The following is a 54,803-nucleotide window of genomic DNA, read 5'->3' as shown; positions in this document are numbered from 1 at the left end:
GCACCGACGAGAAGAACGACTTCTCCGGCCTGGTCGCGAAGATCAAGCTGCAGAACCCGGACGCGATCTACTTCGGCGGGATCTACAACCAGGTGGGCGTGTTCATCCGTCAGCTGCGCCAGGCGGGCATCAACACCCCCGTCGTCGGCGGGGACGGCCTGGACAGCCAGGAACTCCTGACCATCGCCGGGAAGAGCGCCGAGAACGTGTACTTCACGACCGGCGCCGCGCCGGTGGAGGCGCTGCCCGCCGCAAAGACCTTCGCGGCCACCTACCTGAAGACCTTCAAGCAGCCCGCCCAGGGCTTCGCGGTGTACGGTTACGACGCTGCCAAGGTGGTCCTGCAGGGCGTGCTGAACGCCACCAAGGCCAACAAGAACAAGGTCCCGACCCGCGAGCAGGTGCAGACCGCGATCCGCAAGGGCACCTTCAAGGGCCTGCTGTCCGGCACCGCCAGCTTCAACAGTGCCGGGGACCGCAAGGCCGCGACGCTGTACGTGATGAAAGTCGGCGGTGGGAAGGTCAAGCTCAGCACCTCCATCCCCGTCAAGCCCAGCAAACCCTGACCCACCGGAGATGGGCAGGGGGGCAGGCGCGTGCCTGCCCCCTCTTCCGTGCCCCAACGTGCCCTGGCCTGCGTGCCTGGGGGACCGGCCGTGTCATCATCACCGACTGTCCCCGCGCCCATTCCACTGGGCGCGGCCGTTCCTTCCCTTCCCTCTGGAGGTTCACCATGAGCAACCTGTACACCACCGAAGCCACCGCCACCGGCGGCCGTCAGGGCACGACCGCCTCGGCCGACGGCCGCCTGAACGTCACCCTGAGCACCCCCCAGGAACTGGGCGGGGACGGCGGGCCCGGCACCAATCCGGAGCAGCTGTTCGCCGCCGGGTACGCCGCGTGCTTCCAGAGCGCGCTGGGCGTGGTCGCCCGCCGTCAGAAGATCGACCTGGATCCCGCGGCCACCATCACCGCGCGGGTCGGCCTGCTCCGTCAGGGCCTGGGCTTCGGGCTGGACGTGGAACTTGAGGGCCGCTTCCCCGGCCTCTCCCGTGACGAGGCGCAGGCCCTGATGGCCGCGGCGCACGAGGTCTGCCCGTACAGCGCCGCCACGCGCGGCAACGTCGATGTCCGCCTGATCCTGGCCGAGTAAGGCCGGAACCGGCACGCGCCCAACCCCTCAGTGCGGGTTGGGCGCGCTGCTGTTCAGGTGCCGGGTGCGGCCGGGTCAGGCGGACATGGCCGTCCTCACGGGGCGGGGCAGCGGACGTCCTGACCGAAGTAGCTCTGGCTGAGGCGGGCGTAGGTGCCGTTGGCCATCAGTTTGGCGAGCGCCTTGTTCACCGCCTGCTGCAGGTCGGTGTTGGTCTTGCGCATGGCCATGCCGATCCGTTCGGGGAACACGATGTCGCCGAGCTGGAGCTTGCCGGGCAGGACCTTGCTGGCGTCGATGGCGTTGAAGCGGTCGAGGACCATCGCGTCGGCGCGGCCGGCGAGCACCGCGTTGAGCTGGTCGTTGGTGGTGGAGAAGGTCTTCACCCCGCCGATGCCGGGCAGTTTCTGCACGTACGCGAGGTAGGAGGTGTTCACGCCCATGGTGACGACCTTGCCCTTGAGCTGCGCGAGCGTGCGGGGCCCGCCGGGCCGGGCGACGAGGACGCCGCCGCTGCAGTAGTGCGGGGTGCTGAAGGCCACGGCCTTGAGGCGCTCGGGCGTGATGCCGTGCGAGGCGATCACGAGGTCGTAGCGGTCGCGGTCCAGGCCGAGCAGCAGGCTCTCGAACACCACGGTCGTCCACTGCGGCTTGACCCCGAGTTCGCGGGCGACGGCGTTGCCAAGTTCGACCTCAAAGCCGGTGAGGGCCTTGTTCTTGTAGAAGTTGAACGGCGGGTAGTTGCCCTCGGTGGCCAGGCGCAGCACCCCGGACGCCTTGATCTGGGCGAGGGTGGCGGCCTGGGCGGGGGCGGCGCCGAGGGCGAGGGGAAGGGCCAGCAGGGCAAGCAACCGGGCGTGACGCATGCGTGTCTCCTTGAAGGGGGGCTCAGGACAGGGCGGGATGCTGGGCGGGAACGGGCGCGCCGTGACCGAACGCGCCGTGCACGGTGCAGTTGCGGGCGGCCTCGTGCGCGCCGGCCTTCAGGGCGGCGGGGACGTCGCCGTGCGCGGTCCAGTGGTGCAGGAACGCGGTGATGAAGGCGTCGCCGGCGCCGAGGGTGTCGGTGACCTGGGTGGGGACGGTGGCCTGGAGCGTGAACGTGCCGTCCGCGTACGCGAGGGACCCGTCGGCGCCGCGGGTCACGACCACCACCAGCGCCCCATGCGCGGCGACCGTCCGGGCGAGGTCCTGCGCGGCGGCGTCCGGACCCTCCCCGGCGGACAGGAACGCGACGTCCAGGTGTGGAGCGACGCCCTTGAGCAGGGCCGGGGTCCACTCGGAGGAGAAGTCGTAGGACAGGACCCGGGCGGCGGCGCGCAGGCGGGGCAGCCGGTCGTCGAGGCGGCTGTAGATGCTGGTGTGCACGATGTCGTGCGCGGCGGCGAAGGTGAGGTCGTCGTCGGTGAGGGTCCAGTGTCCCTGCACGCCGGCGTCGCTGCCCACGAAGTACCGGTCGCCGTCCCGGTGCCCGATGGCGCTCCAGGAGGTGAGGCCGGGGGCCTGCCGGCAGCGGGTGACGTCCACGCCCTCGGCCTGCAGGGCCTGCAGGATCAGCGCTCCGGCCGCGTCGTCGCCGACGCAGCCGACGTAGCTCGCCGGGTGGCCCAGGCGGGCGCTGAGGGCGGCGACGTTCACGGCGTTGCCGCCCGGGTACATGCGGCCCTCGCTCAGGTACACGTCGACGGTGTTGTCCCCGATGCCCAGCAGGCGGGGCACGCTCAGTACTCCGTGACCCACATGTAGCGGCGGGTGTCGAGGGAGTGGTTGCGTTCGGCCGCGAGGTGCTCGGCGAAGCGGTTCAGGGCCGCCTGCAGGGCGTACGGGGCGAAGAGCGCCCGCACCTCGGGCGCGACGCCGGTCATGGGCAGGTCGCGGGCGTCGTAGACCATCAGGCGGCTGGTGTACTTCTGGCAGAAGGTCAGGGCGCGTTCCGCGAGGGGGCGGCTGGGGTCCTCGCCCAGCAGCACCATCACGGGCGTCTGCGCGTCGAGGATCTCGAAGGGGCCGTGGAACCATTCGGCCGCCTCGAAGGGGACGCTGTGCAGCCACTGCATTTCCATCAGCATGCACACGCCGAAGACGTAGGCGGTGGTGTACACCGGGCCGGACGCGAGGTGGTACAGGGTGTGGTCGTCGCGGTAGGTGTGGGCGTCGGCGCGGCCGCGGGCGTCGCTGACCTCGGCGGATTCGACCAGCACGGCCGGAAGGGCGTCCAGGGAGGACATCACGGCGCCGTACAGCGGGTAGCCGTGGCGGCCGTCGAGGAGGCCGGCGACGAAGCCCTGCAGGACGATGTACACGCCGGTGTGGGCCTGCTCGGTTTCGCCCATCAGGAAGAGGTGGTCGGCGCCCTGTGCGAGAGGTTTGTCGGCGGTGGTGGTGACGACCAGGGTGCGGCAGGGCTGGTCTCGCAGGAACTGCGCGGCCTGCACGGTTTCCTGGGTGGTGCCGGACTTGGACGCGAGGACGACGAGGGTGCGCTCGTCGAGGTGCGGGGCGAGGGCCAGGAATTCGGCGGGGAAGTAGCGTTTGACCTGCAGGTCGGTGCGGGCGTGGTCGAGCCAGTACTCGAAGCCGAGCATGACGCGGTTGGGCGCGCCGCAGGCGACGAAGTAGATCCGGTCGATGTCGTGGGCGAGTGCGCGGCCGAGTTCCGCGGCGGCGTCCTTGGCGCGCAGGGCGCCCTGAAGGCTGCTGATGATGAGGTCGCGGTCGATGGGGGCGGCTTCGACGGGTGGGCGAACGTCAGAAAGGGTCATGCGGCTCCTTGGTCTATCTGGTATAGACCAAGAGTAGGAGGTGGCCGCACCGGAGTCAAGGGTGCGTCTCCTCTACCCCCCAGCGTGGGGCACTGGACGCCCTTCCCCGATGTTGAACTCCACCAGCCCCGGATGGTTCACCGACTTCAGGTACTCGAAGGGCTCCCCCGCCGTGTCCAGCACCACCGAGCGGTACAGCAGCACCGCCTGCTGCGGCTGGAGCCCCAGCGCCTGCGCTTCCGGACCCGTGGCCGACGACACGCTGATCACGCTCTCCCCCACCGCCGCGGCGATCCCGTACCGGTCCGCGAGCAGCTGGTAAAGCGAACTGCCGTCCACCAGGTCCTGCGCCGCCAGGCCCGGCACCCGCCGCGCCGACAGGTAACTCGTCTCCAGGCAGAAGGGCAGGTCGTCCACCAGCCGCAGGCGCCGGATCACCACCACCGGACTTCCCACCGGCAATCTCAACTTCTCCGCGACCCGACCGGCGGCCGCGCCCAGCTGAAATTCGAGCAGGCGCCCCCCGGCCCGGCCGCCCGTGGCCGCCACCATCTGCGTGATGCTGTGCAGGTGCGCGTGATTGAGCAGCCGGCGCACCCTCGGCGTGCTGACCCGCGTGCCCGCCGTGCTGTCGCGCTCCAGCAGCCCCAGCTCCACCAGGGCGTCCACAGCCCGCCGTACCGTCATGCGGCTCACGCCCAGCGTCACCGCCAGGTCCCGCTCGGACGGCACCTTGTCGCCCGGCTGGTACTCGCCCCCGTCCAACATCTCCTGAAGGCGCTGCTGAACCTGCAGGTACCGCCTCGGTATCGCTTCGTCCGTCATTGCCCCTAGCATGCCGCCTTTCCTGTCCGGCGTGCGGGCCGAAGCTGGGTGCGCCCCTGCACAGCGGCGCACCGGAGACCAGGGCAAGCCTCAGACGCGGTGAACCATCGGCAGCGTGAACAGGTAGATGTTCAGCAGCCCGAACAGCACGATCACCACGGCGTGCGGCAGCACGGCCCGCTTCCAGGTGCCGGGCGCGGCGCGCCGGGCAATCTGGTAGGCGGTAAACAGCGAGCCCACGATGCCCAGCCCCACCACCAGGAATTGAAGGCCCTGCACCACGTTCATGGGCAGCACCGCCAGGTTCCCGCCGGCGTACCCGCCGAACGCATTGATGGTCGTGTACAGCACGCTCTTCCCTTCCGACAGCAGGTGGAACAGGTTGTGGGCGATGTGCCCCGCGAGGTCCAGGGCGATGACCGCGTACCCGAACCGGGCGAAGTTCTTCTTCCAGGTCTCGCCGGTGTGCCGGGCACTGAGGTGCGCGGCCGCCGCGATCACCGCGATCGGCAGCACCATCGCGACGATGAACGCGGCAGTGAACGCCAGCGCCTCACTGCCCAACAGCAGCGCGGTCAAGCGCTCCAGGACCCCTCCCCACCAGCCGATCATGGTCACGTTCTGCACGATCACGATGCCGACGATCACCGCCGCGAGGAAGCTCTCCTCGAACTTCGGCCTGTTCATGAACCACAATTCCCGGGTGGGCGGGCGCGTGGAGATGCGGATGGAGTCGTTCGGGCAACTCTTGACGCAGTTCGCGCAGAAGTTGCAGTTGGCGCTCGTCTGCATCATCCGCGGAAACTCGAACACCGGGCAGCCCGGCGCCGCCGCCGAGCCCTTGTAACACGACTGCGTGGTGCACGTGGCGCAGATATCCGGCGTGGCGCGCAGTTCCACCATGGAGGCCCGGGAGTAGTTGCCGTTCAGGCCCCCCAGGAAGCACAGGTACCGGCACCAGGTGCGCCGCTGGTACAGCACGGCCGTGACCACCGCCGCGGTCGCCATGGCGCCGAGCAGGTACCCGCTGCCGCGGGGGTTTTCCACCACGCCGAACACGTGATCCGACCAGGTGATCAGGATGAATGTGGCGTCAATAATCCAGATGCCGTACCGCTTCAGGAACCCGGGCACGGGCCGGCCAAGGCCCACGGCCTTCCCGACGACGTCGATCAGGGTGCCGAACGGACAGATCGCGCACCAGAACCGGCCCAGCGTGAACATGGCGATCGGGATCAGCGGCCACCACAGCACCCAGGTGAGACTGGTGCCGACATTGGCGCTCGCGGCCGAGGGGCCCCACAGCAGGGCGTACACGATGTACCCGAACACCACGAGCACCGGGTACGCAAAGATGCCGGGGTACAGCGGGCTTTTCAGGAACGCGCGCACCCAGGGAATGTCGAGCAGGTTGCGGGCCGGGCCGGGTTGGGGAGCGGAGGCCGTCATGCAGGTGTCACCTTGTTGCCCTTTCGCTGGGGGAGGCGGCGGTGAACGAAGCCAAAGCCCGTGAAGCCCAGCATCAGCAGGCCGGCCGTGCCGGTAAACAGCGGACTGGGCCCGCCGGGAACGACCGTGAAGTCAGCCGTGGGGGTGTGCCCGGGCATGTCGTCCATGCGGGCCTCCAGGGTCCAGCGGCCGGGCGTAAGCCGGACGCGGGTCCATCCGCGGTAGCCGGCGGCCGGGCCATGGGCGTGGCCATCCGTCCCCTGTGCCGTGTCGTGAGGCTCAGGTGTGGTCCCGTGCGCGTCCAGGGACGGCGCCGGGTCAGAGGTCACCGTGGCTGACCCGTGCGGGTCAGCTGCAGAGTCGGAGGCATGGGTATCATCCGCGTGGACGGCGGCCTCTCCGATATGCGCTCCGGGCTCGTCCGTGTGGGCGGCCGGCTCGCCCCCGTGCGGTGAGGCGGGGGGCCCGGCGCTTACATGCCCGGACTCGCCGGCGGGGTGATCCGGAGTGGTCTGGGCGTGGTCCTGGTCGGCGGCCGGGACGGTGGTGACCGGTTCGGCATGCGCCGCCTCACCCGGGCCTGCGATGCCCGCAGCAGGCGCCGCCCCGGCGTGCCCACCGTGGGCATCGGCACCGGCCTCCTCGGCCGGCAGGGCGGTGAGGGGCATGTCGATGCTCTGACCTTCCGGGCCGGTCAGGCGCACGTGAACAGCGGCCCCTTCCGGCACGCTGGGGAGTTCAAAGGTGAAGGTGTTCACGCCGCCGCTGGGTTTCAGGAAGTCGCCGCGGACCACCCCACCGTCCGCGAAGGTGGCGACCACGGGCAGGCTTCCGCCCGCTCCCGCCAGGCCGGACAGCAGTGCCGCCGTGATCACGGCGGCACTGCTCCGCAGGAGAAAGCGGTCAGGGTTGATCATCGTCACGTTTGGCAAGGCAGCCTCCAGGGAGCCCCAGGTCCCGCAGACCCCTGCGCCTCACCTGGATCGCGCTCTGCGGGCAGTGTCCTCCTCACGTATTAAGGGCGTGTAAAGCCATGAGCTGTCCGGTATCACTTCTGCCGGGGACGCGACACCAGCCGCAGAATTCGAGCGCGGCCCGCTCAGATCGGCGTCATATGGCAGTGGCCTGCACATGACGGGCGAACCGCCAGTGCGGGACGTCGACTTCCTTCGCCCTTGTCAGGGTGAGGGCCGAGGCAATAACCACATGAAACCTCGTGCACAACCTGGAGCACGGCGGGATCGTGATTCAGTACAACCCGTCGCTGTATCAGGGGAGCCTTGATCCCCTCATCGCTTTGCAGCGGAATTACCCGAACAAGACGGTGGTGGCCCCGAACAGCCGGCTCACCACGGCCTTTGCCCTCCCCGCCTGGAAGCGGCTGTACACGCTGGACGCCCGGGACGAGCTGAAAATGACCGCCTTCATCGACCGGTACAGGAACAAGGCACCAGAGCGCATGCCGGACTGACCGCGACAGAACAACGGACAAGGGAGACCCGAGCCACTCCTCCCGCAGCTCCAGACGTCGTGCCGCTGATGCGGTGCCAGCGCTCCCGGCCAGCAGAATCTGAAGGGACATCCAAGGCGTTCAGGGCTTCCCCGACGGCACTGCGCCCTAGGGTAATGGCCGTGAGTGCATCCATGCTCCTGTCAGCTCCCGGGCGGAAGGACTTTCATGAGGGACGCTGACCTGCCGCCGGCCTGGCCAGCCGGTCGTCACCTGCGGGGCATCCGCAGGTGGTGAGGCTTCAGCCTCATTTCCAGGCGGCGGACACGGATCCTGCACCGTGGTACCGCAATGCGGTCATCTACGAGGTTGACGTGAAGTCCTTTCAGGACAGCAACGCCGACGGCATCGGTGACCTGCCGGGCCTGCTGTCCCGGCTGGAGTACGTGGCGGACCTGGGCGTGAACCTCCTGTGGCTGCAGCCGCTCTTTGCGTCCCCGAAGGGCGACAACGGGTACGACGTGTCGGATTACCGCCGCATTGACCCGGCGCTGGGGTCGCTCGACGACTTCCGCGAGGTGGTGGACCGGGCCGGGCGGCTGGGGATGCGGGTGCTGCTGGACCTGCCGCTGAACCACACCAGCCGCGACCACGCCTGGTTCCGCGCCGCGCAGGCGGACCGGAGGTCGCCGTACCGTCCGTACTACCTCTGGGCGGACGAGAAGCCTGCGGACGCGGCGCCCTACCCGGTGTTCGGGTCGGCCCGGGGGGACAACTGGACCTGGAGTGAGGAGGCGGGGCAGTACTACTGGACTGATTCAGAAGAATCTCGGGAAGTTGTCGTCCTGAGATACGGGAGGCAGAACCGACGAATGCTGTCCAGGATGTCGTCTGCAGACCGCTTCCACACGAACGGCTGCGGATGTTCGTTGTTTTGAGCGATGAACGCCTCAATGGCCTGTTCGAGGTCATCCTTCGAATGAAAATCTCCGCGACGCAGCCGCCGGCGACTGAGCAGCGCAAACCACGATTCCACCAGGTTCAGCCAGGACCCGCTCGTCGGCGTGAAGTGAAAGGTGTACCGCGGATGCTGAATCAGCCAGCCCTGGACCGCTTTCGTCTTATGGGTGATGTAGTTGTCGAGAATCACGTGCACCGCGAGTTCCGAAGGAACTCGCCGATCGATCTCCTCAAGGAAGTCCAGAAACTCCACGGTCCGATGCCGGGGATAACAGCGGCCGATCACCGCGCCAACCTTCGCATCCAGTGCGGCGATCAAGGTGGTGGTGCCATGCCGGATGTAAGTATGCCCGGTGCGCTCTTCCTGACCCGGCTGCATGGGGAACGTGACTCCACCACGTTCCAGGGCCTGAATCTGCGGCTTTTCATCCACGCAGAGCACCAGCGCCCGATCCGGAGGAGACAGATACAGGCCCACGATGTCGCGGACCTTCTCAATCAGCAGCGGGTCTTTGGACAGTTGGAAACTGGAGGTCAGGTGGGGACGCAATCCGAACGCCCGCCAGATGCGGTGCACCGCACTCTGCGTGAGTCCGCTGGCCCTGGCCATGCTGCGGGTCGTCCAGTGCGTCGCATGTGCCGGCAGGGTATCCAATGTCAGGCGCACGACCTGTTCCACCTGCTGATCCTGAATAGAACGCGGTGCCCCGCTCTTCGGCGCGTCACTCAGCCCGTCGATGCCCGCCCGAATGAACCGTCGGCGCCAGACGCTGACCGTGTCGTCACACAGCCCGACCTTCTCGCCGATGTCGCTCAACGTCCACTCAGGGTGATCTGTGCTCAGCAGGATCACCCTGGCGCGGGTGGCCAAACCCCTCGGGGTCTGGCGGCGGCGCACGAGAGCCTCCAGGAGGGCACGCTCGTCAGGTGTGGGTTGAGGAACCGGTGAGTGGCGACCGCGGGACATGCCTCACCTCCGAGTCCATCGTACGCCTCCCCACCCAGCACTCTTCTGAATCAGTCCACTACTTCCACACCTTTTACGACTTCATGCCGGACGTGAACGTCGCGCACGGACCGCTGCGGGAGGAGCTGCTCGACATCCTTCGCTTCTGGTTGCGGCAGGGCGTTCAGGGCTTCCGGCTGGACGCCCTGCCCTTCCTGCTGAAAGACCGCGCGCAGGGCGAACACCTCGGGGCGCCGCACGACTTCCTGAAGGCCATGCGCCGGGTGGTGGCCGAGCACGTCCCGGACGGCGTGCTGCTCGCCGAGGTGAACAAGCCCCTGGCGGAAACCGTCCGGTACTTCGGCCAGGGGGACGAGGTCAACCTGATGCTGAACTTCTCCCTGTGCAGCCACATGTTCCTGGCCCTGGCGACCGGGGAGGCGCGGCACATCCAGGACTGGTGGCGGGCGCTGCCGCCGGTGCCTCCGGCAGCCAACTGGGCGAACTTCGTGCGGAACCACGACGAGCTCGCCCTGGCCGAACTGACCGCGGAAGAACAGGCGCAGGTGTACCGGCGTTCGGACCCAGGAAGGAACACCGGGGGGCCAACGGCGGCATTCGCCGTCGCCTGGCACCGATGGTGAACGGCGACGTGCGGCGCATGAAGCTGATGTACAGCCTGATGTGCTCCCTGCCCGGGGCGGTCATCGTGAATCTCGGCGAGGAGATCGGACTGGGTGAGGACCTCTCGTTGTGGGACCGTGAGGCGGCCCGCACGCCGATGCAGTGGACGCCCGGCCGCAACGGGGGGTTCTCGGCCGCGCGGCGCACGCACCTGTACCGCCCGGTGGTCAACCGGGGCCGCTTCCGGGCGGGCGTGGTGAACGTCCAGGCCCAACAGGACGACCCGAACTCTCTGCTGCACTTCGTCCGCCGGGCCCTTCATGTGTGCCGGGACACCCCCGCGCTGGCCGGCGGCGACTGGGCCTTCCTGGACGCCGGGCACCCGGGCGTGCTGGCGCAGCTCAGCCAGGACGGAACGAACGGGCAAAGCGTGCTCGCCCTGCACAACCTAACCGAGCAGACCTTGACCGTCCACCTGCCGGACGTGGCGGGCCGGCGCGCTCTGCTGGGCAGCGGGCACGCCGTTCAGGGCAGCGACCTGACCCTGGACCCGTACGGCAGCGTGTGGCTGGGCGACGAGGAGGATCACGCATGACGGATGACACGACCACACCCCTGATCGGCTACCACGCCTCGCACGAGCAGTTCCCCCCGGCCGAGCTGCTCCGGCTGGTCTGGCACGCCGAACAGGCCGGGTTCCGGGGCGGCATGTGTTCCGATCACTTCCACCCGTTCACGCCCGAGCAGGGGCAGTCGGGCTTCGCGTGGGCGTGGCTGGGCGCGGCGCTGCAGGCGACGGGCTGGACGTTCGGGACGGTCAGTGCGCCCGGCCAGCGGTACCACCCGGCGGTGCTCGCGCAGGCGGCGGCCACCCTGGCGCAGATGTTCCCGGACCGCTTCTGGTGGGCGCTGGGCAGCGGCCAGCAGCTCAACGAGCACATCACCGGTCAGCAGTGGCCCGTGAAGGCCGACCGGCAGGCTCGGCTGCTGGAGTGCGTGGACGTGATGCGGGCGTTGTGGCGCGGCGAGACCGTCACCCATCGTGGGCTGGTGACCGTGGAGGACGCCTGCCTGTACTCCCGGCCGGAACGGCCGCCGCTGCTGGTGGGGGCCGCCCTGTCCGAGGAGACGGCCCGCTGGGTGGGCGGCTGGGCCGACGCGCTGATCACGGTGTCCGCCAGCCCGGAGCAGCTCCAGCGGATCATCCGGGCCTTTCATGAGGGCGGCGGGGAGGGCAAGCCGCTGTTCCTGCAGGTTCACCTCGCCTACGCCCCGACCGACGGGGCGGCCCGGCAGGCCGCGCACGAGCAGTGGCGGGGGAACGTGTTCGGGAACGTCGTGCAGGCCGAGGTGCGCACCCCACAGGAATTCCAGACGCTCGGGGCGAAGGTGGCGCCCGGCGAGATGGACGCCGCCGTACGCATCTCCAGCGACCTTGACCAGCATCTCGCGTGGCTGGAGGCCGACCTGGCCCTGGGCTTCTCGCGGCTGTACCTGCACGAGTCCGGCCGTGAACAGGCGCGGTTTATCGACGCGTTCGGCGAACACGTGCTGCCGCGCCTCGCCTGAACCCAATGGGCCCCGTCAGGGTGCGGTGTGGTCCCGGCAGTGCCGCCACCTCAGCGCCCCTCCTGTGACCGCCGGGCCAGGCTGATGAACTTCCGCAGTTCCTTGCTGTTCGGGTCGATCTTCAGCGCCCGGGAGGCGTACTTCAGGGTCTTGTCGTGGTGCCCGGCCTGCGTCCAGGCCTCGAAGGCCTCCTGACGGTACAGGAAGTACAGGGTGGGCACGCCCAGCGCCACGGCACGGTCGAAGTTCTCAGTGGCGGCCTTGACGTTTCCGAGTCTCAGGTTGGCCTTGCCCAGACCCCACCAGTGGTACGGGTCGTTCGGCTGGGCGCTGGCATTCCGGGTGGCGAGCGCCTTGAGGCGCTGCCAGTTGGTCGCGGCGCGCACGTCGCCGCCCAGCACGGCGTACACCTCCGCCTGCCGACTGGCCGGGTAGGCGATCAGGTACTCGCCGTTGTAGTAGTGCCACAGGTGCCTGAATTCCGCTTCCGTCAGCCACAGGGCCGGCCCGCGCAGGGGGTCGCTGGTCAGGAAACGGCCATTCCGGTACCCGTACACCGTGCGGAAGTGGGCGACGTTGCTGCGGGCGTGCAGGCGCTGCTGCACCACCACCGGGAGCCCGCGGGCGACCAGGGAGCGGATCAGCTCGGGGGTGCCGGCGGACCGGATCATGCTGCGCAGCCCGTACTGGCCGAAGTACGCCGCGAGTTCCAGGCTGGTCACCTGCGGGTCCCGCGGCGAGTCCTTCAGGGCGCTCACCGCCTGCGCCTGAGTGACGCGGGTGCCGTGGTAGCCCAGGATGGTCAGGGCGGTCACCGGGCCGCAGTTGTCCGGTCCCTGCTGTTCGTGCCGGATGTTCTCCAGGGTGACCGCGGCGGGCAGGGCGGACGCTGTTCCGGCGCCGAGCAGGCTGATCAGAGCGGTGATCCCGTGCATGGTTCAGTGTTCACCCCAGGGCGCTCTGATCCATCCAGGTTCGCTCAGGGGACCTGAAGCTTGCTCAACAGCAGGCTGTCCCGATGGGGATAAATCAGCGCCCGCACACGTCAAGGCGCTGAACCTTCTCGGGAGGCCGTGAGGACACGGGCCTTTACAGGAACTGAACACCCGGCGCGTAGCGTGAGGGCAGCGAGGTGATGTTATGACAAGAATGTTCGCTGCAGTCGCCTTCACCGCCCTGCTGGGCACCCTGGGCGTCGCACAGATCGCCAGCACGCCAGGTGGGATGATGGCCGTGATGGGTGGGGGCGGGCAGCCGCCCATGATGGGCAGCGGGGCGATGCCAGGGATGGCCGGGATGCAGATGATGCACGCCATGACCGACCGGACCTTCCTGACCATGATGATCCCGCACCACGAGTCCGCCATCCGGATGAGTCGGGCCATCCTGAAGACGACCCGTGACCCGCAGGTCAAGGCCTGGGCGACGGCCATCGTCGCCGAGCAGCAGCGGGAGATCACCCAGATGCAGGGCCTGCTCAAGGGGCTCGGCGGTCCCGCGACCGGGATGGATGCCGGCATGATGACCATGGAGGGCATGATGCCCGCCTCCGGCCCCCGGTCCACGAACCCGGACGTGGCCTTCGTGCAGGAGATGATTCCTCATCACGGCATGGCGGTCATGATGGCCACCCACCTGCTGATGCAGACCACGAACCCTGTGATGCAGAAACTCGGTCGGGACATCATCACCGCGCAGACGGATGAGATCTACGCGTTCCAGCAGTTCTTGAACACGGTCCGGTAGGGACTGGACCTCCATGAGGGCACCCCCCCGGGTCCAGGGTGCCCTCCTGACCAAGGCTGCTGAGGGAGAGGCGCACGTGCCCACTGTCCTGATTGTCGATGACGATCCCGCGATCCTGGAGATCCTGGGGGCTTACCTGCGAGCGGACAAGCAGACGGTTCTGGAAGCCGGTGACGGAACGGCGGCGCGGCTTCTGCTGCCCCGGGCGGATGTGGCGGTGCTCGACTGGATGCTCCCGGGTGCCAGCGGCGTGGAGCTCACCCAGGAAGCCCGCGCAGCTGGTCTGACTCTGCCGATTCTGATGCTGACCGCCCGGGGCGAGGAGGAGGACAAACTGCACGGTCTGGACTTCGGCGTCGACGACTATGTGGTCAAGCCGTTCAGTCCGCGTGAGGTGGCGGCCCGCGTCCGGGCGCTGCTCAGGCGCATAGGCGTGCAGGACGACATCCGCATCGGTGACCTGCGCGTGGATCTGCGCGGGCACCAGGTCACCATCCAGGGCGAGCCGCTGGACCTGTCGAAACTGGAATTCACTCTGCTCAGCGCCCTGGCCCAGCACGCCGGGATGGCCTGGTCCCGCGAACGTCTCCTCGAACGCGTGTGGGGGCTGGATTTCCCCGGCACGGAACGCGTGGTGGACGTGCACATCACCAACCTGAGGAAGAAACTCGGGGACACCAGTGATACCCCCCGGTACATCGAGACGGTCCGCGGCGTCGGGTACCGCTTCCGGGAGGCCTGAGGGATGCGCTTCTTCCCGCGCCTCCTGCTGTCCAACCTGCTGGTCATCCTGCTGGCGGTGGGCGGGATGTTCGCAGCCGCGGAGCTGCTCGCGCCGAGCTTTTACCGGGAGCACGTGGACCGCATGGCCGTGACCATGACCGGGATGGTGGGGAGCACCCATCGTGAACTGCGCAGCGACCTGGAGGCCGGACTGCGCACCACCCTCAACCGCGCCCTGCTCGCCTCGCTCCCGCTGGCTGGCGGGGTGGCCCTGCTCACCGCCTGGTGGATGTCCCGCGGACTGGGCCGCAGCGTGCAGCGGCTTGACGAGGGCAGCCGGGCCCTGGCGCAGGGCCGGTACGCCCTTCGCCTGCCTGAAACGGGGAAGGATGAACTCGCGGACCTCGCGCACAACCTGAACGTCCTGGCCGGCGCGCTGAGCCGGGTGGAGCAGGGCCGCGTGGAACTCATCGGGAACGTGGCCCACGAGCTCCGCGCACCACTGGCCGCCCTGCGCGGATACGCGGACGCGATGGAGGACGGCCTGATCACCCCGGACCGCGCTGCCCACGCCATCGCGCGGGAAGTGGGGGCCATGGACCGGCTGGTGCGGGACCTCAGCCTGGTGTCCCGCGTCGAGGCGGGCCGGGTGGACCTCCATCTGGAAACCCTGAATCCGTCAGACCTCATCCGCGCGTTGCAGGAGCGCTTCCGCACGTCCTTCGAGGAAAAAGGCGTGGCCCTTCACGTGACGGCCTCCCAGCTTCCTGCGATTCACGCGGACGAGGAGCGGGTCATGCAGGTGTTGACGAACCTGCTCGCCAACGCCCTGAGGCACACCCCGGCCGGCGGGCAGGTCCGGGTGCGCGCCGAGGCCCATGAGCGCGTCCTGAACGTCGCGGTGCAGGACACCGGGACCGGCATTGCCCCCGAACACCTGACGCGGATCTTCGAGCGGTTCTACCGCGCGGACCCGGCGCGCTCCCGCATCGAGGGCGGCAGCGGCGTGGGCCTCACCATCGCCCGGGGTCTGGTAGAAGCCATGGGCGGGCAGATGGCGGCCACATCGGACTTGGACCGCGGCAGCACCTTTTCCTTCACGCTCCCCCTGTACACACTGGCCCCGCACAGCGTGACCCCCGCTCCGGCACCGCCACAGTCGGCGTAGGCGCGGGGGCCCTCCTGCGCCCGGCGTGCCGGCCAGCGCTCACCACCAAGCCGAGCGCCAATATCATGCCCGGCCGTGCGCCGACCAGCGCCTGCCGCCTTTCGCTGCCTCCGTGGTCTGGCGGGATGAGGCCCACTGGGTTTCACGGCTGCGCAGGGAGGACAAGGGCCCACCTGGAGCACATGCGGCCCCGCCGGGCCGAGGGCCGCCATCCGGACGGCGCCGGCGAACCCGGTCCTCCGTCCCCCGGCTGCCCCGCTCGGCGGGGCCGTGCCCCCTTCCTGCCGGCGACCTTGGCCACCGGCGCCCTTGACCACTCCAGGGACAGCGCGTGACGGTCTCCAGTAGAGGGTTGCCGGCTGGTTTTATGGAAGCTGAACACGCCTGCTTTACGTTGCGGCTCAGGAGGCCCGCATGACCCACCATCCACATGAGCATCCTGTTGTCAGTCCCCACCCGCACCATTCCGACGCCGTGCTGGAAGTCGTCCTGAAAAACTGTCACGGCGGCACCGACCTTGCGGGAGCGGAACAGTTCCTCCAGACCCTCCCCGGCGTGCTGAGCGTGCACCTGGACCGCACCCTGAGCGTGGCCCACCTGGGGTACGACCTGAAACGCACGGATCAAGCCGCCCTGCGCGCGCAGATCGAAAAAGCGGGGTACACCTGCACCTGCCAGGACTCCCCCCCTTCGCCGAGCCAGCCTGGTCAGCCGGGCCAACCCGGCGGAGCCCACGGTCACCACCAGCACGCCGGGCCCGCGGCCGTCCACCCGCACGCAGCCGCGCATTCTGATGGCGGGAACCACCGTGCGCATCAGAAACCTGGCGGTCCTGGTCAGGACGCAGGTCACGACGCGCACGCCGGTCATGACGAGCACGCGGAGCACGGCGAGGCGATGGTGAACGACATGCTGCGGCGGTTCGTCGTGTCCCTGATCGTGACCCTCCCTATCGTGCTGTACTCCCCGATCGGCGAAGCCATCGGCTTCACGGCCATGCCGCCGTTCGGTCTGGGCATGAACTGGTTCGGTCTGCTGCTCGCCACGCCGGTCGTGTGGTGGGGGGGGTGGCCGTTCATTTCTGCGGCGTGGAGGGCCCTGAGGCGCGGCGAGGCGAACATGATGACCCTGATCGCTCTGGGCATCCTGGTCTCGTACACGTACTCCGTGTGGGCCACCCTGGCACTGAACAGTCAGGACGTGTTCTTCGAGGCAGCGGCGATGCTCACCACCCTTTCCTTGCTGGGGCACTGGATGGAAATGCGGTCCCGCTTCGCCACGGGCCGGGCCGTGGAAGCGCTGCTGAAGTTGGCGCCCGCGACCGCCCGCGTCGTGAGAAATGGTGAGGAAACGGAACTCCCGGTGGAGCAGGTGGTGGCCGGGGACGTGATTGCCATCCGGCCCGGGGACCGACTGCCGGTGGACGGCGAGGTCATCAGCGGCGCCTCGTACGTGGACGAGAGCATGATCACCGGGGAGCCGGTGCCGGTGAGCAAGGCGGCCGGCTCGACCGTCACGGGCGGGACCGTGAATCAGACGGGCGCGTTTCAGTTCCGGGCGACCGCGGTCGGGGCGGACACGGCCCTGTCGCGCATCGTGCAGATGGTGCAAAACGCCCAGGCCAGCAAGGCGCCCGCGCAGCGCCTCGCGGACACGGCCGGGAAGTACCTGGTGTTCGTCGCGCTGGGCAGTGGCCTGCTGGCCTTCCTGGTGTGGACGCTCGCCGGGCAGAACGTCATCTTTGCGCTGACGGTCGCCGTGTCCGCCATTGTGATCGCCTGTCCGGACGCCCTGGCGCTCGCCACGCCCACGGCCATCACCGTGGGCGTGGGTCGCGGCGCGAAAGAAGGCGTGCTGTTCAAGAACGCCACCGCCCTGGAAGCCACGGCCGGGGTGAACACGGTGGTCTTCGACAAGACCGGCACGCTCACCGAAGGAAAACCTGCCCTGACGGACGTGCTGCCTGCCCAGGGGGTTACGGAACATGACCTGCTGCGTTTGGCGGCCTCCGCGGATCTGCCGTCGCAGCACCCGCTGGCGGAGGCCATCGTGCGGGGCGCCCGGGAGCGGGGCCTGGTCCTGTCGGAGGCACAGGACTTCGACTCGGTTCCCGGGCACGGCGTGCAGGCCAGGGTGGACGGCCGGGCCGTCCTGATCGGGAATGCCAAACTGATGACCCGGGAAGGGGTCGCCACCGCTGAGGTCGCCACCCTGGTGGAGGAACTCTCCGCGGATGGCAAGACCGCCATGTACGTCGCGGCAGACGGACGCTTCCTGGGCGTGGTCGCGGTCGCGGACCGGATCCGGGAGTCCGCGAGGCAGGCCGTGCAGCACCTGCATCACCTGAACATCCAGACCGTGATGCTCACCGGGGACAACCGCAAGACCGCGGAGGCCGTGGCCCGGCAGATCGGCATGGACGCCGTGCTCGCCGACGTGCTGCCTGAAGAAAAAGCCGCGAAGGTGCAGGATCTTCAGGCTCAGGGCCGCACGGTCGCCATGGTCGGGGACGGCGTGAACGACGCGCCCGCCCTGGCCCAGGCAGAGGTGGGGATCGCCATCGGCGCGGGCACTGACGTCGCGGTGGAAACTGCCGATCTGGTGCTGATGAACAGTGATCCGGCGACCGTGCCGACCAGCATCCGCCTGGCCCGGCAGGTGCAGGTCAAGATCAAGCAGAACCTCTTCTGGGCGGCCATCTACAACCTGCTGGCCATCCCCGTGGCTGCCGGCGTTCTGTACCCCAGTCTGGGGCTCCTGCTGCGCCCGGAATGGGCGGCCCTGCTGATGAGTGCCAGCACCCTGATCGTGACCATCAACGCCCTGCTGCTCAACCGCGCCCGCCTCCGGCCGACAGGGAGGTGAGACAGCAGGGCCGCCGTCCCGGGAAAGGGCGGCGGCCTCGGCTTGAAGGGTTACTGCAGTTTCAGGGTGGTGACGCAGGTGTCGCTCCCGGCCTGCGTGCTGAGCATGCCGGTCGTCGTCTTCCCGGAGGCCCGGAGCGTCACCTGGTAGGTCTGGTCCCGGTCAAGCCACAGTTCCAGGAACCCGTTCGCCATGGTCTTCACGGTCCTGTTCAGCACGGTCTTCCCGGCCTGGTTCTTCACGATGACGGCGACGGGCGTGTTCACCAGCTCCCCCTGGCAGCCGGACATGTAGTGCGTCTTGCAGGGGTGGGTGCGGTTCACGTACGGCGCGATGGCGATCACCATCTGACCGGCGGGGAGCGCGACGGCCTTTTGCTGCCCGCCCGGGAACTTGAACATGACCGCTTCGCTGGTCACGAAGCTCTGCACGCCGCCGGCGCCGCGCCATTCGTTCGCTTTCGCCAGGGCCTGACGAGCGCTCAGGCCGGTGAGTTGGGCGGGTGTGGGCGCGGCCTGCTGCGCGGCGCCGAGGGAGACGAGGCCGGTGAGGGTCAGGACGAGCGCCAGGGGGACTCTGCTCATGGCTTCACGCTAGCGGTGAACTGTTCAGCTTCTGTAAAGGGGCGGGCCGGCAGGGAATCAGGTACCTGACTCGGGTGGGTTACTGGCCGCGCTTGAGGAGCCAGAGGCGGTAGTCGTACATTTCCTGCGCCTGCGCCTTGACGATGTCCCGGGCGAGCTTCAGGACGGTCGCGTGACTGCCCTTCTGCAGCGCGAGGCTGGCCATCTCCACCGCGGACGCGTGGTGAGGCACCATCCCCTGCACGAAGGCGATGTCCGGCGTCTTGGACGACTTGACCATGCTGGCCATGCCCTGCATGCTGCCGGCCATCATCTTCGCCATGGCGGCGTCCGTTCCGCCGTTCGCTTTGAGCCACGCGGTCATCAGGTTGATCTCGCGGTTCTGGTCCTTGATCACCGCGGTCGCCCAGGCTTTCACGGTGGCGTCCTTGCTGACGGGCAGTACGGCCCTGGCCATGTCCACGGCCGCCTGGTGGTGGGGGATCATCGCGCTCATGAACGCGCGGTCGAAGGCCTTGCCCTGGAGTTTTTTCATGCCGCTCAGGTCCATGGCGGGCATCTGGCTCATGTTCATGCCGCCGTGATCCATGCCGTGACCGCCCTGCGCGACGGCGGGCGTGGTGAGGAACAGGAGGGCGGCGGTCAGAAGGAAGGTTCGGGTGTCAGACATTGCGTCACGGTATGCGGGCCTTGTTAAGCTCCTGTAAAGCGCCGCATGCAGGGAGGGGGGGCCGCGCAGCGAACCGCGCGGCCCCCCTCCCCCGTGCCTCCAAGCTCAGGTGTACTTGAGGGCTTCCATGAGCTCCTCGACGATTTCCACGCTGTCTCCCCGCTGGGCGGCGGTGGCGACGTGGGCTTCAAGGTGGCCGCGCAGCACCACTTCCCCGGCGCCGGACAGGGCGCCCTGCACGGCCTTGATCTGCCGGAGCACATCCACGCAGTAGGCGTCGTCCTTGTCGAGCATGCCGATGATGCTCTCGAGGTGCCCGCGCGCGATTTTCAGGCGGTGCGCGGCGCGTTTGCGGGCGTCTTCGGGCATGCAGAGCTTGCCTTCAGCGTGGCAGTGGGGGGCGGCCGGAGGGGTCATCAGGCGCGGACTTCGGCGGTGTAGCCTTCCTCGGCGATGGCGGTGATCATCGCCTCGGGGCGGGCGTCGCCTTCCACAGTGGCCTTCCCGCCCGGGAGGTCCACGGTGACCTGTTCGACGCCGGGGACGCTCTTGAGGGCGCTTTCGACCGCTTTGACGCAGTGACCGCAGCTCATGCCGGTGATGTTCAGTTCCGTTTTCATGCCTTGAGTCTAATCCACCCCCGGGGGACTGTCAACGCCGCGGAGGACCAATCACAAGGAAGGAGCGTCAGAGGCTTGATTTTCGGGAAGTGGCGATCTATGCTTCGGTCGTATCCCCCCCGGGGGGACTGGAGGATGGAGATGACGAAGACCATCGAACTCGATGTCGGAGGCATGACCTGCGCCGCCTGCGTGGGCCGGGTCGAACGCGGCCTCAAAAAGGTGGACGGCGTGCTGGGTGCCAGCGTGAACCTCGCCACCGAGCGCGCCAGCGTGACCTTCGACCCGGCCGTGACCGGCCCCGAGGCCCTGATCGCCAGGGTGCAGGACACCGGGTACGAGGCCCGCACCGCCGAAACGGAACTCAGCGTGCAGGGCATGACCTGCGCGGCCTGCGTGGGCCGGGTCGAGCGCGCCCTGAACAAGGTGGACGGCGTGCTGGGTGCCAGCGTGAACCTCGCCACCGAGCGCGCCAGCGTCCGGTACCTCCCGGGCAGCGTGACCGTGGGCCAGCTCAAGGCGGCCGTGCGGGACGCCGGGTACGAGGTGCTCGACTCCGGCGCCGGGCTGGACCGCAGCGACCTGGAACGCGAGGCGCGCCAGAAGGAAATCGCGGAACTCAGGCGCGCCGTGACGTTCAGCGCGGTGTTCGCCGTGCCGCTGCTGCTGCTCGCCATGGTGCCCATGCTGTACATGCCGGCCCACATGTGGCTGATGGACCGCGTGAGCCAGGGCACCCTGAACTGGATCATGCTGCTGCTGGCCGCGCCCGTGCAGTTCGGACCGGGGCGGCGCTTCTACCGCCTGGGCTGGGCCGCCATGAAGCACCGCAGCCCGGACATGAACTCGCTGGTCATGATCGGCACCTCGGCCGCGTTCTTCTACAGCCTGCTCGTCACGCTCGCCCCCGGCCTGTTCCCGGACGGCACCGCGCACGTGTACTACGAGGCGTCGGCCGTGGTGATCACGCTGATCCTGCTCGGCAAGTACTTCGAGGCCATCGCCAAGGGACGCAGCAGCGAGGCCATGAAGAAGCTGCTCTCCCTGCAGGCGAAAACCGCCCGGGTGGTCCGCGGCGGGCAGGAACTCGAACTGCCGGCCGACGAGGTGCTGATCGGCGACCTGATCAGCGTCCGCCCGGGTGAGAAGATCCCGGTGGACGGCGAGGTGATCAGCGGCGCCTCGTTCGTGGACGAGAGCATGATCACCGGCGAACCCATTCCCGTCGCCAAGCAGACCGGCGCCCCCGTCGTCGGCGGCACCATCAACCAGAACGGCGCGTTCCAGTTCCGGGCCACCAAGGTCGGCGCGGACACCGCTCTCGCCCAGATCATCAAACTCGTCGAGACCGCGCAGGGCAGCAAGCCGCCCATCCAGGGCCTCGCGGACAAGGTCGTCGCCGTGTTCGTGCCGGTCGTGCTGGTCATCGCCGCCCTGACCTTCCTGATCTGGATGCTGTTCGGCGGACCGCAGGCCATGAGCTTCGCGCTGGTGAACATGGTGGCGGTGCTGATCATCGCCTGCCCCTGCGCGATGGGCCTGGCGACCCCCACCAGCATCATGGTCGGCACCGGCAAGGCCGCCGAGCTGGGCGTGCTGTTCCGCAGCGGCGCCGCCCTGGAGGGGCTGCAGGGCGTGCAGGTGGTCGCGGTGGACAAGACCGGCACGCTGACCAAAGGCAAGCCGGAACTGACCGACCTGATCACGGCCGGCCGGTTTGACCGCACCGAGGTGCTGCACCTGGTCGCGGCCGCCGAAGAGCAGAGTGAGCACCCCATCGCCCGGGCCATCGTCGACGCGGCGCGCCGGGAAGGCCTGAATCTCCCCACCCCGGAGCACTTCGAAGCCGTTCCCGGGTTCGGCCTGGAAGCGCGGGTGGACGGCCGGCTCGTGCAGGTGGGCGCCGACCGGTACATGACGAAGCTGGGGTTGAACGTGGAGGCGTTCGCCGCGCAGGCCGAGCGGCTGGGCGATGAGGGCAAGAGTCCGCTGTACGCCGCCGTGGACGGGCAGCTGGCCGGGATCATCGCGGTGGCCGACCCGATCAAGGACGGCAGCCCCGAGGCGGTTCAGGCGCTGCACCGCATGGGGCTGAAGGTCGCCATGATCACCGGGGACAATGCCCGCACCGCGCAGGCCATCGCCCGGCAGCTGGGCATCGACGAGGTGCTCGCGGAGGTGCTCCCCAGCGGCAAGAGTGAGTCGGTCACGGCGCTGCAGGCCAAGGGACAGAAGGTGGCGTTCGTGGGCGACGGCATCAACGACGCCCCGGCACTCGCGCAGGCGGATGTGGGGCTCGCGATCGGCACCGGCACGGACGTCGCCGTGGAGACCGCCGATGTGATCCTGATGAGTGGCGACCTGCGCGGCGTGCCCAACGCCGTGGCCCTGAGCCGCACCACCCTGAGCAACATCCGCTTCAACCTGTTCTGGGCGTTCGCCTACAACATCGTCCTGATTCCCGTGGCCGCCGGTCTCCTCTACCCTGCGTTCGGGTGGCTGCTCTCCCCGGTGCTGGCCGCGGCCGCCATGGGCCTGAGCAGCGTGTTCGTGCTGAGCAACGCCCTGAGACTGCGTGGCTTCCGGCCCCCCGTGCCGGCCGCGCGGCCCGCTCCATCTGCCCCCCTCACCCCCCGCCCCGCCTGACCTTCAAGGACACCTCACATGCCCAAACTCACCGTTGGCCCCTGGATCGCCGCTCAGAAACTCCCCCGCAAGGACCTCGGGCGGGACCGCCTCGCCTTCCTGGAACGCACGGCGCTCCGCGCGGACGCGCAGCAGGTCGCCGGCCTGCCCCTGATCGGCATGGGTGGCAGCTGCGGGAAACCCGCCTTCGCGCTGCCGTACCTGCTCACCTGGACCGACGAGAACACCCGGCGCCTGGAAGACGTCGCGGCCGAGTACGGCTGTTACGTCGAGTACGGCCTGTACCCGCACCTGAAACAGCACGACGGTGACCTGGAGGTCGCGGCCGTGCAGGACTGGACGACCCTGGCGATGGTGTACCTGCGGCCCGGGTACGAGCGCGCCGAGGAGCTGCTGGGCAGCCTCGCCGCGGCCCTGCGCCCCGACTGATCGCCAGCCCAGGGCGCCTCCGGCCATCCCGGCCCGGAGGCGCCCCGCTTCAAGACACTGGGGGTGATCCTGGCGGAACGAGCTCAGTGAATGCTGCTGGGATTGATGACGCGGCCGCCCTGCATCACCGTGTAGTGCAGGTGCGGACCGGTGCTGTTCCCGGTGCTGCCGACGCGGGCGATGACGGTCCCGGCCGTCACGGTCTGGCCGACACGGACGAGGTTGGCGCTGTTGTGGCTGTAGCGGGTGGTCAGGCCGCCCCCGTGGTCCAGGCGGACCGTCCAGCCCCAACCGGTGCGGCCGTCGAAGCGGGATTCGACGACACGTCCGGCCAGGGCAGCCCGGATGGGCGTGCCGACCGGCGCGGCGAGATCCAGGCCCTGATGGGCGCTGCTGTACGGGCTGGTCAGGCGCCCCTGGACGGGCATGACAGCGTTCACGCGAATGGACGCGGCGCGGACGACCGGGGTGGAGCCGGCACGGGCACTGCCTTTCGCGGGGAGTTGCAGCAGTTGGCCCACTTGCAGGGGCCGTTGGGGATCCAGGCCGCGGTTGGCGGCCACGAGGGCCTGCAGGGTGGTGCCGTGCTGTTTGGCCAGCCCGTACAGCGTGTCACCGGACTTGACCTTCACGGTGGCGGCGGAGGCCAGGGAGAGCAGGGCGCAGAGCGTCAGGATCAGGGTGCAGCGCATCGTCCAGCACCCTATTCAAGCTTTGTTAAGACTCTGTAAAGACGTCCAGGTGAGGCAGCCAGGTGGTCTCCTGCGGCCCGGGGCGGGCGAGAGACGCGACCAGATCACGCGGACGCACGTCAAGGCCGCGCAACCGGGAAACCGGGACCCACACGGCGGCGTAGGTCCCGTCGGCTGGATCACCGAGGCCCAGCACCTCCTGTCCCTGCCCCGAGCCCCAGGCGCCCCCCGTCACGTCGGCACTGAAGTACTGCTGCACGTTGACCCCGAACTGCACGGTGGCTACAAGACGGCCGATCGAGACCTCCAGGCCTGTTTCTTCGAGGATCTCGCGCCGCGCGGTCTCCCGGACGTCCTCTCCTGCCTCGACCTTCCCGCCTGGAACCACGTACTTCACCATCCCGTCGACCTGACGTTCAATCAGGGCCACGGCGCCGTCCTTCAGGACGATGGCGCCCCCGCGGGTCGGAGCTGGGCCCCAGAGGTCTGTGCCTTGGGCGCCGTCAGTGCGGGACATGTCAGTGTCTGCGGGAAGAGTGCTGGTCTTGCCTTTGGGTGTCTGCGTCATCTTCCTCCTGGGAGAATCGAAGGACCTGGTGAATCTGGCGTGCGGATCCTTCCCTGGTTCCTCTCGGACCTCTCCAGGCACTCAACCCATGGGGAGCCAGTTCCATCCACCGAAATCGACCCGTCCTGCGGTCAGGGCCGCTTGCCTGGCCCCGGTGTTCTCCCCGTGAATGGTGCCGTACAGGACGCTTCCGTCATCCGGGAGGTGGTGAGCGAGCAGGACGGACAGAAAAGGCCCCAACCCCTGACCGCGGGCGTGCGGGGCAAGAACGAGTTCTTGCACGGTCTGCGTGAGGAACCCGTGGTTCGTTCCGGGCAGCGTCCCTGCGTAGCCGCTCCAGTCACCGTTCCACATCACGTCGAACATCGTGCCCGCTTCGATGCCGTCCTGCAGGTCCTCGCGGCTGATCAGACTGGCCTGAGCCCCGTGTGCCGGGTGCTGGGCATCCACCACCCCGTACGCCGCCTGCGCCTGAACGTAATGACGGTCATCCGGCGTGGGGCTCAGCGTGAGGCCTTCCGGCACAGGTTGATTCCGCAGCTCGCTGAGGGGCGCGGCCAGGGCGCGGAGATCAGGCGCCACTTCCGGAAACTCATTCATGTCCGCGGGGCTCCAGAAGCGCAAGCGCAGGGCCTGAAAAGGACCGTACTCGCGGCTCGCCACTTCACGGAGCGCCGCGAAATCGTTGCTCGTCAGGGGACGAGTGGTGACGCTGACGTCCACGAAGGGTTGCGTGACGTCCATGCCCTTGAACCGGATGCTCAGCATGGCGTTCAGATCGTCGTGCACCTTCACCCAGCGGTTCAACCACCGGTCTGGCGCAATGCCCAGGTCGAAGTGCTCTGCCCGCTGAGCGGCGATTCCCTTGTCGGTGGCCAGTTGCAGGTCGAAGGCATGTTCGTCGGTGAGGTTTGTCAACCGGTCACTGGTGGACACCCACGGAGAAGGACGCTGGCAGGTCAGGCTCCACTGCGCGAGCTCGGAAGCAGACGGGAGGGACAAGGTCATGACGTGGCAGTGTAGGCCAGGGGATCGCTGGTGCCATGCGTGGTTTGGGGTATCGAGTGGCAGATGGTCGCCGCGTGACTCGCGACCAGCGGCCGGTAAGCACAGCATCGGTCGGGCCGTGGTTCATCAGCTCGCGGACACGGGTCGGGAGGCAAGGTCTTAAGGGGCATGGCAGCGGTGTGACTCTGGAGGCCAGAAGGGAAGGAGAAGGGCCCATCGGCCCGGGCTTATTTCACCTCGTACCGGTCGTGTTCCGCGGTCAATGTGCCCCGGCGGACCAAGGTCAGGACGGCCAACGTGCCGGGGTCATTCGGGTCCACGATCAGTCGGCCGTTCATGCGGATCAGGTGCAGCGGGACGCGGTAGTGCAGGGGGTGAATGGTGGGGTCTTGCCCGGCGAGGTGCAGTGCGTCTGCTTCGGGCATAAGAGCGCCTATCAAAACCTCAGGTTGGGGGCGCAAGGTGAGGCATGGCCACCTCCCTGGTCAGCGACGAGTTGTGGCAGCTGATTCAGCCACTGCTCCCACCCGAAACACCCAGACCCAGAGGCGGCCGACCCCGGGTGCCTGACCGAGCCGCACTGGAAGGCATCCTCTACTTGCTCAAGACCGGCATCGGCTGGGAACACCTCCCCCGTGAGCTCGGGTATGGCAGCGGCATGACCTGCTGGCGACGGCTGCGGGACTGGCACGCGGCGGGTGTCTTCACCCGCCTGCACCAGGTGCTCCTTGACCGGATGGCGCAGGCGGATCACCTCGACTGGTCACGGGCGTGTGTGGACAGCACGAGCATCCCCGCCGCCCGGGGGGGGCCCAGACCGGCCCGAACCCCACGGATCGCGGCCGGCCAGGCAGCAAACGTCATGTGATCGTCGATGGCCGCGGGACGCCGCTGGCGGTGCTGATCTCGCCAGCGAATCGGCATGACAGCATGCTGTTCGAAGCGCTGCTGGACGCGGTGCCGCCCATCCACAATGGGCGGCGTGGGCATCCTCGCACCCGCCCAGAGAGGCTTCATGCGGACAAGGCGTACGACATTCCCCGGTGCCGCCGGGCATGCCACAAACGTGGGATCAAAGTGCGAATTGCACGCCGGGGTCGAGAGTCGAGTGAGCGGTTGGGACGGCACCGCTGGGTGGTGGAGCGGACACTGGCATGGTTCAGCCGCTTCCGTCGGCTTCGGGTGCGGTACGAGGTGCGGGCGGACATCCACCTGGCGTTCACGCAGTTGGCCTGCTGCCTCATCACGTTCAAGCAGCACCAACGGTTTTGTTAGGCACTCTAAGTGGTATCTGGTCTTCCGGGGTCAGGAGGGTGCCGTCCTCATCGAAGATGAAGCCCATGAACTCGTTGGCTTTTGCGGCGATCGCCTCGTGGTTTTTCATCCACAGATCGAGGTGCACGCGGTTCTCTGGCCGGGGCAGAATTTCCCAGCGGTAATCCTCTGGGCGGTTCGCTTTGGCCGCGGTGCGTTGCCTGATGTTTCCAGCGGTCGCCGCCCCCCAGGTTTCCTGAAGGGCGTTGGTGGAGGCGGTGCCTGTGGCCTGTGCGAGGGCGTTCAGATCGTTGGCGATGACGCTGTTCAGGAACGTGTCGACCGTGGCCTTCGTCTCGTCGTTCTCCCGCTGCGGAGACGATCGGGTGACGTCTGCCAGCCCGAGGACAGCCACGAGGACGAGCACCGCCATCCACAAGTACGAGGGTCTCATGTCACCCCCTTGACGTCCTGCACGTTTCGCTGGGAGGTGCTCATGGCCTGTTCCGCACTGCATTCCAGAGGACTCCACCCGCGATGCTCAGCTGACCCAGGGCGAGGACACTGTCTCGCCAGCCGGGGGCCGGGTTGTCCGCCTGGAAGTTCGCGGCCGCTGACGACGCGAGTCTCCAGGCCCGCCAGAGGCTGGCCAGGCCGAGCAGGGATGCCAGAATCACCCTCAGCCCCGGTCCCAATCGTCAATCTCCCTCGAAGTCAGGGTCAATTTGATTGCCTGGCATTGCAAAGTGCACTGAGTTTGTCCGCCTGCCGGAGGGCCACGGCCAGCGTCGGCGCACCGTACCGGGTGCGTTCCGCGTCGGTGGTTGCCGGGTCGTACGGCGCCAGCTTCACAACGCAGCCTTCCGGTTCAGTCACGTATTGCGTGCCGTACTTCTGAGGTCGGCCCAGACTGAGCATCCAGCGGTCGAACGTCGCGGCATACAGCCACCCGGCGGCCGGGTACCCGCGTCGCATCGCCTGTTGTGCGAGCAGGTTCGCCAGCTCGTAGTGCTGCGGGCAGTCCCCATGCTGGAAGAGGAACGCGGCGTGGTAGAAGTCCTCACCCTGGCTGAGCCGCCCGCCATTGAGGAGCTGCAGCGTCTCGCTGCGCCGGGCCTGGTCGGCCGGAGCCACCTTGGACCAGTCGATGGGTTGAACGGCCCGGTCTGCCTGGTCTTGGGCGAATAGCTGGGCGAGACGCCGGGAGGCGGCCGGGTCTGTTGCCGTGCGGAAGGTGACCGTGCCGATCACCGGGTGGCAACTGGGATTGTTCAGGGTGACGGTCGGTGCCTCACCTCCACCGCCCGCCAAGGCCGTGGACAGGGTCACGAGGAGGGAAAGAAGTGGGAGCACGCGGGGCAGCACGGGACCTCCAGGCGGCGGGAGTGAGTGGGAACGGGCGATACGCTTCACACCCATTGGATCACGTCCACCTCACAGATGGCGGCGGACATGCGCCCCGCCACCACTTAGAGCGCAGGCCCCTCGTCCTGGGCCGGCTCATTTCAGTCACTGTGATCACGCTGTGGTCGTTCACCAGGGCAGGGCGATGCTGGCGACCGCTGTGGACATTGCCGGCACCCACGCTTCCTCCGCGGGGACCGCGACTCCAGCAAGGTCCAGGGTGCCGACCAGGCCGGCGTCCAGGGTGTCGTCCAGCAGGGCCATCAGGTCCGCCCACGGCGCGTCGTCGTCCGGGCTCAGCACGTCACCGCGGGCGTCCTGCACGAGCAGGCTCACCCGGGACCCCACATGGCGCACGGTGACACTCGCGGCCGCCGCGCCGTACAGGGCGCGCACCTGATCGGCGTACCGGGCGGCGGGGGTGGACAGGGGCAGATTCTTGATCACGCCGCCCGGCCACGCCCCGCGTGAGGGTCACCCCGACCGCGCCGCGACCCCGCCCGATTCCCGGATGGGCGACCTTCCGGTGCCGTGGTGCCGCTCGACCCGGGCGGCCGCGAGCGTGTCCCGGTCCAGCGCGTCCAGCAGGCGGATCACCGCCGCCCGCCCTTCACTGGGCGGCAGGTGCGGGAAGTGCTCCCGGGCCAACCGGTTCAGGATCACGCCGGCCCCCTCTTCCGGCGCGCGGGTTCCGCGCTGGGGCACGGCCGGCTGGCGAGCGCGGCGCTGCGCAACTCGAAGTACCTGGCGTGGTGCGCCACCGACCCGTGCCGGAACAGCTGCCACAGCAGGTCCAGGGCGTGCGTGGCCACCATCCGGCCCACGAACAGGTCCTGGCGGCTCAGCGCCTCGATCGCCGAGCAGCTGGGCGTGTCGTCCTCCGGCAGGGCCGTGTCCATCAGCTCCGGGTGCAGCTCCGTCGCGCACGGCAAGGCCCGCTTCAACTCCTTCCCGGCCTGCCGTGGCGTGCCGAGCACGACCTGCCCGGTGGTGAGGTCGTTCCCGCAGTCCAGCCAGTACCGCCACGTGTACAGGCCCTTCCCGAACGCCGCGGCGTGCAGGCTCCTGCGGGCGGCGCGGGAGTCGACGCAGCTGATCACCAGGTCCCACGGCTGCCGGGCGCGGTCCCCGCTGAACTTCTGTGGGATGGCTGTCCACGCGAGGTTGCAGGCGAGGTTCACGCGGGTGACGAGCACCTCAGCCTTGTTCCGCCCCAGGTCGGCGGGGTGGTACCGCTGCCGGACGAGGTTGGCGGGGCTGACGGTGTCGTCGTCGAACGCGACCACCTGCAGGCCTGGGTAGTCCAGGGCGCGCAGGGCCAGGTGCAGGTGGGTGAGGCCGGTCATGACCTCACTCCCCGTGCCCCCCACCCCGACCAGGGCGACCCGCAGCGGACCCCGGGTCAGGTAGTCGGCGGGCAGCACGTGCTCACGGGAGGGAAGTGCGCTCTCCGGAGCCTTCTCCTTCCTGCGGGTCATTGCCCGCCCCCAAGCGCCACCTTCAGGGTCGTGCCGGCCGGGACCAGCCACTCGTCCCGGAACTGCCCCGCGGCCTTCGCGGCGTCCCACAGTTCCCGCACGGTGCCCGGGAAGGCGTGGCGTTTGCGCTGATCGGCGGGTTTGACGAAGTTCGAGTAGAAGAACGCGTCCTCCCACTCGGGAATGGAGTCGACGTCCAGCCGCTTGGGGCGCTGCATGCTGCCGTTGCACACCAGGTTGCTGGCGAACACGTTGTAATACGGCGCCAGGCTCAGCGGGGTGTCCGGCCCGGGCCGCCCGTCCCCGGTGAGGGCGTAGATGAACAGGGACGCGCCCCGGGCGATGAACAGCAGCCGGGGCTGCGGGAACACCTGCCCGTCGAGTTCCGCGACGGCCGCGTCCATGGCACCCTGGAACAGCAGACGCCGCTCACGGGGGGGACTGACCCAGGCCAGCGCATTGGTGCCCACGGCGACAACGCCGTCGGGGATGAACGTGAGGGTCTGGAGGGCGTTGAGGCGGAGGATCGCGTCGATGGTGCCCTGGGAGACGTTGCGGCCCTCAGCCATGACTGGGTGACCGTGCTCTTCGCGCAGGGCGTGTTCCATGACGAGGCCTTCGGTGCCGGTGGGGTCGGTGTAGAGGATCAGGGCCGTGTGGGCGTGCACGGCCGGCGGAAGTCCGAGATCGAAGTGCATGACGGCAAAAGCCCCCCGCGACTCTCGCGGGGGGAGGGAAAGAGCCCGGAGCTGAGGACCTCATCCCTGGCGCGTCAAGGCCCGTCGTCCAGCTGCTCAGGCAGAGCGAAGTGTGGCGCCGCGTGCCCGGGCGATGCCCTAGTGTTCAGGGATGATCACCCGCACGAACCTGTCGTTCGAGCCACCTGAACCGCCACCCCACCGCGTCTGGCCGGAGTACGTGCACCTCACCTACGGCAGTCCGAGTGGCGTGGAACTTGACGACCCCGTCGAACGTGACCGGCAGACCGGTCGGCAGTACCTGGGGTGGATGATTCGCATGGGCTACCACCTGATCGGCCGGATCGGGGAGCAGACCACGCGTACCTCAGATGAAGCCGTGCTCTCCGTGGCCCTGCTGCTGGACCTTCAGAATGAACGCGACTCGGCGGACGACGAGCCTGGCGGTCTGGCAATGCTCGACGAACTGCAGGGCCGGCTGCTGGCCCAGTTGCGCCGGTACAGCCTGCCGACCGGCATCGTCGACTACGAGAACGACGAAGGCCTGGCCGTTCTTCGCGACTGGGCGAACTGTATGGACGGGGTGCGCGGGTACAGTGCCGTGATCCTCGGGGAGTTCCTGCCTGAACTGGAGGACCTGATGCGCGCACGCGGGCAGGTCACGGTGCGCGGGTGGGCCTCGGCCATCACCGCCAGTGAGCGGGCGGAGGTGGCCGAGGCCCTCCGCGCCCTGGCCGTACAGGTGGAAACCGGGGCCCTGAACGTCACAGAGCTCCGGACGGTCGAGCAACCCTCTTCCATGGAGCTGCGTCTCCGGGGATGGGTGCGCCCCAGCCCTGTGCCTGACTCGTGAACGACCGGACCAGAGGTCAACGACATGAGGGGGAAGGGGCGAGCCCCTTCCCCCTCATCTTTAGTTGACGACCGCGACCCGTTCCGCCTGATCCTCGACGCCTTCCGCGGTGCCCAGCAGGTGCAGCAGGCGGTGCGGGACCTTGACGTTCAGGCGCTGCGCCTCGCCCACCAGGGCCCGCACGACCCGCAGCGTCCACTCCGTCACGCGCGGCTCCGCCTCCAGGAACCGCACGAGAGTCTCGGCGGCCGTGTCGTCCGGCGCGCCCACCATCGTGCTCCCCCCGGGCAGGACCACCTGCAGCACGTCCAGCACCAGCCGCTCCACGTCCCGGACGGTCTTCACGCCCTCCAGGCGCGACTCGTGCACCACGACGTTCTTCTCCCCGTCCGTCCACACGTCCGCCAGGTCACTCTGCCCGGCCTTCACGCGCCGCTCCGTAAACGGCCGCCCCAGGCCCGGCGCCGGGCCGTCCTGCTCCTTGCGGTACCGCCAGGCGGTCATCTGCACGTCCCGGCCGATCTCGCGCAGGCCCACCATCACCGCCCGCGGGTACCCCTTCACCTCGGGGCTAAGGGCGTAGAACCCGCGCAACTGCGGCACGGCCTTCGTCAGGTCCGGTTCGACGCGCGCCGCCTTGAGCGCCTGGGCGTGCCCGTAGGCGCCACTCACGCGGAAGTTCCAGGCGTGCTCGCTGTACCGCGTCAGGACCCCCACGAGTTCGTCGAGTGAATCGACGTTCCAGCGTTCGAGCGTGCGGACGTCCAGCACCGTTGCCAGGCGGTTGTCCATGGCCCGGCGGCTGAGGCTGGCGTGCTCGGCGCTGTGCAGGGTCAGCACCCCGGTCTCCTGCAGGCTGGTGATGAGCCTGCCGATGGGCAGGTTCTTCCCGGCGGCGTCGGTGAACAGCCGGAGTTTCTGGTACTGCTCGAAGTCGGCGTTCAGGGTGGCGACGTCGGCCGTGAAGCGCCGCAGGTCGGACTCGCTGAGGCGCGTGGCGGACCGGGTGCGTTCCTGCCCGATTTCCTTGAGGAGTCGCTTCAGGCGGCGCCGCAGGCCGTCCTCGGCGTCCAGGATGTCGTTCCGGGCCATGTTGAGTGCCAGGGCGTGCCCGGGTTTCGTCACCACGACCCCCGAGCAGCCCGCGCGGTACGAGCTGAGTTCGGCGACGAGCGTGCCCATGTTGTAGACCTTCAGGGGCCCGTGCTCCTTGGCCTGAATCCATGCCTCGTCCGTGACGTGCGTCCACGTGCGGACGGTGTCGGGGTGCGTGGTGACGTCCCGGCCGTTGATGATCACGGGCACCGTGCTGCAGTGCACGAGGTCGGACAGGCGCCTCACCTCCTCCAGCACCAGCGGCAGCGTGCAAGGAACTGGGCGCCGACGGCTTCTTAGTTCAGGCGGGTGCGTCTTCCGGATCCCGCCCCTCAAGGCAGGGCAGGCAGAAGCCGTAGATCAGCTCCGGGACGTACTGCTCGCACTCCGGGCACCATTCCTGCGTTTCGCGTTCGACGGTGGGCCGGGGTTCCAGGGTGTGCTGGAGGAGTTCAGGGTCGGTGAGCAGGTCGCGGAGCAAGTGGGTCATGGCGGCCTCCTACTTCAGGATTGCCCGTCCACCACGGGGAATGCAAGTGGCCGCCACATGGAGCGCACCTTCAGCGGTGCCATGGCAGTGACCCGGTCATTCAGTGGCTGGAATCGTCGTCCGTCCTCGAAGCGCCCAGGGAATTCCCGATGGTGACCTCCCAGACCGTGGTGAACGGCCGGTTGCTCGAGGTCGTGTACCTGGATAGCGCCCCCATCGACCGGGTGCTGGTCCTCCCGTCTGGGGGCGTCCTCCTTCCCCGCAGCGAGGAGCGCGCATGACCTGTCTCCCCTGCTGACGCTCGCCCTGACCGCCCATCTCTTCGCCCGCTGCGCCGGCTCAGGAGCGCCCTTCAGCGTTCCTTCAGGCGCTGCGCGCTTTACAGAAGCTGAACATGCGCCCGTCAGGGTGAAGGTCTCTCTTTGCCGGGAGTGCCACGTGACCACGGTGGTCACGGCACCTTCCCCACCCTGGAGGCCCCATGGACACCCTCACCCGCATGCTCCGCACCCACCCGCAGACCAACCCCGCCACCGTGGACCAGCTCGCCGCCTGCCTGCAGGCCTGCCTGGAATGCGAGGCGACCTGCGCCCTGTGCGCCGACGCGTGCCTGAACGAAGGCGAGCACCTGCACCACCTCACGCACTGCATCACCCTCAACACGCAGTGCGCGGCTGTGTGCCGGGCAACGATGCAGGTCCTCGCCGCGACCGGCCAGGGGGACGCGCAGGTCATGCGCGCCCAGCTCGCCGCCTGCCTGCGCGCCTGTCAGGCCTGCGCCGAGGAATGTGAGCGGCACGCGCAGGAGATGGACATGGCGCACTGCGCGGTGTGTGCAGAAAGCTGCCGCCGCTGCGAGCAGGCGTGTCAGGCCCTGCTCGCAAGCGTGAGCGCATGAGGCGCGCGCTGCTCACCGCGGCCCTGCTCTCCCTGGGACCCGCCCAGGCTGGCGGGATGGGGGGCACGGGCATGCCCGGCATGACGCACATGACCCAGCCCATGACGCCGTCGGCTTCCGTGCCGGGCCTGTCGCGGATGGGCCTGCAGATGCAACTGGACATGCGCGCCATGATGATGCCGATGATGAACGACCTCGCCCGGCTGAGCGGGAGGTCTTTCGAGCGTGCGTTCATGTCCATGATGATTCCGCACCACCAGGGGGCAATCGACAGCAGCCGCGCCGTCCTGGAACGCACGCAGGACACCCAGGTGCGCGCCTGGGCGACGCAGATCATCGCGGACCAGGCCCGTGAGATCGCCGAGATGCAGGCCCGGCTGCGCGCGTACGGTGGCCCGAACCAGATGATGACGCGCATGATGCAGATGAACCGCATGATGGACATGCCGGACATGATCCGCGCGTCCAGCACGCCGGAGCGCACCTTCCTGGAAGGGATGATCCCGCATCACGCGGCCGCCAACGAGAAAGCCAACCTGGCCCTGCAACGCACGCAGGACGCGTTCGTCCTGGACCTCGCCAGGCGCATCGTGACGGCGCAGGCGGGTGAGATGCAGGACTTCCAGGGCTGGCTCAAAGCGCACTGAACAAACGACCGCCGTGGTGAACCCGTCGTCCGCGCCCCTGCGAGCCAGGGGGCGTGGACGACGGAGAGCCGTGGAATTCAGGCGGAGGGTGCACGCACTGGGACCCGGGAGTTCAGGCCGTCCACGCCGCCCTCCTTCAGGGTGCCGGGGCGAGCGCGGAGATCAGGGGGGTGGCGAGGGTGAAGGGAAGGAGCCACAGCCAGCCGCGACGGGCCACCTGGGTCGCGGGAGGCGCGTGGTTCTCGTGCCTGAGCGGAAGGCGGGGACGATCCGGTTCCAGACACCTCCCTGCACGCAGGTGGCCCTGCGAACAAACACGAAAGAACCAGTTCATCGGGATAAAGAGGGGAAAGTTCAATATTGTGCATGACACCCTCCGACGGTTCCCCCACGCACGAGACCAAGGCCTCATCACCCCATACCCCTTACCGGCGCTTCGTCGCGATGATCCTCGCGTCCGCCCTGGTGATGTACGTGGTGATGTACTTCAACACCTACCAGATCGACCATGTGCAGTTCAGTTGGACCCGCGTGTACATGACGATGATGTCCTCGGCAGCCATGGCCGTGATCATGTGGCTGTTCATGCGGAACATGTATCAGGACCGCGCGAAGAACACCGCCATTCTGGTCGGGAGTGCCGTGGTGTTTTTGACCGGGCTCGGACTGGTCCGCTCACAGGCATTGGTGGGGGACGTGGCGTGGATGCGGGCGATGACTCCTCACCATTCCATCGCCATCCTGACCAGCGAGCGGGCCCAGTTGAGTGATCCGCGCGTTCGCGCTCTGGCGGACGGCATCATCGAAACACAGAAGCGAGAGATTGCCGAGATGAACGGCCTCATCCGTGACCTTTCCTCTGGGAACTGACAACGGGTTGAACGGACCATTCAACTGCGGGCAGATGGCGAGGCTGGGCGCCATGTGATCGCGCAGGTGGTCCTTTGGCCTCAGGGACACGGAAGGAACGCCTCCTGCCATCCATCCAATCTGAATGCGGCCGATGCCCACGACACGGTGCTCGAGGCGCGGTGCGGCCTTAGTGACCTGGGACACGCTCTTCGACGCCCGCTGAATGTCGTCAGACCTGCACTGGTCTTCTGTGAACTCCTCTTCCGGGTGGCGGCAGGGATACCGTTGCCTTTGAATGAACGGCACGCCCATTCAGGAGGGGGAGCACGCCCGACAAAAGTGCCGGAGTCCCGGCATCATCACCTTGGGTCAAGATGGACGCATGGACGTCATCCTCAGCGCCCTGTCAGACCTGCTCACACCTGAGGGCGGCTGGCGCGTGCAACTCCTCGTCCGCATCGTTCTGAGCACCGTGCTGCTGTTTGCGTACGTGCTCCTTCTGGCCCGCACCTTCGGGGCCCGGACGTTCGCGAATTTTACGAGTTACGACTTCCTCACCAACGTGGCGGCCGGTTCCCTGGTGGCGAGCGCCATTCTGGGCAAGAGCGTGGTGGAATCGGGCCTCAGTCTGCTGCTCCTGGTGGGCCTGCAGTTCCTGGTGTCCACCTGGAGTGCCCGGTCCAGAGCGGCCCAGGGCGTGTTCGACAATGAGCCCGTGGTCCTGGTCGAGCGCGGGGTGATGCGCGAGCAGGTGATGCGCAAAGCCCGCGTGTCCCCAGCGATCCTGGAGCAGTCGCTGCGCGCTTCCGGCATTCAGGACGTGTCCCAGGTGAAGTTCGCGGTGCTGGAATCCGGGGGGGCCATCAGTGTGATTAAGGCGTAAACGGAGCCTGCCAGCGTGCCGCCTAGACTGCTGGAGTCATGAACCTTGAACTCTCGCCGATCCTAATTCGGTTGCAGAACATGCTGCAGGGGCTCATTACGGCCATTCCGAACCTGCTGATCGGCCTGCTGGTCTTCGCCCTGTTCGTGTTTTTGGGCAACGTGGTGCGCCAGGCCGTCCAGGGGTTCGCGACGCGCGCGGGACAACCCCACGGCATTGCGATGGTGTTTGGCCGCATCGCGTCCTGGGCGGTGTTGGCGTTTGGGGCGCTGGTCGCGCTGACCATCATCATCCCGACCCTGACCGCCGCCTCGCTGTTCGGCGCGCTCGGGATTAGCGGAGTGGCGATCGGGTTCGCGTTCAAGGACATCTTCCAGAACCTGCTGGCTGGTCTGCTGATTCTGGTCACCCGTCCATTCCGGCTCGGGGACCAGATTGTGTCCGGTGACCACGAGGGGACCGTCGAGGACATCCAGATGCGGGCCACGATGCTCCGCACGTATGACAACCGCCTGGTAGTGATTCCCAACAGCGAGCTGTACACCAACCGGGTGGTGGTGAACACGGCGCTGGACAAGCGCCGGTTGAGCGTCATGGTGGGCATCGGGTACGGGGACGACATTGCGCTGGCCAAGGAGTTGATCCTCCATGAAGTGTCCCGGCTGGACGTTGTCCTGAGTGACCCCGCGCCGCAGGTCCTGGTTCGGGAGCTGGGTGACTTCTCCGTGAATCTGGAGGTGCGCTTCTGGATTGATCCGCCCATCCGGCGGGAGGCGGTGGAGGCGCAGGACCAGGTACTCGAAACCATCAAGCGGACGCTGCCCAGTCACGGCTTTGATCTTCCGTTCCCCACCCAACAGCTGCTCCTCCACGACCAGACCGAGGACGGGGATGGAGACCGGTCGCGGCAGCGGGAGGGCTGGCCCGCCGCGAAGAGTGCGGCACGCGGCCAGGCGAAAGGCGAGGCGTGAACCGCCTGCGATTCCAACTGCGGGAATGGACGCGTCAGTTCTGGTTCATTCCCGCCGTGCTCACGGTACTCGCGGTCCTGCTCGCCGAGGCCGGCATCACGCTCGAGGAGCAGAACGGAATCCCGGAGGGCCTGGCCTTCGTGTACTCGGGCGGGGAGAGCGGGGCCCGGAGTGTCCTGAGCGCCGTGGCCGGCAGCGCGATCGGTGTGGCCGGTACGGTCTTCTCCATCACCATCGCCGCGCTGTCGTACGCCGCGGGCAGCATGGGACCGCGACTGCTGGACCACTTCACCCGGGACCGCGGGAACCAGGTCGTCCTGGGCGTGTTCATCGCCACGTTCGCATTCACGCTGTACACGCTTCGCGCCGTGCAGGGGGGTGAAAACAGCCCGTTCGTGCCGCACTACAACGTGACCGTGGGGATGCTGCTGGCGCTGCTGTGCGTCGCCGCGCTGGTGTACTTCCTGGCCCACGTCACGGGCACCATCAACATGACGACGGTGGTGAACCTCTTGCGGGATGACCTGCAGGGCGCGCTCACCCGGGCCACCCACCCGGTCGGGGACGCCGTTGAGGGACCGTCCAGTCCGCCGCCGGAAGCGTTCTGGCAGGGCGGTGAGGTCCTGCGCGCACCGGCGGGTGGGTACCTGCAACTTCTGGACGTGGAGCAGCTGCTCACGGCCGCGAAGCAGGCGCACGTCGCCGTGCGGCTGAACGTCCGGCCGGGCACGTACGTCTTTCCGAATACCCCGATTGCCGTCGGCGTGCCTCACCTTCCGGAGGGGGTGATGGACGCCCTGACCCTCGGTCCCCGGCGCGTGGAGGGGCAGGACCTGGAGTACAGCGTGCGGCAGTTGACGGAAGTGGCGGTGCGTGCGCTGAGCCCAGGGGTGAACGATCCGGTCACGGCCATGGACGTCACGGACCGGTTCGGTGACGTCCTGTGCCGCCTGCACGGCCGCCGCTGGCCGAGTGGGGTGCACGTCGACGACGGGCACCTGCGCCTGGTGTACCCCCCCACGACGTTCGCCGGGCTGATGGACGCCATGTTCCACATGATCCGCCAGTACGGGCACAGCAGTCCGGCGGTCACCCTTCGCCTGCTGGAAGTGCTGACCCGGGTGGCCGAGGCGCTCGTGGCGCCGGACCGGCACCACGAGATCCGGCGCCACGCCGACCTCATTTATGGCGATGCCCTGCACGCGACGAAGAATGTCAGTGACCGGCTGGAGATCGAGGAGCGGTACCGGCGGCTGCAGCAGGTGTTGACCCTTGACGCCCGGGACATCCCGGAGGGTTGACCGACGGCCCCGGGCCACCCTCCATGTGGCCCTCGCGTTCGGCAAGCTACCGGGTGAAGGTGGGCAGCGAGGGATGTTCCCCACGTGAGCTCCAGTCCCGTGCTGAATCCTCCTGGGAAGACAGGACGCGCCGGACCGTCAGCACGGGAATGTCCGCGTCACGGATGACCTGCCCGGCCACCGACCCCTGGAAGAAGCGCTCCAGCGCACTGCGGGCCTGCGTGCCCAGCACGAGCAGGTCGTACTCCCCATGCTGAAGTGCCTCGAGTGCCACCACCGCCGGGTTCCCCTGCACCGGATGACCCCCCGACGCCCACTCCCTCTGCTGCGCCCGTCGCCAGGCCATCTGGCGCTCGTGCAGGAGGGCCACGGCGGCCGGGTTGTGCAGGGCAAACACCATGGGGCCAGGCTCCGGCGAGAGGGTCGTCACGTCGACGGCCGCTTCAGGAAAGGTGTCCCGGACGTACCGTTCGGCGGCTGTCCCGGTGTCGCTGGCGTCCCGGATGAGCAGCAATCGGCGGGAGGGCGCGCGGCCGCCGTCCCGGCTCGGGGTGGGGGCCGTCCGGACCGTCATCACCGGCACAGGCGAATCCAGGGCCACCCGGTGGGCCACGGAACCGAGCAAAAGTCGGTCAAGGCCCCTTAGGGCGCGGGTGCCGATCAGGACCAGATCGAACGCCGGCGCGCGCCGCAGGATTTCCGCGGCCGGGTCCGGGGTGGTGACCACCTCGTACCCGCCCTGATGTCCGATCGCGGCCAGGGCCGCCCGGCCGTCCAGGCGGGCGGCTTCTTCCGCCCCGAGCTCCTGCTGCGTGAGGGCGAAGTCCGCCAGGGCCACTTCGGGCGAGGTGATGACGCGGTGGGTGAGGGTCGGCAGCAGGTGAAGCAGGTGAAGCTCGGCGGACCCGAAGCGTTGCCAGGCCAGCTCCAGGGCGTACTGATCGGTGTCCAGATCGCGGATGGGAATCAGGATGCGTCGCATGAATGAACCTCCTTCAGGGTCGACCCCGGAGACCGCCGCCTGCGTGCTCGCCCGCGCTCCGCGCGGCGCCGCGGAGCACGGCCGGCCGCCCCCCGGCCGGGTGAGCTGAACGGTAGGGCGCGGACCGGGACCTGACCGGGATGAAACCTGAGTCCAGGCTGGGTGGGGTCTTCACGGTCCGCCCAGCTCACGTCCTGGTTTCGTCCTGCGGGGATCCTGCCTGGGCACCTACCGTGCCGGTATGACCACCACTTCTCATTCGGCGGCGTCCGCTCCGGTGCGGGTGACGGACCTGCGGCGCCTCAACGTGAAATTTGCCGGCCAGACGGTCGAGACGGTCGAATGCCTCGCGTACGACCATGCCGCGGCCCAGGTCGTCGGGGTGCACCTGCGGTCCACCCGGGCGGACGTGGGGCGGCAGGTGCGCTTCGAAGCGCTCGACCTCAGCCGCCTGAGCGAGGGGGAACTGCGCCTGGAGCCGCCTGTGCTCTCCTCGGCACCGGAAACGGACCGCCGGCCCATCGAGTCCGTGTCGGTGCGTCTACCGTCCGGCGCAACCGCCTCCGTCCGCGACGCCCTGATCGACCGGCACACGGGCCGGATCCTGCTGTATGAACTGGGGCTCGAACACGGCGACGGGCCGGTGATTCAGGTGAAGCCGGACGAGATCGCCCTGACCCTGAACGGGGAGCCCTGGCAGGTGGTGGCGGACGTGGAAGCGCGTCTTCGCGCGGCCACCGGTTAGTCATCCCGGCCCGGCGCCATGCATGGCGTGGGACTCGGCCATTCGCTGGCGTGCCCCCAGACGGTCCCCGGGGGGCCAGGCCGGCCTTCCGGGACGAGCAGCACCGGGACCGGGGCCGTGCGGGCCACCCGGGCGGTGACTGACCCACCCAGCACCCGCTCCAGGGCACCTCGGGAGGACGGTCCACGGCCGAGCACGATCGCGTCGAAGGCGCCGGTCTCGGCGTACTGCACGATGGCCGGCGCCGCCTGGTCCGCCAGGATCACCTCGCCGTGACCCAGCCAGCGCAGGGCTTCTCTCACCTCGATGGCCCGCATGACGGATGACGCGGCCGTGCGGGTCGTCGACAGGGCGCTGCCGTAGGCCATCATCGGAAAGGGTGTCAGTTCCCGCCGCTCTGGGACCAGGACATGCAGCAGGCAGAGGTCCACGTGCGGAAATGCCTGCCGGGTCCAGTGCAGCGGCCAGGGGTCACCGGTCAGGTCCTTGAGCGGCAGCAGAATGCGTTGAATCATGCGCCTCCAGAAAGGTCGGGGCCGCAGAGCAAGGCATGGTGGCGGCCCGGCACCATGCGCCAGGGGTGCGGAGGCACGGTTCAGGCCAGGTCAGGTGGCGCGTTGATCAGGTCGTCCACCAGGGCGGCGTACGGTTCGGGCAGGGTGAACCCACCCTGCGCGGCGCGGCACAGGTGCCCGCCGGTCAGCACGCTGCGTGCACTGCCTGACGGCTGCGGGGCCGAGCCGATCCGGTACTGCAGGAGCGCGCCGGTGGCACAGTCGAGGAGCGCGTCCCACAGGAACCCCAGGCACCGGCCATCCGGGGTCAGGACGGGCGCGCCCAGGAGGTCGGAGCGGCGGGCGGTGAGGTGGCCGAGCAGGGTCGGCAGCTTGAACGCGGGCACCACGTCGTCCGCCGACACTACGCGCACTTCGCCCGGGGCGTACCCCAGCGCTGCGTCGAACGGCAGCAGCAGGGCCGCGGCCTGATCCGCAGGTGGCGTGCCGTCCGGACGCGGCTCCACCTGCAGGGCCGCGACGTCGCCTGCGGGCGTGACGACCAGGCCCGTGACCTGCGCGACCGGTGCCTGGGTGGCGATGACGGACGCGCCGAGCAGGTCACTGGCCCACACGCTGGTCGGAGAGGCATGGGGGGTGGTCATGCCGGCACCGTAAGGCGCGAGTCGGGACGGAAACGGAACTGAAGCTGAATTTCAGCTGAGTGACTCGCTTGGCCTCAGGGCAGGGCGGGGGCGCCCAGTCCACCCGCGAGTACGGCGGTCAGGCGCGCGATGAGGAGCCGCGGCGCGAACAGGTGGCCGTCCCGGCATTCCAGGACCTGCGCCGGCACGCTCACCGTTCCGGTCCTGGACGCGCGGCGGGGCAGGGCGCCCAGTTCGTAGCTGGTGATGTCGCCGGAGCCCGGCTCGAACCACGCGTCGTGCACGAACGCCACCCCGTCCCCCTCGTCGGCCTTGACCATCAGCCCGTCGAGGGGCAGGCCGTCCCCCGGCGTCTGAGGCGCGCGGGGCCAGGTGCGCAGGCGCAGTTCGTCCCGGTTCAAGGCCTGGAAATCCACGCTGGACAGCGGAACGGCGAGGCTTCCCTCCCCGCCGGCGAGGGTCACGCGCAGGTGCGTGACGCGGTGAAGGGCGTGGTCGTACACCAGGCCGGTCACCTGACCGATCCGGAAGACGCTGCGGGTCAGGCGCAGCCCGAGCACCGCCGTGACGCGCAGGCGCAGGCCGCCGGGCCTGGGAGGAGCAGGGGTCATACCGGGCACACAAGCAGGGGGAACTGGACGAAACCGGAACTGAAGCTGAATCTCACCTGAGTGGTTGCTCGGCGCCGGAATGGCGGGCGTTTACACTGCCGGTGTGGCGTACCGCATTCTGGTCATCGAGGACGACCCTGGCGTTCGCACGCTCCTTGAACGGGGCCTGGCGTACGAGGGGTACCTGGTGGAAACTGCCGGGGACGGCGAGGGCGGCTTGAGTGCCGCCCGGGACCGGCCGGCGGACCTGGTCGTCCTGGACGTGATGCTGCCCGGGCTGAGCGGCCTGGAGGTCCTTGGGCGGCTGAGGCAGGTCAACGACGACCTGCCGGTGATCCTGCTCACCGCCCGCGACCGGCCTGAGCATCAGGTGGAGGGCCTGGAGGCCGGCGCGGACGATTACGTCACCAAGCCCTTCAGTTTCGACGTGCTGCTCGCCCGGGTCCGCACGCAACTGCGGCGCCGGGAGCGCACACCTGAAGTGCTGCGGTTCGAGGACGTCACCCTGGACGCCGCGACGCACACGGTCACGCGGGGCGCGCGGGACATCACGTTCACCGGGCAGGAGTTCCGGCTGCTGCAGGCCTTCCTGGAGCAGCCTGAGCGGGTGCAGTCCAAGTCGGTGCTGCTGGACCGGGCGTGGGGCGTGGATTACCTCGGTGACCCGAACATCGTCGAGACGTACATCAAGCAGGTCCGGCAGAAACTGGAGGCCGGCGGGGAATCCCGCCTCATCCACACCATCCGGGGCGTGGGGTACGTCCTGCGGGGCGGGTAGGTGCGCAGGAGGCCACGGTGACCGTCCGGTGGCGGCTGAGCCTCTGGTACGGCCTGATGTCCAGCCTGACCCTGGTCGCCCTGGGCTTCACCGGATACAGTCTCTCGGTCCGCCAGCAGTACCTGAACATCGACCGGGTGCTGATCGCCAGTGCCCGCCTGGTCGAAAGCGGCATCCGCGCGACGGGACGCTCCTACGCCCTGGAGGCCGACACCTCGGGACCTGCCAAGGACGGCATCGTGATGGTCCTGCGGGCGTACACCCCGGACGGGCAGCTGGTGTCGCGCTCCCCGAGCGACCCGGGCCTGCCGGCCACGGACCCGCACGCGCCCCTGGACGCGCCGGCCGTGCCCGCGTACTACAAGGTGCTGCCCCTGCCGTTCGGGGGCGTGGACGACCCGCGCGCGAACACGGCCTTCGGGACGCTGTCGGTCAACGGGCAACGCTGGCGGCGGTACGTGATCGAGGTCACGCAGCGCGGCGCGCCCCTCGGGTACGTCGAGGCCCTCACGCCCCTGGAACGCCTGGACTCCGCCAGCGGCCTGCTGTTCCGCTCCCTGCTGCTCGTGACGGGCCTGTCTGTCCTGGCCGTCTTCCTGTTCGGGTGGTGGCTGGCCGGGTCGCTGCTCCGGCCGGTGGAGCGCATGATGGACACCGCGCGCCGCATCACTGCCAGCCGGGACCTCGGCCAGCGCATTCACACCACCGAACACCGGGATGAGTTTTCCCGCCTGGCCGGGACGTTCAATGAGATGCTCGCCAGCCTGCAGACCGCCTGGGACTCGCAGCAGCGGTTCGTGGGCGACGCCTCGCACGAACTGCGCGCGCCGCTCACGGTGCTGCGCGGCAACGCGCAGCTGCTGCGGCGGCACCCGCACCTTGACGCCGGGGAGCGGGACCTGATGCTCGCCGACATCGAGAAGGACGCTTCGCGCATGGCCCGGCTCGTCGACGACCTGCTGCTGCTCGCCCAGAGTGACGCCGGGAGCACCCTCCGGCGCTCGCCGGTGTCCCTGCGGGCCACGGCCGCCGAAGCCATCCGTGATGCCCGCCGGCTCAGCGCCGCGCACACGGTTCACCTGCACGCGCCCGAGGATCCGTTCATGGTGGCGGGGGAGAAAGACCGCCTGCGGCAACTGCTGCTGATCCTCCTCGACAACGCCCTGAAGTACAGCCCGGCCGGCACGGCCGTCACCGTCGGCATTCACCGCGAAGGGGAGCGGACGGTGCTGACGGTGACCGACCAGGGGCCCGGCATCCCCCCGGAGGCCCTGCCGCACATCTTCGAGCGTTTCTACCGGGTGGACCAGGCCCGCACGCGCACGTCCGGCGGCGCGGGCCTCGGGCTGGCGATCGCGCAGTGGATCGCCGGGCAGCTTGGCGGAAGCCTTCACGTCGCTCAGACCGGCCCGGACGGCACCCGCTTCGCCCTCAGCCTACAGGCGGAGCCCGGGACCGCCCTTCCCTTGTCGCCATGATTCTCATTTCTGTCCGTTAGGGTGAAGGTTCATCCGGAGGTCACGGACCTCACGGCCCGGTTCAACCCCGAGCCCGGCCCTCCCACCCCGGACGCGCACGCCCGGGACCGCGCTTTCGCCCACCATGCCGGAGGTTCACCATGGTGCTTTACCTGTCGGTGGCGGTCATCGTCACCTTTGTCCTCTGGGGCCTCCTGAGTCCCGCCGGTCTCGGCGCCGCCACCAGCGCGGCCGTGGCCTTCGCCACCACCACCTTCGGCTGGTACTACCTTCTGGCCGTCCTCGCGTTCCTGCTGTTCTGCGCGTACCTTGCGCTGAGCCGCTACGGCACGGTGAAACTTGGCCGGGACGACGAGGAGCCGGAATTCACGACCCTCTCCTGGTTCGCCATGCTGTTCAGTGCCGGCATGGGCATCGGCCTGGTCTTCTGGGGCGTGGCCGAACCGGTCTCTCACTTCCTGACCCCGCCTGGTGGCCTGGCCCCCGAATCGCCCGAAGCGGCCCGCGCGGCGCTCAAGTACGCGTTCTTCCACTGGGGCCTGCACCCCTGGGCGATCTACAGCGTCGTCGCGCTGAGCATTGCGTACTTCTCCTTCCGGCGCGGTGAACCGACCCTGATCAGCCGCACCTTCCGGCCCCTGCTGGGCGACCGGGTGGAGGGGCCGGTCGGGCAGGTGATCGACGTGCTCGCCATCATCGCCACCGTGTTCGGAGTGGCCGCCTCCCTGGGCTTCGGCGCAGTACAGATCAACAGCGGGCTGAGCAGCGCCTTCGGCCTGCCGGTGGGGACCGGACCGCAGCTCACCATCATCGGGATCGTCACGGTGCTGTTCCTGCTCAGCGCCAGCACCGGGCTGAACAAGGGCATCCAGCTGCTGTCCAACACCAACGTCATCCTCGCCGGGCTGCTGATGGCGGCTGTCTTCGTGCTCGGCCCGACCGTGTTCCTCCTCGACACGTTCACCACCTCGGTCGGCGGGTACGTGCAGGACCTGATCACCCTCTCCACCCGCCTGACGCCCTTCACGGGCGACACCTGGGTGGGCAGCTGGACGATCTTCTACTGGGCGTGGTGGATCGCGTGGGCGCCGTTCGTCGGCCTGTTCATCGCCCGCGTCTCCCGCGGCCGCACCATCAAGGAGTTCGTCACTGGGGTGCTGCTGGTGCCGGCCCTCGTAAGCTTCCTGTGGTTCACCGTGTTCGGCGGCAGCGCCGTGAGGCAGGAACTCAACGGCGACGTCGCCATCGCCGAGGCGACCAAAGCGGACGTGTCCACCGCCCTGTTCGCCCTGTTCGACACGCTGCCGTTCGGGGGTGGCCTGGCCATCCTGGCCACGCTGCTCATCTCCTCGTTCTTCATCACCAGCGCAGATTCCGCCACGTACGTCCTGGGCATGCAGTCCAGCCGCGGGCACCCCAACCCCAGCACCCCGGTCAAACTGATGTGGGGCGTCCTTCAGGCCATGATCGCTGCGGCGCTGCTCCTGAGTGGCGGCCTGTCCGGCCTGCAGTCGGCGAGCGTGCTGGCCGCGCTGCCCTTCAGCGCCATCATGCTCGGCATGTGCGTGTCACTGTACCGCGCCCTGCGACAGGAGTTCCCCCGCCACCCAACCCGGCCAGGAGGCCGGAACCACCGGTCGCCCGGTCAAGAAGTGGCGGACCACGCCGGGGCCGATCAGCGCCCGTGAGACCGGCACGTTCAACAGGCCGGTGGCGTCACGCATTGACTTGACGCTGCTGGCCTGCAGATAGCGCTTCGTTTGACCTTTCTCAATTGGCACTTGATCATGGCGCGCACCCTGCGGCGTGGCCGACCTGCTGCTGTGGCTGGACCCGCCAGGAGCCAGTTACGCCTACAGCGGTAGTGCGCCCTGTCCTAATTCAAACCGGGAACGAACTGGGCTTGCCCCTGAGGGTGCCCCAATTGCGGTTCCAGCCGATGTGCAAATCTCAGCGTACCTTGAGCCGCTCCCAGAAATTGGTCCAGGTCAGGTTGGAGGCTCCGACGGGCGGTGGATCGGGGCATTCAACGCTGCGAACGCTCCAGGAGCGAGATTTCCCAGCGCAGAGTGCGGCCTGAGGACATTATAGTCGGCCCTCCAATTTTCGATCTTCTCCGCGGCATCCTCCATGGACAGGAACCAGTGGGCATTCAGGCACTCGTCCCGGAAACTTCCGTTGAACGATTCGATGTGGGCATTGTCCTGAGGGCGCCCAGGACGGGAGAAATCCAGTGTCACCCGCTGCTCGTAGGCCCACAAATCCAGGGCCTTACTGACGAACTCACTGCCATTGTCCACCTGGATGCGCTCGGGGATCCCCCGAGCGCTCGTGACTGAACGCATGATCTCCACCACCCGCTCGGCACGGATGCTGACGTCCACATGAATGGCCAGACATTCTCGGGAATACACGTCCAGCAGCGTCAATGCTCTGAACCGCCGGCCGTTGAATAACGCGTCTGAAACGAAATCCATCGACCACACCTGGTTCACCTTCACTGGATCTGTTCGCGCGGCACGGTGTGCCGCGCTCACCCGCCGACGGGGACGCTTCATCCGGAGGTTCAGCCCCGCCTGTCGGTAGAGCCGGTAGAGGCGCTTGTGATTGATCTGCCAGCCTTCCCGCTGCATCAAGATGTGAATCCGCCGGTACCCGTACCGGATGCGGGTCTGGGCGATCTCAGTCATGCGCTGGACGATCACCGGCTCGTTCGGTGGACGTCGTGGCAGGTACCTCAAGGTGCTTCGCGAGGCGCGAAGCACCCGGCAGGCCCGCCGCTCGCTGACCCGATACCCATCCTGAAGGTGGGTGACCAGGCCGTGACGCTGGGCGGGCTTCAGAGCTTTGATTTGATGACGTCCTGCAGCATGACTTTGTCCAGGCTCAGGTCTGCGACCAGCTGCCCCATCTTGCGGTTTTCCTCTTCGAGTTGACGGAGGCGCCGCAGTTCGCTGACTCCCAGGCCGCTGAACTTCTTCTTCCAGTGGTAGAAGGTGGACTCGGCGATGCCCATCTTCCGGCAGATTTCCCCGACTGAGACGCCAGTTTCAGCCTGTTTGAGCGCGAACGCGATCTGCTCTTCGGTGTGCTTCTTTCCCTTCATGCTGACCTCCGGGGATGGACCCCGTCATGATGTCAGACCCTCCATTCTCATCTGGACTCGTTTTCAGGGAGCAGGTCAGATGTGTAGCTCCCCGGAAAGCCTTCCTGTTGCACCTGGCGGAGCAACGCCATGGCGTTGCGCTCGCCCGCCGTCCAGAGTTCCCACAACCGGCCTTGATAAGGATCCAGCTGGCTATGGCGAGGGGGATGGCGCGTTTCCGGAACCTGCTCGACCCGTAAGCTGAACCGGATGAAATGCGCACTGCGGTGAAGATCGCGGGCAATCTGCGCCGCGGACAGTCCTTGAGCCGCCAACGCTTTGACCTGTGCGACCTCGGCGCAGCGACGCTCGTAGCGTGCCCGACGGGCCGCCTCTTCCAGACGCGACCGTCTGCGCGGAGAAACCGGCAAAAATGACCTGGCCACCTCATCAAGCGTTCCCTGTGACCGCTTCAGTTGCCGCTCCAGAGCCTCACGGACATTCTTGAAGACGTGCCAGCGGTCCAGGACCTGGACCGCTTGTGGTGCCCCCTCACGACAGGCACGTTCGTACTCGGTCGACCGGTCCCGACTGATCACCTCGACCTCTGGATGCTGGCTCAACCACTGCGTCACCGTGGCGCCCGTGCGGTCTGGAAGCAGATCGATGGCCCGGCCGGTCTCCAGGTCCGCAATCACGGTTCCATACCTGGACCCTTTCTTGAACGCGAAATCGTCGATGCCAATGACCCGAGCTCCCTGGGCTGGCGGGAGGAGGACACGCTGCTGTTCGGCCAGGAGGCGATCTCCACTGACACGCAGGGGGAGGGAGGTCAGCAGTCGTCGCCCTCCCTCCCCACCGACCATGACGACGATCCGATGAAACAGGCGGCACACGGCAGCGCTGGAACGGGCGTAAGGTGCCACGAGCTCGGGAAATCGCTCGGCAAACGTGCGTGTGGGCTGACAGTGGCGACAACGAAATCGGCGTACTCTGAGGGAAACACACACGCCCAAGCCGCCCCAGGGTAAATCCTGGAACCGTCGTTCGTAGTGGCTGTGAATGCTGCCCGACAGAGCGTGACAGTGGGGACATGGCTGCCGTGTGGTACAGCTGAACACGTGGAGGCAGACGGAGTCTGCTTCCACCTGGCACTGGTCCACGACCAGATTCTGCTCTGCTGGGAACAACCTGCTCAGCACCTCATGGAGGGTGTCCATCCCTTCAGGTAGCACAGTTGACCTGCTGCACGGAATTGCCGGAAGAACCGCAAAATCGGGTCAACCTCACAATGACCCATGAATCCGCCAGGACCAGTCCCGAAGTCTCGCCCACGGTCGAGGCGCGGCTTCAGGCCGTGGAGGCCCAGGTTCACGCGCTTCAGATGGGGCTGCGGCAGGCCAGGGCCCTATTCCATGACGCTCCGCAGGCGGCCCTCCTGGTCAACGCCCAGGGCCGCATCGTGGAGACCAACGCCCAGGCAACAGCATTGCTCGGTTCGACTGCCGCCCTGCTGCAAGGCCGGCCGCTGCTGAATCTGTTTCCGCCCACGGCGCACTCGGCGTGCACCGCGCTTCTGGAGCGCGTTTTCCATCACCGCAGCCCTGAGGGTGCAGAGCTGCAACTGGTCGGCGCGGGCGGGCAGGTCCTGGAGGTCCTGGTGGCCGCCACCCTGCATCCCTCCGAAGGCCAGGAGCCCCTGTGCCAGCTCATGCTCACGGACGTCACGGCTTTCAAGGCAGCGCACCAGGTGCTGCTGGACGCCACACAGGCGCAGGAACGTGACATTCAGCTGCTGACGGTGAAGCTCAGGCAGCTCGGTGAGGAATTCAGGAACGTGATGCTGCTGTCCGAAGGCGAACTCAGCACCACCCTGACCCGCGCGCAGAACTTTCTGACGCTGTACGAACGGCAGACTGACCTGGACGAGCGGCGCCGCTCGCTGCGGCACGCGGCAACCGCGGTGCAGCAGACCCAGGGCCTGCTCGATTCCCTCAAGCAGTACATGCAGGCCCGCACCATCCGCGCCCGCCCGCAGCATGTGAACCTCACCCGCGTGCTGCGAGAAGTGCTCAAGGACACGGCCGACCTCCGGCTGGACCGGGACGTTCAGGTGAGTCACATGCCTCTGCCGTCCGTCGTCGGGGACAGCCGGGTGCTGCACATCATCCTGCACGAGTACGTGGCGAACGCCCTGAAGTTCACGCGCGTGCGGTCTCAGGCCCGGCTGCACGTCCTGGTGAAGGAAACCGACACGGAACACTGGATCGGGGTGGAAGACAACGGCGTCGGGTTCAACATGCGTCAGAAAGAACAGGTCGTCGACCTGTTCAGCCGCCTGCACCCGTCAGAACTGTACGAGGGCACGGGCCTGGGCCTGGCCGTGGTACGCAGCCTGTGTGAACGCTTCGGCGGCCGCGCCTGGGCGGAAGGGAAGGTCAACCAGGGGGCCACCTTCTGGTTGGCCTGGCCCAAAACGCCGCACTCGGACGGCATTACTGGCGTGTCCTGACCTGCGGCGTCATGGCCGGGGACCGTCACCGAGAAGCAGAGCGTCCAGTTCACCAGCGGCCGCTTCCTGAGGAAAGGCCAGCACCACCCGGCCTCCGGTGCGCTGGGCTTCCGCCCAGGCCCACCCACCGTGCCGGGCCAGGATGCGCCGCACCTGGATCAGGCCGCCCCCCTCAATGAGTGGGACCTCCTGATCGGTCCGGACTGCCAGGTCGAACAGGGTCGCCGCCTCCTCGCCACTGAGTCCGACCCCATCGTCCTCTATAACCAGCCGGACTTCACCCTCGGCTTCGCGGCTGCTCACGGTCACGAAGCGCGCGCCCCGCGTCGCACTGAGGGTAAACGACATCAGGACGTCCAGGGCCTGTTTCAGGAGTGCCCGGTCGCCGCGCACAATCGGCAGTGGCTCAATGAACCACGTCACCTCCCGGCCCGGCACCCTGACCTGCTCCCGCACCTCACTGACCAGTTCACCCAGCGCCAGCAGGTCGGAAGCGAGGGGCTGCACTTCAAGGACGGACAGCTCACGCAGGTCCTGCGCCACGGCCCGCAGCCGCTTGACTTCGTCCTGCAGCGCCAATGGATCCAGCGAGGAGAGCCCGTCCAGCGCACCAGGGTCGTCTATGCGGCCCGGGCTCAGCAGGTCCTCCAGCTGCCGGGCCGGTGCGTCCAGCTGATGGGCGGTGCGGGTAATCAGGGTGCCCAGTTCCGCATTCAGGTCCGCGAGGCGGCCCCGCTGCCGGTCGATCTGCTGCACCTGAGCGGTGCGTTCCAGCGTCAGGCGCAGGGCCTCCCCGACAGCCTGGAAGATGGCCCGTTCGCGTTCCCGCCAGATGGGCGAGCGAAGTTTCACGGCGGTCAGCACCCCCACCGGATGATCCTGGGGAAACAGAGGAAAGGCGGCCAGTGCCTGAACGGCGTCCAGATCGCTCAGGCCGTTTTGTCCGGCTTGCCAGTGATTGAAGAACATGGGTTCGCGGCGGGCGGCGGGCATCATGAAACTGGTAGCGCCGGCGGGCACCCCTTCCCTGATCCTCTGCTCCATGGCCGGCGTGGCCGCTCCCGCGCTTGCACGGCCTTTCCACACTTCGCCTTCCCGCTCGAAATACACCGCGACGTCCGCTCCGAGCACCTGAGTGAGCACGTCTGTGGCCTGCTGCGCGAGCAGTTGAACGTCACTGGTCCGGGCCGCCAGTTCGGTGAACCCGGCGAAGGCGCGCAGCGCCTCGCGCTCCTCGCCGAGCCGGCGCACGGCCTCCGCGCGGTCCAGCGCCAGATTCAGGTGCTGCACGACCGTCTCCAGCAGCGCCCGGTCGGCCGGTGACCACAGCCGGTCCTCGAACTGCACGACGGCGAACAGCCCCAGAGGGGCCCCCCCCAGCCGTACCGGAAGGGCGGCGGTCGAATGCACGTGCTCGGCCAGGTCCGCATCGGTGTCCGTGCCGGGCACATAGGCCGCCTGGTACTCCGCCCGCCCGGACCGGAACGGGTGGATGAAACTCGGGCTGTTCAGCGGCAGGCCGGCATCCATCAGCGTCTGCAAGGCCGGGTGGCGCGTGTCGCCCACCTGCGAGTGCAGGCGCCAGACGTCCCCGTCCGGTTCGTAGTACGCCGCAAAACCCTCAGGCAACAGGCCCATCACCAGTTCCTGCGCCCGGCGGATCAGCGTGACGCGGTCCGTGTCCAGGCCCAGGTCCCGCGTGAGGTGCGAGAACCCCTCCAGGGCCCGGGTGCGCGCCATGAGTTCCGCGTTCAATTCCGTCAGGCGCCGGGTGCGCTCGGTCACGCGGGTTTCCAGCATGGCCGCCTGTTCCCGCAGGTCGTGAATGTCGGTGGCCGCGCCGTACACGCGGAGCACCTCGCCCGCCTCACCCCGCACCGGGACAGTGTGGATCACGAACCACCGGTACTCGCCGTCGTGCCGGCGGATGCGGTGCTCCTGCCGCAGGGGCCGCCCCGATTCCACCGCCTTCCGGTACCGCCTGGCCGAACCGTCCCGGTCCGCCTCGTGGATGGCGTCGGTCCAGCCCCAGCCGGTCGCCTGCTCGAACGTCTGCCCGGTGTAGTCCAGCCACCGCTGGTTGAGCCAGGTGGTGAACCCGTCCGGCCGGCTTTCCCACAGCAGGTCCGGCACGAGGTTCGCCACCGCGCGGAACCGTGCATCGGAGGCGCGCAGGTCAGCCTGCGCTTTTGCTCGCTCGATGGCGGCCCAGGTGCGCTCGGCCACGTTCTCGACGAGCTCGACCTCGCCCGGCGTCCAGCGGCGCGGCCGGGCCGAGACCGCCACCAGCGAACTCAACGGGTGTCCCGCCCCCTGGCGCGCGGTCGAGGCCAGCATCGCCCGCATGCCCAGGGCCCTGCTGTTCTCGGCTTCGGATTCGCTCAGCCCCTGCCGCTCAAGGTCGTCATTCAGCACGAAGGTCGCGTGGCGGACCCGTTCGTAGGCGTCGGGAAAATCCGACAGGCGCACCGTGGCGGGGAGGGGGGGCACCCTGTCATTGCCGACCTGATAGGGGAACTCGGCCAGGTCATCGTCGGGCCGGTAATACGTGATGTAGCACCGGTCGAGCTTCAGTTCTTCGGACAGCATCGCGATTGCCCGCCTGGCGACCGCATCCGCATCGGTTTCCGAGCGCAACGCATCGCTCAGCTCCAGGAGAAATTCTCGCTGGTGCTCGCGCTGTTTTGCTCGGTGATGTCCCGGTAGAAGATGGTCAGTTCTTCTCCGCCATGCAGGGACACGTTCGCGGCATACCAGCGGTCCAGCAGGTCGGTGTATTCCTCGAACGAGACCGGCTCACCGGTGTCTGCCACTTCCTGATAGATGGCCATCCACCGCTTGAAATCCGACTGGGGAAACATCTCGGAGAACCGCCGGCCCATCAGCGCGGCGCGGTCCAGGCCGGTCTGCTGCTCCAGCCCCTGGTTGAGTTCGAGGTAGGTCAGGTCCACCACCTGTCCGGTGTCGTCGCGGATCACGCCGCACACCGCGAACCCCTCGGTCATCGTGTCGAACAGCGAACGGTACTTGTGTTCGCTCTCCCGCAGCGCGGTCTCAGCGCGGGCGCGCTGGACGCGGGGGAACACCAGCCGGGCGACGTCCTGAATCAGTTCGATCTCAGGGGGCGTCCACTGCCTCGCTTGACTGTCTGCCACCGCGAAATAGGCGTTCCACCGGTGGTCCTGACTGAGAGGAACGGCCACGTACGCCCGGATCTTGTGCACGGCCGCGCCTGCCTTCAGGCCCTGCCCCGCAAGATCGTCCGGGACGTCCTTGAACACGTCGTTGATGACATTCGGTTCACCGGCGCGCAACCGGGCCACTCCGTCCGGTGACATGAATCCCGCGATGGGATAGGTCCCGAGAATGGCGGGCACGTCCAGCGCATGCCAGAAGTGACGGACCGTGACCTCCGCCCGGAGTTCGTCCACGTCCACGTAGTGGTAGCCGCTCAGGTGCAGGTGCTCGACCAGCCGTGCTCCGGCTGTCTGAACGATGTCCGCCTCGTCCGAGAGCACACTGAGCGCCTCCGTGAGGTCCAGCAGGAAGGCCTGATGCGCCTCCCGGAGCTTGCGCTCGGTGATGTCGGTGAACAGCACCGCCACCCGCCGGCTGCCCGCCCCCCCCAGCCGGAAGATGTTCAGGTCGAACACCCGCCCCAGCGTCACCTCTCCCTCCTCCACCCGCAGCGCCACCCCCGTCTCCGCTACCTGCCCGTACAGCTCCGCCCACCGCGGGTTCGGTGTCCCCAGCAGCTCCCTCGCCGTGCGCCCCACCGGGTACGGCATCCCCGTGTGCCGCATGAACACCGGGTTCGCGTCCAGGAAAAGAAAATCCACCCACCGGCCCGTGTCGTCCGCCAGCACCTCCACCACCGCGTACGCCTCGTCCATCTCCGTGAACAGCGCCCGGTACTTCCCCTCGCTGTCCCGCAGGGCCGCTTCCGACCGCACGCGTGCGGTCACGTCCCGCCAGAACATGGAGATGCCGCCTTCGCCCGTGGGGTAGGCGTCCACCTCCAGGTGCAGGTCGTACCCCTCCCCGGTGTAGTGGTGCGTGAGGTGCTGCTCGTCGCCCTGCTGCACCACTCGGCGCAATGCCTGCCCGATGGGCGCGTCCACGGAGGCGGGGAAGGCCTCCCAGTGCGACCGGCCAATCAGGTGATTCCGGGACATGCCGAGCAGCCGCTCGGCCGCCGCGTTCACGCTCCGGATCACGAACGCACCGTCCAGCAGGCAGTGCGCATCCCCCATCCGCTCCAGCACCGCGGCCGCCTGCGCGGTGACCTCGTCCGCTGCCGTCCGGCCGTGCGGCGCAGGCCGGATGAGCAGGCTCAGGGTGTGACCCAGCCCGGCACCGGGCGTGATGTGCAGGACGGTGCTGCCAGCGGCGCTGAGCGCCTGTACGCCGGCGCCCCCCGCCACGTCCGCCGGGCTCAGGATCACCGTCAGGCTGCGGGAACCCACGGCCGCCGCCACCGACCGGAGAAGGGCGTCGAGCGGGGCGGCCGTGTCCGGCGCGGGCAGCGGGGTGGCCGTCAGCCGGTCAGCCTGGAACTCGACCGTCACATCCAGCCGAGCGACATACAGGAGGCCGGGACGCAGTACCGTTCCGGGCGTGGCCCAGCAAAACTCCAGGCCCAGCGCCTCTTGCAGGACCTCCGCGTTCAGGCCGTCCGGCGCGACGATCAACTTGGCTGGCCGCGCCTCCTGAAGCCCGGCCAGCGCCTCACCCAGGGCCCTGAGCCCCGCCCGCCCCGTGATGAGCACGAGCAGATCCGGCGGCGCGGGCGTGGGGGCAGGAGGGGATGACATTGATGAGGGCAGTTTAGGCCCCCGCCCGTTGACGGCTGATGAATGCCCGCGTGAAGGGACGTTGGGCAAAACTGACGACGACGGAACCCCGGCGGTCCAGCCTGCCGCGGCTCAGCGGGCCATCAGCACCCCGTCTCCGCCGACCTGCAGGGTGGTGGCCCGCACCGCCTGGCGCTCGACGAGGCCGAACCCGAAGCCCGTCCAGCGCCAGAGGCTCAGGGCGACGCTGGACGACTGCCGGCCGCGGGCGTAGGTGGTTTCCAGCGTGGCGAGCGTGCCGTCCGGAAGCACAGTCAGGGCCGTGACCGGCTGGAACAGGGCGCTGCCCACCCAGACGTTGCGGTAGGCGCCGCCGGGC

59 protein-coding genes and 1 pseudogene (2 of these 60 running past the window's edge) are annotated in these 54,803 nt (G+C 68.3%); 27 read left to right on the top strand and 33 right to left on the bottom strand.

What is annotated here, in order from left to right:
* A protein-coding gene (locus DFI_RS15975) for a branched-chain amino acid ABC transporter substrate-binding protein (protein WP_027463886.1) crosses the window boundary here: on the top strand, nt 1–566 show its 3' end. Its footprint begins 583 nt before the window's first position; the window shows 566 of its 1,149 coding nt (coding positions 584–1,149); its start codon lies off the left edge, out of view; its stop codon occupies nt 564–566.
* Between the two features lie 167 nt (nt 567–733).
* A complete protein-coding gene (locus DFI_RS15970; protein ID WP_027463887.1) occupies nt 734–1,153 on the top strand; it encodes an organic hydroperoxide resistance protein in 420 nt (139 codons plus the stop codon).
* A 95-nt stretch (nt 1,154–1,248) separates the two neighbouring features.
* Here DFI_RS15970 and DFI_RS15965 read toward each other — a convergent pair whose 3' ends face one another.
* The 6 genes from DFI_RS15965 to DFI_RS15940 form a co-directional block, all read right to left on the bottom strand.
* Entirely contained in the window at nt 1,249–2,019 is a 771-nt protein-coding gene (locus tag DFI_RS15965; RefSeq protein ID WP_022802514.1) for an ABC transporter substrate-binding protein, read from the bottom strand.
* A gap of 22 nt (nt 2,020–2,041) precedes the next feature.
* Nucleotides 2,042–2,872: a PfkB family carbohydrate kinase gene (locus tag DFI_RS15960; protein WP_027463888.1), complete on the bottom strand. Its 831-nt coding sequence runs from the start codon at nt 2,870–2,872 to the stop codon at nt 2,042–2,044.
* A gap of 2 nt (nt 2,873–2,874) precedes the next feature.
* Nucleotides 2,875–3,915: an SIS domain-containing protein gene (locus tag DFI_RS15955; protein ID WP_022802515.1), complete on the bottom strand. Its 1,041-nt coding sequence runs from the start codon at nt 3,913–3,915 to the stop codon at nt 2,875–2,877.
* A gap of 72 nt (nt 3,916–3,987) precedes the next feature.
* Complete coding sequence (locus DFI_RS15950; protein WP_027463890.1) at nt 3,988–4,740, bottom strand: GntR family transcriptional regulator; 753 nt, start codon at nt 4,738–4,740, stop codon at nt 3,988–3,990.
* A gap of 90 nt (nt 4,741–4,830) precedes the next feature.
* Nucleotides 4,831–6,189, bottom strand: a complete 1,359-nt coding sequence (locus DFI_RS15945; protein ID WP_027463891.1) for a 4Fe-4S binding protein — start codon at nt 6,187–6,189, stop codon at nt 4,831–4,833.
* On the bottom strand, nt 6,186–7,112 hold the full coding sequence (locus DFI_RS15940) for a hypothetical protein (protein ID WP_155864589.1): 927 nt from the start codon (nt 7,110–7,112) through the stop codon (nt 6,186–6,188). The genes DFI_RS15945 and DFI_RS15940 overlap by 4 nt, the downstream gene beginning before the upstream one ends.
* 293 nt (nt 7,113–7,405) lie before the next feature.
* On the opposite strand from DFI_RS15940, the gene DFI_RS15935 reads away from it, so the two are divergent.
* Nucleotides 7,406–7,660 (top strand): DUF3105 domain-containing protein, encoded by a 255-nt coding sequence (locus DFI_RS15935; protein ID WP_027463893.1) that lies wholly within the window; start codon nt 7,406–7,408, stop codon nt 7,658–7,660.
* A gap of 269 nt (nt 7,661–7,929) precedes the next feature.
* Nucleotides 7,930–8,394: pseudogene (locus tag DFI_RS21050) on the top strand (alpha-amylase family glycosyl hydrolase); the annotation flags it as partial.
* A gap of 50 nt (nt 8,395–8,444) precedes the next feature.
* On the opposite strand, the gene DFI_RS15925 reads toward DFI_RS21050, so the two are convergent.
* On the bottom strand, nt 8,445–9,566 hold the full coding sequence (locus tag DFI_RS15925) for an IS630 family transposase (RefSeq protein ID WP_081425963.1): 1,122 nt from the start codon (nt 9,564–9,566) through the stop codon (nt 8,445–8,447).
* On the opposite strand from DFI_RS15925, the gene DFI_RS15920 reads away from it, so the two are divergent.
* The 3 genes from DFI_RS15920 to DFI_RS15910 are packed head-to-tail and all read left to right on the top strand — an operon-like array spanning nt 9,527 to nt 11,738.
* Nucleotides 9,527–10,189, top strand: coding sequence for an alpha-amylase family glycosyl hydrolase (locus DFI_RS15920; protein WP_027464300.1), 663 nt, complete (start codon nt 9,527–9,529; stop codon nt 10,187–10,189). The genes DFI_RS15925 and DFI_RS15920 overlap by 40 nt on opposite strands.
* Nucleotides 10,183–10,764 (top strand): alpha-amylase family glycosyl hydrolase, encoded by a 582-nt coding sequence (locus tag DFI_RS15915; RefSeq protein WP_027464301.1) that lies wholly within the window; start codon nt 10,183–10,185, stop codon nt 10,762–10,764. The genes DFI_RS15920 and DFI_RS15915 overlap by 7 nt, the downstream gene beginning before the upstream one ends.
* Entirely contained in the window at nt 10,761–11,738 is a 978-nt protein-coding gene (locus DFI_RS15910; RefSeq protein WP_027464302.1) for a TIGR03885 family FMN-dependent LLM class oxidoreductase, read from the top strand. Before DFI_RS15915 ends, DFI_RS15910 begins: the two co-directional genes overlap by 4 nt.
* A 50-nt stretch (nt 11,739–11,788) precedes the next feature.
* On the opposite strand, the gene DFI_RS15905 is transcribed toward DFI_RS15910, so the two are convergent.
* Nucleotides 11,789–12,673 (bottom strand): C39 family peptidase, encoded by an 885-nt coding sequence (locus tag DFI_RS15905; protein ID WP_027464303.1) that lies wholly within the window; start codon nt 12,671–12,673, stop codon nt 11,789–11,791.
* A gap of 214 nt (nt 12,674–12,887) precedes the next feature.
* On the opposite strand from DFI_RS15905, the gene DFI_RS15900 reads away from it, so the two are divergent.
* From DFI_RS15900 to DFI_RS15885, 4 genes are all read left to right on the top strand, one after another.
* A complete protein-coding gene (locus DFI_RS15900) occupies nt 12,888–13,484 on the top strand; it encodes a DUF305 domain-containing protein (RefSeq protein WP_244940376.1) in 597 nt (198 codons plus the stop codon).
* 76 nt (nt 13,485–13,560) lie between these two features.
* Nucleotides 13,561–14,226: a winged helix-turn-helix domain-containing protein gene (locus DFI_RS15895; RefSeq protein ID WP_027464305.1), complete on the top strand. Its 666-nt coding sequence runs from the start codon at nt 13,561–13,563 to the stop codon at nt 14,224–14,226.
* A gap of 3 nt (nt 14,227–14,229) precedes the next feature.
* Nucleotides 14,230–15,375, top strand: a complete 1,146-nt coding sequence (locus DFI_RS15890) for a sensor histidine kinase (RefSeq protein ID WP_051308349.1) — start codon at nt 14,230–14,232, stop codon at nt 15,373–15,375.
* A 414-nt stretch (nt 15,376–15,789) separates the two neighbouring features.
* The gene (locus tag DFI_RS15885) at nt 15,790–18,240 is read left to right on the top strand and encodes a heavy metal translocating P-type ATPase (RefSeq protein ID WP_027464306.1); all 2,451 of its coding nucleotides are present in this window, start codon (nt 15,790–15,792) and stop codon (nt 18,238–18,240) included.
* A 50-nt stretch (nt 18,241–18,290) separates the two neighbouring features.
* Here the strand turns inward: DFI_RS15885 and DFI_RS15880 are convergent, their stop codons facing one another.
* The 4 genes from DFI_RS15880 to DFI_RS15865 all read right to left on the bottom strand — a co-directional run bounded on the left by DFI_RS15880 (nt 18,291) and on the right by DFI_RS15865 (nt 20,114).
* A complete protein-coding gene (locus tag DFI_RS15880; RefSeq protein ID WP_027464307.1) occupies nt 18,291–18,824 on the bottom strand; it encodes a CueP family metal-binding protein in 534 nt (177 codons plus the stop codon).
* 79 nt (nt 18,825–18,903) lie between these two features.
* The gene (locus tag DFI_RS15875) at nt 18,904–19,494 is read right to left on the bottom strand and encodes a DUF305 domain-containing protein (RefSeq protein WP_027464308.1); all 591 of its coding nucleotides are present in this window, start codon (nt 19,492–19,494) and stop codon (nt 18,904–18,906) included.
* 105 nt (nt 19,495–19,599) lie between these two features.
* Nucleotides 19,600–19,863 carry a metal-sensitive transcriptional regulator gene (locus DFI_RS15870; RefSeq protein WP_027464309.1) on the bottom strand — a complete coding sequence of 88 codons (264 nt, stop codon included), beginning with the start codon at nt 19,861–19,863 and terminating at the stop codon, nt 19,600–19,602.
* Between the two features lie 47 nt (nt 19,864–19,910).
* Entirely contained in the window at nt 19,911–20,114 is a 204-nt protein-coding gene (locus DFI_RS15865; protein ID WP_022802569.1) for a CopZ family metallochaperone, read from the bottom strand.
* Nucleotides 20,115–20,255: 141 nt separating this feature from the next.
* Here DFI_RS15865 and DFI_RS15860 point away from each other — a divergent pair, with 141 nt between their 5' ends.
* Nucleotides 20,256–22,760, top strand: coding sequence for a heavy metal translocating P-type ATPase (locus DFI_RS15860; protein ID WP_027464310.1), 2,505 nt, complete (start codon nt 20,256–20,258; stop codon nt 22,758–22,760).
* 18 nt (nt 22,761–22,778) lie between these two features.
* Nucleotides 22,779–23,189 (top strand): hypothetical protein, encoded by a 411-nt coding sequence (locus tag DFI_RS15855; RefSeq protein WP_022802571.1) that lies wholly within the window; start codon nt 22,779–22,781, stop codon nt 23,187–23,189.
* Between the two features lie 83 nt (nt 23,190–23,272).
* On the opposite strand, the gene DFI_RS15850 is transcribed toward DFI_RS15855, so the two are convergent.
* The 4 genes from DFI_RS15850 to DFI_RS15835 all read right to left on the bottom strand — a co-directional run bounded on the left by DFI_RS15850 (nt 23,273) and on the right by DFI_RS15835 (nt 25,882).
* Nucleotides 23,273–23,881 carry a M23 family metallopeptidase gene (locus DFI_RS15850; RefSeq protein WP_043779741.1) on the bottom strand — a complete coding sequence of 203 codons (609 nt, stop codon included), beginning with the start codon at nt 23,879–23,881 and terminating at the stop codon, nt 23,273–23,275.
* A gap of 25 nt (nt 23,882–23,906) precedes the next feature.
* Nucleotides 23,907–24,449, bottom strand: coding sequence for an NUDIX domain-containing protein (locus tag DFI_RS15845; protein ID WP_081426037.1), 543 nt, complete (start codon nt 24,447–24,449; stop codon nt 23,907–23,909).
* Nucleotides 24,450–24,530: 81 nt separating this feature from the next.
* Nucleotides 24,531–25,457, bottom strand: a complete 927-nt coding sequence (locus DFI_RS15840) for a hypothetical protein (protein WP_155864619.1) — start codon at nt 25,455–25,457, stop codon at nt 24,531–24,533.
* A gap of 227 nt (nt 25,458–25,684) precedes the next feature.
* Nucleotides 25,685–25,882: a hypothetical protein gene (locus DFI_RS15835; RefSeq protein ID WP_027464313.1), complete on the bottom strand. Its 198-nt coding sequence runs from the start codon at nt 25,880–25,882 to the stop codon at nt 25,685–25,687.
* Between the two features lie 44 nt (nt 25,883–25,926).
* Here DFI_RS15835 and DFI_RS15830 point away from each other — a divergent pair.
* Nucleotides 25,927–26,732, top strand: a protein-coding gene (locus DFI_RS15830) for an IS5 family transposase (RefSeq protein WP_118375838.1) whose coding sequence is annotated in 2 segments (ribosomal slippage) — nt 25,927–26,269 and nt 26,269–26,732 — 807 coding nt in all. Because the reading frame shifts where the segments join, the coding sequence is not laid out codon by codon here.
* Here the strand turns inward: DFI_RS15830 and DFI_RS15825 are convergent.
* The 6 genes from DFI_RS15825 to DFI_RS15800 all read right to left on the bottom strand — a co-directional run bounded on the left by DFI_RS15825 (nt 26,707) and on the right by DFI_RS15800 (nt 30,291).
* Nucleotides 26,707–27,165, bottom strand: a complete 459-nt coding sequence (locus DFI_RS15825) for a hypothetical protein (protein ID WP_155864617.1) — start codon at nt 27,163–27,165, stop codon at nt 26,707–26,709. The two genes, DFI_RS15830 and DFI_RS15825, sit on opposite strands and share 26 nt — an antisense overlap.
* A gap of 266 nt (nt 27,166–27,431) precedes the next feature.
* Nucleotides 27,432–28,076 carry a hypothetical protein gene (locus tag DFI_RS15820; RefSeq protein WP_155864616.1) on the bottom strand — a complete coding sequence of 215 codons (645 nt, stop codon included), beginning with the start codon at nt 28,074–28,076 and terminating at the stop codon, nt 27,432–27,434.
* A gap of 168 nt (nt 28,077–28,244) precedes the next feature.
* The gene (locus DFI_RS15815; RefSeq protein ID WP_027464298.1) at nt 28,245–28,562 is read right to left on the bottom strand and encodes a hypothetical protein; all 318 of its coding nucleotides are present in this window, start codon (nt 28,560–28,562) and stop codon (nt 28,245–28,247) included.
* Between the two features lie 27 nt (nt 28,563–28,589).
* Nucleotides 28,590–28,778, bottom strand: coding sequence for a hypothetical protein (locus DFI_RS15810; protein WP_118376002.1), 189 nt, complete (start codon nt 28,776–28,778; stop codon nt 28,590–28,592).
* On the bottom strand, nt 28,775–29,593 hold the full coding sequence (locus DFI_RS15805; protein ID WP_081426036.1) for a PRTRC system ThiF family protein: 819 nt from the start codon (nt 29,591–29,593) through the stop codon (nt 28,775–28,777). Before DFI_RS15805 ends, DFI_RS15810 begins: the two co-directional genes overlap by 4 nt.
* Nucleotides 29,590–30,291, bottom strand: a complete 702-nt coding sequence (locus tag DFI_RS15800) for a hypothetical protein (protein ID WP_027464296.1) — start codon at nt 30,289–30,291, stop codon at nt 29,590–29,592. Before DFI_RS15800 ends, DFI_RS15805 begins: the two co-directional genes overlap by 4 nt.
* Nucleotides 30,292–30,442: 151 nt before the next feature.
* Between DFI_RS15800 and DFI_RS15795 the strand changes: the two genes are divergently transcribed.
* A complete protein-coding gene (locus DFI_RS15795; RefSeq protein WP_027464295.1) occupies nt 30,443–31,144 on the top strand; it encodes a hypothetical protein in 702 nt (233 codons plus the stop codon).
* A 60-nt stretch (nt 31,145–31,204) separates the two neighbouring features.
* Here the strand turns inward: DFI_RS15795 and DFI_RS15790 are convergent, their stop codons facing one another.
* Both DFI_RS15790 and DFI_RS15785 read right to left on the bottom strand, forming a co-directional pair.
* Nucleotides 31,205–32,485 carry a hypothetical protein gene (locus DFI_RS15790; protein ID WP_155864615.1) on the bottom strand — a complete coding sequence of 427 codons (1,281 nt, stop codon included), beginning with the start codon at nt 32,483–32,485 and terminating at the stop codon, nt 31,205–31,207.
* Nucleotides 32,486–32,540: 55 nt separating this feature from the next.
* On the bottom strand, nt 32,541–32,729 hold the full coding sequence (locus DFI_RS15785; protein WP_027464293.1) for a hypothetical protein: 189 nt from the start codon (nt 32,727–32,729) through the stop codon (nt 32,541–32,543).
* Nucleotides 32,730–32,878: 149 nt separating this feature from the next.
* Here DFI_RS15785 and DFI_RS20985 point away from each other — a divergent pair, with 149 nt between their 5' ends.
* From DFI_RS20985 to DFI_RS15755, 7 genes are all read left to right on the top strand, one after another.
* Nucleotides 32,879–33,010 (top strand): hypothetical protein, encoded by a 132-nt coding sequence (locus DFI_RS20985; RefSeq protein ID WP_276345305.1) that lies wholly within the window; start codon nt 32,879–32,881, stop codon nt 33,008–33,010.
* Between the two features lie 200 nt (nt 33,011–33,210).
* The gene (locus DFI_RS15780; protein WP_027464292.1) at nt 33,211–33,627 is read left to right on the top strand and encodes a four-helix bundle copper-binding protein; all 417 of its coding nucleotides are present in this window, start codon (nt 33,211–33,213) and stop codon (nt 33,625–33,627) included.
* Nucleotides 33,624–34,274, top strand: a complete 651-nt coding sequence (locus DFI_RS15775) for a DUF305 domain-containing protein (protein WP_027464291.1) — start codon at nt 33,624–33,626, stop codon at nt 34,272–34,274. The genes DFI_RS15780 and DFI_RS15775 overlap by 4 nt, the downstream gene beginning before the upstream one ends.
* A gap of 366 nt (nt 34,275–34,640) precedes the next feature.
* Entirely contained in the window at nt 34,641–35,144 is a 504-nt protein-coding gene (locus tag DFI_RS15770) for a DUF305 domain-containing protein (protein WP_051308342.1), read from the top strand.
* 364 nt (nt 35,145–35,508) lie between these two features.
* Nucleotides 35,509–36,009, top strand: a complete 501-nt coding sequence (locus DFI_RS15765) for a DUF421 domain-containing protein (protein ID WP_027464289.1) — start codon at nt 35,509–35,511, stop codon at nt 36,007–36,009.
* A gap of 38 nt (nt 36,010–36,047) precedes the next feature.
* The gene (locus DFI_RS15760) at nt 36,048–36,980 is read left to right on the top strand and encodes a mechanosensitive ion channel family protein (protein ID WP_043779724.1); all 933 of its coding nucleotides are present in this window, start codon (nt 36,048–36,050) and stop codon (nt 36,978–36,980) included.
* Nucleotides 36,977–38,281 carry a DUF2254 domain-containing protein gene (locus DFI_RS15755; RefSeq protein WP_027464288.1) on the top strand — a complete coding sequence of 435 codons (1,305 nt, stop codon included), beginning with the start codon at nt 36,977–36,979 and terminating at the stop codon, nt 38,279–38,281. Before DFI_RS15760 ends, DFI_RS15755 begins: the two co-directional genes overlap by 4 nt.
* Before the next feature lie 46 nt (nt 38,282–38,327).
* Here the strand turns inward: DFI_RS15755 and DFI_RS15750 are convergent, their stop codons facing one another.
* Complete coding sequence (locus DFI_RS15750) at nt 38,328–39,263, bottom strand: universal stress protein (RefSeq protein WP_027464287.1); 936 nt, start codon at nt 39,261–39,263, stop codon at nt 38,328–38,330.
* Between the two features lie 241 nt (nt 39,264–39,504).
* Here DFI_RS15750 and DFI_RS15745 point away from each other — a divergent pair, with 241 nt between their 5' ends.
* Complete coding sequence (locus DFI_RS15745; protein WP_027464286.1) at nt 39,505–40,008, top strand: hypothetical protein; 504 nt, start codon at nt 39,505–39,507, stop codon at nt 40,006–40,008.
* On the opposite strand, the gene DFI_RS15740 is transcribed toward DFI_RS15745, so the two are convergent.
* The 3 genes from DFI_RS15740 to DFI_RS15730 all read right to left on the bottom strand — a co-directional run bounded on the left by DFI_RS15740 (nt 40,005) and on the right by DFI_RS15730 (nt 41,778).
* A complete protein-coding gene (locus DFI_RS15740) occupies nt 40,005–40,523 on the bottom strand; it encodes a universal stress protein (RefSeq protein ID WP_027464285.1) in 519 nt (172 codons plus the stop codon). The genes DFI_RS15745 and DFI_RS15740 overlap by 4 nt on opposite strands.
* An 80-nt stretch (nt 40,524–40,603) precedes the next feature.
* Entirely contained in the window at nt 40,604–41,167 is a 564-nt protein-coding gene (locus DFI_RS15735) for a hypothetical protein (protein ID WP_027464284.1), read from the bottom strand.
* A gap of 74 nt (nt 41,168–41,241) precedes the next feature.
* Complete coding sequence (locus DFI_RS15730; protein ID WP_027464283.1) at nt 41,242–41,778, bottom strand: hypothetical protein; 537 nt, start codon at nt 41,776–41,778, stop codon at nt 41,242–41,244.
* A 103-nt stretch (nt 41,779–41,881) separates the two neighbouring features.
* Here DFI_RS15730 and DFI_RS15725 point away from each other — a divergent pair, with 103 nt between their 5' ends.
* From DFI_RS15725 to DFI_RS15715, 3 genes are all read left to right on the top strand, one after another.
* The gene (locus DFI_RS15725) at nt 41,882–42,556 is read left to right on the top strand and encodes a response regulator transcription factor (protein ID WP_027464282.1); all 675 of its coding nucleotides are present in this window, start codon (nt 41,882–41,884) and stop codon (nt 42,554–42,556) included.
* A gap of 17 nt (nt 42,557–42,573) precedes the next feature.
* Nucleotides 42,574–44,034: a sensor histidine kinase gene (locus tag DFI_RS15720; RefSeq protein ID WP_051308339.1), complete on the top strand. Its 1,461-nt coding sequence runs from the start codon at nt 42,574–42,576 to the stop codon at nt 44,032–44,034.
* Between the two features lie 140 nt (nt 44,035–44,174).
* On the top strand, nt 44,175–45,722 hold the full coding sequence (locus DFI_RS15715; RefSeq protein ID WP_081426035.1) for a glycine betaine uptake BCCT transporter: 1,548 nt from the start codon (nt 44,175–44,177) through the stop codon (nt 45,720–45,722).
* Between the two features lie 300 nt (nt 45,723–46,022).
* Here DFI_RS15715 and DFI_RS15710 read toward each other — a convergent pair.
* Nucleotides 46,023–47,140 (bottom strand): IS3 family transposase gene (locus tag DFI_RS15710; protein ID WP_118375999.1). Its coding sequence is split into 2 segments (ribosomal slippage): nt 46,023–46,885 and nt 46,885–47,140, totalling 1,119 coding nucleotides; the frame shifts between segments, so codons are not numbered across the junction.
* Nucleotides 47,141–47,187: 47 nt separating this feature from the next.
* On the bottom strand, nt 47,188–48,339 hold the full coding sequence (locus tag DFI_RS15705) for an ISL3 family transposase (protein ID WP_081426022.1): 1,152 nt from the start codon (nt 48,337–48,339) through the stop codon (nt 47,188–47,190).
* 71 nt (nt 48,340–48,410) lie between these two features.
* Between DFI_RS15705 and DFI_RS15700 the strand changes: the two genes are divergently transcribed.
* Nucleotides 48,411–49,631 (top strand): sensor histidine kinase, encoded by a 1,221-nt coding sequence (locus DFI_RS15700; protein ID WP_027464241.1) that lies wholly within the window; start codon nt 48,411–48,413, stop codon nt 49,629–49,631.
* 9 nt (nt 49,632–49,640) lie between these two features.
* Here DFI_RS15700 and DFI_RS15695 read toward each other — a convergent pair whose 3' ends face one another.
* From DFI_RS15695 to DFI_RS15685, 3 genes are all read right to left on the bottom strand, one after another.
* On the bottom strand, nt 49,641–52,268 hold the full coding sequence (locus tag DFI_RS15695; RefSeq protein ID WP_338030643.1) for a GAF domain-containing protein: 2,628 nt from the start codon (nt 52,266–52,268) through the stop codon (nt 49,641–49,643).
* A gap of 8 nt (nt 52,269–52,276) precedes the next feature.
* Nucleotides 52,277–54,445: a PAS domain-containing protein gene (locus DFI_RS15690; protein ID WP_027464243.1), complete on the bottom strand. Its 2,169-nt coding sequence runs from the start codon at nt 54,443–54,445 to the stop codon at nt 52,277–52,279.
* Between the two features lie 111 nt (nt 54,446–54,556).
* Nucleotides 54,557–54,803 carry the end of a hypothetical protein gene (locus DFI_RS15685; protein ID WP_027464244.1) on the bottom strand. 296 nt of this gene lie beyond the right edge of the window, so the window shows 247 of its 543 coding nt (coding positions 297–543); its start codon lies beyond the right edge, outside the window; its stop codon occupies nt 54,557–54,559.

It is taken from the genome of Deinococcus ficus, from assembly GCF_003444775.1.
GTDB lineage: Bacteria > Deinococcota > Deinococci > Deinococcales > Deinococcaceae > Deinococcus > Deinococcus ficus.
Note: the sequence above shows the minus strand (reverse complement) of the source record. Positions and strands in the feature narration are given on the sequence as shown.

What these genes read in the sequence shown, in the direction of transcription:
- DFI_RS15970 (WP_027463887.1), top strand. Translation starts at nt 734, where the DNA reads ATGAGCAACCTGTACACCACCGAAGCCACCGCCACCGGCGGCCGTCAG.
- DFI_RS15965 (WP_022802514.1), bottom strand. Translation starts at nt 2,019, where the DNA reads ATGCGTCACGCCCGGTTGCTTGCCCTGCTGGCCCTTCCCCTCGCCCTC.
- DFI_RS15955 (WP_022802515.1), bottom strand. Translation starts at nt 3,915, where the DNA reads ATGACCCTTTCTGACGTTCGCCCACCCGTCGAAGCCGCCCCCATCGAC.
- DFI_RS15950 (WP_027463890.1), bottom strand. Translation starts at nt 4,740, where the DNA reads ATGACGGACGAAGCGATACCGAGGCGGTACCTGCAGGTTCAGCAGCGC.
- DFI_RS15945 (WP_027463891.1), bottom strand. Translation starts at nt 6,189, where the DNA reads ATGACGGCCTCCGCTCCCCAACCCGGCCCGGCCCGCAACCTGCTCGAC.
- DFI_RS15925 (WP_081425963.1), bottom strand. Translation starts at nt 9,566, where the DNA reads ATGTCCCGCGGTCGCCACTCACCGGTTCCTCAACCCACACCTGACGAG.
- DFI_RS15915 (WP_027464301.1), top strand. Translation starts at nt 10,183, where the DNA reads ATGGTGAACGGCGACGTGCGGCGCATGAAGCTGATGTACAGCCTGATG.
- DFI_RS15910 (WP_027464302.1), top strand. Translation starts at nt 10,761, where the DNA reads ATGACGGATGACACGACCACACCCCTGATCGGCTACCACGCCTCGCAC.
- DFI_RS15905 (WP_027464303.1), bottom strand. Translation starts at nt 12,673, where the DNA reads ATGCACGGGATCACCGCTCTGATCAGCCTGCTCGGCGCCGGAACAGCG.
- DFI_RS15900 (WP_244940376.1), top strand. Translation starts at nt 12,888, where the DNA reads ATGTTCGCTGCAGTCGCCTTCACCGCCCTGCTGGGCACCCTGGGCGTC.
- DFI_RS15890 (WP_051308349.1), top strand. Translation starts at nt 14,230, where the DNA reads ATGCGCTTCTTCCCGCGCCTCCTGCTGTCCAACCTGCTGGTCATCCTG.
- DFI_RS15885 (WP_027464306.1), top strand. Translation starts at nt 15,790, where the DNA reads ATGACCCACCATCCACATGAGCATCCTGTTGTCAGTCCCCACCCGCAC.
- DFI_RS15880 (WP_027464307.1), bottom strand. Translation starts at nt 18,824, where the DNA reads ATGAGCAGAGTCCCCCTGGCGCTCGTCCTGACCCTCACCGGCCTCGTC.
- DFI_RS15875 (WP_027464308.1), bottom strand. Translation starts at nt 19,494, where the DNA reads ATGTCTGACACCCGAACCTTCCTTCTGACCGCCGCCCTCCTGTTCCTC.
- DFI_RS15870 (WP_027464309.1), bottom strand. Translation starts at nt 19,863, where the DNA reads ATGCCCGAAGACGCCCGCAAACGCGCCGCGCACCGCCTGAAAATCGCG.
- DFI_RS15865 (WP_022802569.1), bottom strand. Translation starts at nt 20,114, where the DNA reads ATGAAAACGGAACTGAACATCACCGGCATGAGCTGCGGTCACTGCGTC.
- DFI_RS15860 (WP_027464310.1), top strand. Translation starts at nt 20,256, where the DNA reads ATGACGAAGACCATCGAACTCGATGTCGGAGGCATGACCTGCGCCGCC.
- DFI_RS15855 (WP_022802571.1), top strand. Translation starts at nt 22,779, where the DNA reads ATGCCCAAACTCACCGTTGGCCCCTGGATCGCCGCTCAGAAACTCCCC.
- DFI_RS15850 (WP_043779741.1), bottom strand. Translation starts at nt 23,881, where the DNA reads ATGCGCTGCACCCTGATCCTGACGCTCTGCGCCCTGCTCTCCCTGGCC.
- DFI_RS15845 (WP_081426037.1), bottom strand. Translation starts at nt 24,449, where the DNA reads ATGACGCAGACACCCAAAGGCAAGACCAGCACTCTTCCCGCAGACACT.
- DFI_RS15840 (WP_155864619.1), bottom strand. Translation starts at nt 25,457, where the DNA reads ATGACCTTGTCCCTCCCGTCTGCTTCCGAGCTCGCGCAGTGGAGCCTG.
- DFI_RS15835 (WP_027464313.1), bottom strand. Translation starts at nt 25,882, where the DNA reads ATGCCCGAAGCAGACGCACTGCACCTCGCCGGGCAAGACCCCACCATT.
- DFI_RS15825 (WP_155864617.1), bottom strand. Translation starts at nt 27,165, where the DNA reads ATGAGACCCTCGTACTTGTGGATGGCGGTGCTCGTCCTCGTGGCTGTC.
- DFI_RS15805 (WP_081426036.1), bottom strand. Translation starts at nt 29,593, where the DNA reads ATGACCCGCAGGAAGGAGAAGGCTCCGGAGAGCGCACTTCCCTCCCGT.
- DFI_RS15800 (WP_027464296.1), bottom strand. Translation starts at nt 30,291, where the DNA reads ATGCACTTCGATCTCGGACTTCCGCCGGCCGTGCACGCCCACACGGCC.
- DFI_RS15795 (WP_027464295.1), top strand. Translation starts at nt 30,443, where the DNA reads ATGATCACCCGCACGAACCTGTCGTTCGAGCCACCTGAACCGCCACCC.
- DFI_RS15785 (WP_027464293.1), bottom strand. Translation starts at nt 32,729, where the DNA reads ATGACCCACTTGCTCCGCGACCTGCTCACCGACCCTGAACTCCTCCAG.
- DFI_RS20985 (WP_276345305.1), top strand. Translation starts at nt 32,879, where the DNA reads ATGGTGACCTCCCAGACCGTGGTGAACGGCCGGTTGCTCGAGGTCGTG.
- DFI_RS15780 (WP_027464292.1), top strand. Translation starts at nt 33,211, where the DNA reads ATGGACACCCTCACCCGCATGCTCCGCACCCACCCGCAGACCAACCCC.
- DFI_RS15775 (WP_027464291.1), top strand. Translation starts at nt 33,624, where the DNA reads ATGAGGCGCGCGCTGCTCACCGCGGCCCTGCTCTCCCTGGGACCCGCC.
- DFI_RS15770 (WP_051308342.1), top strand. Translation starts at nt 34,641, where the DNA reads ATGACACCCTCCGACGGTTCCCCCACGCACGAGACCAAGGCCTCATCA.
- DFI_RS15765 (WP_027464289.1), top strand. Translation starts at nt 35,509, where the DNA reads ATGGACGTCATCCTCAGCGCCCTGTCAGACCTGCTCACACCTGAGGGC.
- DFI_RS15760 (WP_043779724.1), top strand. Translation starts at nt 36,048, where the DNA reads ATGAACCTTGAACTCTCGCCGATCCTAATTCGGTTGCAGAACATGCTG.
- DFI_RS15750 (WP_027464287.1), bottom strand. Translation starts at nt 39,263, where the DNA reads ATGCGACGCATCCTGATTCCCATCCGCGATCTGGACACCGATCAGTAC.
- DFI_RS15745 (WP_027464286.1), top strand. Translation starts at nt 39,505, where the DNA reads ATGACCACCACTTCTCATTCGGCGGCGTCCGCTCCGGTGCGGGTGACG.
- DFI_RS15740 (WP_027464285.1), bottom strand. Translation starts at nt 40,523, where the DNA reads ATGATTCAACGCATTCTGCTGCCGCTCAAGGACCTGACCGGTGACCCC.
- DFI_RS15735 (WP_027464284.1), bottom strand. Translation starts at nt 41,167, where the DNA reads ATGACCACCCCCCATGCCTCTCCGACCAGCGTGTGGGCCAGTGACCTG.
- DFI_RS15730 (WP_027464283.1), bottom strand. Translation starts at nt 41,778, where the DNA reads ATGACCCCTGCTCCTCCCAGGCCCGGCGGCCTGCGCCTGCGCGTCACG.
- DFI_RS15715 (WP_081426035.1), top strand. Translation starts at nt 44,175, where the DNA reads ATGGTGCTTTACCTGTCGGTGGCGGTCATCGTCACCTTTGTCCTCTGG.
- DFI_RS15705 (WP_081426022.1), bottom strand. Translation starts at nt 48,339, where the DNA reads ATGGACACCCTCCATGAGGTGCTGAGCAGGTTGTTCCCAGCAGAGCAG.
- DFI_RS15700 (WP_027464241.1), top strand. Translation starts at nt 48,411, where the DNA reads ATGACCCATGAATCCGCCAGGACCAGTCCCGAAGTCTCGCCCACGGTC.
- DFI_RS15690 (WP_027464243.1), bottom strand. Translation starts at nt 54,445, where the DNA reads ATGTCATCCCCTCCTGCCCCCACGCCCGCGCCGCCGGATCTGCTCGTG.